General features: G+C 30.3%; 59 protein-coding genes and 1 tRNA gene (2 of these 60 cut by a window edge). 15 read left to right on the top strand and 45 right to left on the bottom strand.

What is annotated here, in order from left to right; all coding sequences use genetic code 11:
• On the top strand, window positions 1-147 hold the 3' portion of the coding sequence (gene dut, locus AJN70_RS05120; protein ID WP_070295566.1) for a dUTPase. Its footprint begins 543 nt before the window's first position; only the last 147 of its 690 coding nucleotides appear in the window; the start codon falls outside the window, past its left edge; its stop codon occupies window positions 145-147.
• A 1-nt stretch (window position 148) separates the two neighbouring features.
• Window positions 149-862 (top strand): EI24 domain-containing protein, encoded by a 714-nt coding sequence (locus tag AJN70_RS05125; protein WP_070295567.1) that lies wholly within the window; start codon window positions 149-151, stop codon window positions 860-862.
• Here AJN70_RS05125 and tilS read toward each other — a convergent pair.
• Together tilS and rimO are read right to left on the bottom strand one after the other, a co-directional pair.
• Complete coding sequence (gene tilS, locus AJN70_RS05130) at window positions 845-1,810, bottom strand: tRNA lysidine(34) synthetase TilS (RefSeq protein WP_070295568.1); 966 nt, start codon at window positions 1,808-1,810, stop codon at window positions 845-847. The two genes, AJN70_RS05125 and tilS, sit on opposite strands and share 18 nt — an antisense overlap.
• On the bottom strand, window positions 1,800-3,119 hold the full coding sequence (gene rimO / locus AJN70_RS05135; RefSeq protein ID WP_070243179.1) for a 30S ribosomal protein S12 methylthiotransferase RimO: 1,320 nt from the start codon (window positions 3,117-3,119) through the stop codon (window positions 1,800-1,802). Before rimO ends, tilS begins: the two co-directional genes overlap by 11 nt.
• Before the next feature lie 73 nt (window positions 3,120-3,192).
• Between rimO and prfB the strand changes: the two genes are divergently transcribed.
• Window positions 3,193-4,290 (top strand): peptide chain release factor 2, encoded by a 1,098-nt coding sequence (gene prfB / locus AJN70_RS05140; protein ID WP_070243180.1) that lies wholly within the window; start codon window positions 3,193-3,195, stop codon window positions 4,288-4,290.
• 74 nt (window positions 4,291-4,364) lie between these two features.
• Here prfB and AJN70_RS05145 read toward each other — a convergent pair whose 3' ends face one another.
• From AJN70_RS05145 to AJN70_RS05155, 3 genes are all read right to left on the bottom strand, one after another.
• Window positions 4,365-4,751, bottom strand: a complete 387-nt coding sequence (locus AJN70_RS05145; protein WP_070243181.1) for a hypothetical protein — start codon at window positions 4,749-4,751, stop codon at window positions 4,365-4,367.
• Between the two features lie 118 nt (window positions 4,752-4,869).
• A complete protein-coding gene (gene truD, locus AJN70_RS05150; protein WP_070295569.1) occupies window positions 4,870-5,988 on the bottom strand; it encodes a tRNA pseudouridine(13) synthase TruD in 1,119 nt (372 codons plus the stop codon).
• Complete coding sequence (locus tag AJN70_RS05155; protein WP_070295570.1) at window positions 5,957-6,778, bottom strand: thiamine-phosphate kinase; 822 nt, start codon at window positions 6,776-6,778, stop codon at window positions 5,957-5,959. Before AJN70_RS05155 ends, truD begins: the two co-directional genes overlap by 32 nt.
• Before the next feature lie 86 nt (window positions 6,779-6,864).
• Between AJN70_RS05155 and AJN70_RS05160 the strand changes: the two genes are divergently transcribed.
• The 10 genes from AJN70_RS05160 (at window position 6,865) to AJN70_RS05205 (ending at window position 14,560) form a co-directional block, all read left to right on the top strand.
• Window positions 6,865-7,938, top strand: coding sequence for a DUF5644 domain-containing protein (locus tag AJN70_RS05160; protein WP_070295571.1), 1,074 nt, complete (start codon window positions 6,865-6,867; stop codon window positions 7,936-7,938).
• Window positions 7,935-8,318, top strand: coding sequence for a hypothetical protein (locus AJN70_RS05165; protein WP_002870895.1), 384 nt, complete (start codon window positions 7,935-7,937; stop codon window positions 8,316-8,318). Before AJN70_RS05160 ends, AJN70_RS05165 begins: the two co-directional genes overlap by 4 nt.
• Window positions 8,311-8,994, top strand: a complete 684-nt coding sequence (gene rsmD, locus AJN70_RS05170) for a 16S rRNA (guanine(966)-N(2))-methyltransferase RsmD (RefSeq protein WP_044778878.1) — start codon at window positions 8,311-8,313, stop codon at window positions 8,992-8,994. Before AJN70_RS05165 ends, rsmD begins: the two co-directional genes overlap by 8 nt.
• A 58-nt stretch (window positions 8,995-9,052) precedes the next feature.
• The gene (locus AJN70_RS05175; protein WP_002870893.1) at window positions 9,053-10,099 is read left to right on the top strand and encodes a flagellar basal body P-ring protein FlgI; all 1,047 of its coding nucleotides are present in this window, start codon (window positions 9,053-9,055) and stop codon (window positions 10,097-10,099) included.
• Window positions 10,099-10,440 carry a hypothetical protein gene (locus AJN70_RS05180; RefSeq protein WP_002862122.1) on the top strand — a complete coding sequence of 114 codons (342 nt, stop codon included), beginning with the start codon at window positions 10,099-10,101 and terminating at the stop codon, window positions 10,438-10,440. The genes AJN70_RS05175 and AJN70_RS05180 overlap by 1 nt, the downstream gene beginning before the upstream one ends.
• A 62-nt stretch (window positions 10,441-10,502) precedes the next feature.
• Window positions 10,503-10,700, top strand: a complete 198-nt coding sequence (flgM, locus tag AJN70_RS05185) for a flagellar biosynthesis anti-sigma factor FlgM (RefSeq protein ID WP_002792053.1) — start codon at window positions 10,503-10,505, stop codon at window positions 10,698-10,700.
• Between the two features lie 40 nt (window positions 10,701-10,740).
• The gene (locus tag AJN70_RS05190; RefSeq protein WP_044778880.1) at window positions 10,741-11,175 is read left to right on the top strand and encodes a flagellar protein FlgN; all 435 of its coding nucleotides are present in this window, start codon (window positions 10,741-10,743) and stop codon (window positions 11,173-11,175) included.
• 9 nt (window positions 11,176-11,184) lie between these two features.
• On the top strand, window positions 11,185-13,011 hold the full coding sequence (flgK, locus tag AJN70_RS05195; RefSeq protein ID WP_070295572.1) for a flagellar hook-associated protein FlgK: 1,827 nt from the start codon (window positions 11,185-11,187) through the stop codon (window positions 13,009-13,011).
• A gap of 16 nt (window positions 13,012-13,027) precedes the next feature.
• The gene (locus tag AJN70_RS05200) at window positions 13,028-13,792 is read left to right on the top strand and encodes a TIGR02757 family protein (RefSeq protein ID WP_044778882.1); all 765 of its coding nucleotides are present in this window, start codon (window positions 13,028-13,030) and stop codon (window positions 13,790-13,792) included.
• A gap of 3 nt (window positions 13,793-13,795) precedes the next feature.
• Window positions 13,796-14,560 carry a TSUP family transporter gene (locus tag AJN70_RS05205; RefSeq protein ID WP_002855301.1) on the top strand — a complete coding sequence of 255 codons (765 nt, stop codon included), beginning with the start codon at window positions 13,796-13,798 and terminating at the stop codon, window positions 14,558-14,560.
• Here the strand turns inward: AJN70_RS05205 and AJN70_RS05210 are convergent.
• The 30 genes from AJN70_RS05210 to AJN70_RS05355 form a co-directional block, all read right to left on the bottom strand.
• Window positions 14,553-15,734 (bottom strand): type II secretion system F family protein, encoded by a 1,182-nt coding sequence (locus AJN70_RS05210; protein WP_052858352.1) that lies wholly within the window; start codon window positions 15,732-15,734, stop codon window positions 14,553-14,555. The two genes, AJN70_RS05205 and AJN70_RS05210, sit on opposite strands and share 8 nt — an antisense overlap.
• A complete protein-coding gene (locus AJN70_RS05215) occupies window positions 15,731-17,290 on the bottom strand; it encodes a GspE/PulE family protein (protein ID WP_070243185.1) in 1,560 nt (519 codons plus the stop codon). Before AJN70_RS05215 ends, AJN70_RS05210 begins: the two co-directional genes overlap by 4 nt.
• Window positions 17,280-17,867: a hypothetical protein gene (locus AJN70_RS05220; RefSeq protein WP_044778885.1), complete on the bottom strand. Its 588-nt coding sequence runs from the start codon at window positions 17,865-17,867 to the stop codon at window positions 17,280-17,282. The genes AJN70_RS05215 and AJN70_RS05220 overlap by 11 nt, the downstream gene beginning before the upstream one ends.
• 3 nt (window positions 17,868-17,870) lie before the next feature.
• Window positions 17,871-18,479, bottom strand: coding sequence for an ATP-binding protein (locus AJN70_RS05225; RefSeq protein WP_002921280.1), 609 nt, complete (start codon window positions 18,477-18,479; stop codon window positions 17,871-17,873).
• Window positions 18,472-19,884, bottom strand: coding sequence for a pilus (MSHA type) biogenesis protein MshL (gene mshL, locus AJN70_RS05230; RefSeq protein ID WP_044779973.1), 1,413 nt, complete (start codon window positions 19,882-19,884; stop codon window positions 18,472-18,474). The genes AJN70_RS05225 and mshL overlap by 8 nt, the downstream gene beginning before the upstream one ends.
• Window positions 19,862-20,173 carry a hypothetical protein gene (locus AJN70_RS05235; protein ID WP_002862131.1) on the bottom strand — a complete coding sequence of 104 codons (312 nt, stop codon included), beginning with the start codon at window positions 20,171-20,173 and terminating at the stop codon, window positions 19,862-19,864. Before AJN70_RS05235 ends, mshL begins: the two co-directional genes overlap by 23 nt.
• A gap of 23 nt (window positions 20,174-20,196) precedes the next feature.
• Window positions 20,197-23,757, bottom strand: a complete 3,561-nt coding sequence (nifJ, locus tag AJN70_RS05240) for a pyruvate:ferredoxin (flavodoxin) oxidoreductase (protein ID WP_070295573.1) — start codon at window positions 23,755-23,757, stop codon at window positions 20,197-20,199.
• Between the two features lie 93 nt (window positions 23,758-23,850).
• Window positions 23,851-24,492 carry an HAD family hydrolase gene (locus AJN70_RS05245; RefSeq protein WP_002887739.1) on the bottom strand — a complete coding sequence of 214 codons (642 nt, stop codon included), beginning with the start codon at window positions 24,490-24,492 and terminating at the stop codon, window positions 23,851-23,853.
• Entirely contained in the window at window positions 24,492-25,451 is a 960-nt protein-coding gene (gene cadF / locus AJN70_RS05250) for a fibronectin-binding outer membrane protein CadF (RefSeq protein ID WP_070286091.1), read from the bottom strand. Before cadF ends, AJN70_RS05245 begins: the two co-directional genes overlap by 1 nt.
• Window positions 25,452-25,575: 124 nt before the next feature.
• Window positions 25,576-25,965, bottom strand: coding sequence for a 30S ribosomal protein S9 (rpsI, locus tag AJN70_RS05255; protein ID WP_002851459.1), 390 nt, complete (start codon window positions 25,963-25,965; stop codon window positions 25,576-25,578).
• Between the two features lie 2 nt (window positions 25,966-25,967).
• Window positions 25,968-26,393: a 50S ribosomal protein L13 gene (gene rplM / locus AJN70_RS05260; RefSeq protein ID WP_002779321.1), complete on the bottom strand. Its 426-nt coding sequence runs from the start codon at window positions 26,391-26,393 to the stop codon at window positions 25,968-25,970.
• An 83-nt stretch (window positions 26,394-26,476) separates the two neighbouring features.
• Window positions 26,477-29,242, bottom strand: coding sequence for a RecB-like helicase (locus AJN70_RS05265; protein ID WP_070295574.1), 2,766 nt, complete (start codon window positions 29,240-29,242; stop codon window positions 26,477-26,479).
• Entirely contained in the window at window positions 29,239-31,605 is a 2,367-nt protein-coding gene (locus tag AJN70_RS05270) for a PD-(D/E)XK nuclease family protein (RefSeq protein WP_070295575.1), read from the bottom strand. The genes AJN70_RS05265 and AJN70_RS05270 overlap by 4 nt, the downstream gene beginning before the upstream one ends.
• Window positions 31,602-32,123, bottom strand: a complete 522-nt coding sequence (locus AJN70_RS05275; RefSeq protein WP_002862138.1) for a FixH family protein — start codon at window positions 32,121-32,123, stop codon at window positions 31,602-31,604. The genes AJN70_RS05270 and AJN70_RS05275 overlap by 4 nt, the downstream gene beginning before the upstream one ends.
• The gene (locus AJN70_RS05280; RefSeq protein ID WP_002870878.1) at window positions 32,110-32,712 is read right to left on the bottom strand and encodes a hypothetical protein; all 603 of its coding nucleotides are present in this window, start codon (window positions 32,710-32,712) and stop codon (window positions 32,110-32,112) included. Before AJN70_RS05280 ends, AJN70_RS05275 begins: the two co-directional genes overlap by 14 nt.
• Window positions 32,709-32,810 carry a hypothetical protein gene (locus tag AJN70_RS05285; RefSeq protein ID WP_002858872.1) on the bottom strand — a complete coding sequence of 34 codons (102 nt, stop codon included), beginning with the start codon at window positions 32,808-32,810 and terminating at the stop codon, window positions 32,709-32,711. Before AJN70_RS05285 ends, AJN70_RS05280 begins: the two co-directional genes overlap by 4 nt.
• Complete coding sequence (locus AJN70_RS05290) at window positions 32,807-33,028, bottom strand: DUF4006 family protein (protein WP_072224426.1); 222 nt, start codon at window positions 33,026-33,028, stop codon at window positions 32,807-32,809. Before AJN70_RS05290 ends, AJN70_RS05285 begins: the two co-directional genes overlap by 4 nt.
• On the bottom strand, window positions 33,025-33,888 hold the full coding sequence (locus AJN70_RS05295) for a cbb3-type cytochrome c oxidase N-terminal domain-containing protein (protein WP_002870877.1): 864 nt from the start codon (window positions 33,886-33,888) through the stop codon (window positions 33,025-33,027). The genes AJN70_RS05290 and AJN70_RS05295 overlap by 4 nt, the downstream gene beginning before the upstream one ends.
• Window positions 33,888-34,151, bottom strand: a complete 264-nt coding sequence (locus AJN70_RS05300) for a cytochrome c oxidase, cbb3-type, CcoQ subunit (RefSeq protein ID WP_002851307.1) — start codon at window positions 34,149-34,151, stop codon at window positions 33,888-33,890. The genes AJN70_RS05295 and AJN70_RS05300 overlap by 1 nt, the downstream gene beginning before the upstream one ends.
• A gap of 4 nt (window positions 34,152-34,155) precedes the next feature.
• Entirely contained in the window at window positions 34,156-34,821 is a 666-nt protein-coding gene (gene ccoO / locus AJN70_RS05305; RefSeq protein WP_002855439.1) for a cytochrome-c oxidase, cbb3-type subunit II, read from the bottom strand.
• A gap of 12 nt (window positions 34,822-34,833) precedes the next feature.
• Window positions 34,834-36,300, bottom strand: coding sequence for a cytochrome-c oxidase, cbb3-type subunit I (gene ccoN / locus AJN70_RS05310; protein WP_044779979.1), 1,467 nt, complete (start codon window positions 36,298-36,300; stop codon window positions 34,834-34,836).
• 125 nt (window positions 36,301-36,425) lie between these two features.
• On the bottom strand, window positions 36,426-37,106 hold the full coding sequence (bumR, locus tag AJN70_RS05315; RefSeq protein WP_002862143.1) for a butyrate response regulator transcription factor BumR: 681 nt from the start codon (window positions 37,104-37,106) through the stop codon (window positions 36,426-36,428).
• 2 nt (window positions 37,107-37,108) lie between these two features.
• Window positions 37,109-38,320 (bottom strand): butyrate sensor histidiine kinase-like phosphatase BumS, encoded by a 1,212-nt coding sequence (gene bumS, locus AJN70_RS05320; RefSeq protein ID WP_070284018.1) that lies wholly within the window; start codon window positions 38,318-38,320, stop codon window positions 37,109-37,111.
• Window positions 38,317-38,976 (bottom strand): sulfite exporter TauE/SafE family protein, encoded by a 660-nt coding sequence (locus tag AJN70_RS05325; RefSeq protein ID WP_002870873.1) that lies wholly within the window; start codon window positions 38,974-38,976, stop codon window positions 38,317-38,319. Before AJN70_RS05325 ends, bumS begins: the two co-directional genes overlap by 4 nt.
• On the bottom strand, window positions 38,973-40,091 hold the full coding sequence (carA, locus tag AJN70_RS05330) for a glutamine-hydrolyzing carbamoyl-phosphate synthase small subunit (protein WP_002851156.1): 1,119 nt from the start codon (window positions 40,089-40,091) through the stop codon (window positions 38,973-38,975). Before carA ends, AJN70_RS05325 begins: the two co-directional genes overlap by 4 nt.
• Complete coding sequence (locus AJN70_RS05335; RefSeq protein ID WP_002851269.1) at window positions 40,091-40,642, bottom strand: DUF507 family protein; 552 nt, start codon at window positions 40,640-40,642, stop codon at window positions 40,091-40,093. Before AJN70_RS05335 ends, carA begins: the two co-directional genes overlap by 1 nt.
• A gap of 92 nt (window positions 40,643-40,734) precedes the next feature.
• A complete protein-coding gene (locus AJN70_RS05340; RefSeq protein ID WP_002851265.1) occupies window positions 40,735-41,253 on the bottom strand; it encodes a MotE family protein in 519 nt (172 codons plus the stop codon).
• A complete protein-coding gene (locus AJN70_RS05345) occupies window positions 41,246-41,674 on the bottom strand; it encodes a flagellar export protein FliJ (RefSeq protein WP_002880459.1) in 429 nt (142 codons plus the stop codon). The genes AJN70_RS05340 and AJN70_RS05345 overlap by 8 nt, the downstream gene beginning before the upstream one ends.
• Window positions 41,671-42,921: an adenylosuccinate synthase gene (locus tag AJN70_RS05350; RefSeq protein WP_002862151.1), complete on the bottom strand. Its 1,251-nt coding sequence runs from the start codon at window positions 42,919-42,921 to the stop codon at window positions 41,671-41,673. Before AJN70_RS05350 ends, AJN70_RS05345 begins: the two co-directional genes overlap by 4 nt.
• A 28-nt stretch (window positions 42,922-42,949) precedes the next feature.
• Window positions 42,950-43,047: transfer RNA gene (locus AJN70_RS05355), tRNA-Sec, on the bottom strand.
• 139 nt (window positions 43,048-43,186) lie between these two features.
• Between AJN70_RS05355 and yedE the strand changes: the two genes are divergently transcribed.
• Window positions 43,187-44,395 carry a selenium metabolism membrane protein YedE/FdhT gene (gene yedE, locus AJN70_RS05360; RefSeq protein ID WP_070284017.1) on the top strand — a complete coding sequence of 403 codons (1,209 nt, stop codon included), beginning with the start codon at window positions 43,187-43,189 and terminating at the stop codon, window positions 44,393-44,395.
• Between the two features lie 3 nt (window positions 44,396-44,398).
• Window positions 44,399-44,626 (top strand): sulfurtransferase-like selenium metabolism protein YedF, encoded by a 228-nt coding sequence (gene yedF, locus AJN70_RS05365; protein ID WP_002867050.1) that lies wholly within the window; start codon window positions 44,399-44,401, stop codon window positions 44,624-44,626.
• Window positions 44,627-44,641: 15 nt separating this feature from the next.
• Here the strand turns inward: yedF (AJN70_RS05365) and putP are convergent, their stop codons facing one another.
• The 10 genes from putP to AJN70_RS05415 form a co-directional block, all read right to left on the bottom strand.
• A complete protein-coding gene (putP, locus tag AJN70_RS05370; protein ID WP_070295576.1) occupies window positions 44,642-46,111 on the bottom strand; it encodes a sodium/proline symporter PutP in 1,470 nt (489 codons plus the stop codon).
• 17 nt (window positions 46,112-46,128) lie between these two features.
• Window positions 46,129-49,617, bottom strand: coding sequence for a proline dehydrogenase family protein (locus AJN70_RS05375; RefSeq protein WP_070295577.1), 3,489 nt, complete (start codon window positions 49,615-49,617; stop codon window positions 46,129-46,131).
• A gap of 129 nt (window positions 49,618-49,746) precedes the next feature.
• Window positions 49,747-50,769: a selenide, water dikinase SelD gene (gene selD / locus AJN70_RS05380; RefSeq protein WP_079396812.1), complete on the bottom strand. Its 1,023-nt coding sequence runs from the start codon at window positions 50,767-50,769 to the stop codon at window positions 49,747-49,749.
• Between the two features lie 10 nt (window positions 50,770-50,779).
• Window positions 50,780-51,352, bottom strand: a complete 573-nt coding sequence (yedF, locus tag AJN70_RS05385) for a sulfurtransferase-like selenium metabolism protein YedF (protein WP_002867054.1) — start codon at window positions 51,350-51,352, stop codon at window positions 50,780-50,782.
• Window positions 51,353-51,462: 110 nt separating this feature from the next.
• Entirely contained in the window at window positions 51,463-53,565 is a 2,103-nt protein-coding gene (ccaA, locus tag AJN70_RS05390) for an aspartate chemotaxis receptor CcaA (protein WP_002862158.1), read from the bottom strand.
• A 112-nt stretch (window positions 53,566-53,677) separates the two neighbouring features.
• The gene (locus tag AJN70_RS05395) at window positions 53,678-54,415 is read right to left on the bottom strand and encodes a winged helix-turn-helix domain-containing protein (protein WP_002862159.1); all 738 of its coding nucleotides are present in this window, start codon (window positions 54,413-54,415) and stop codon (window positions 53,678-53,680) included.
• Window positions 54,408-55,190: a formate dehydrogenase accessory sulfurtransferase FdhD gene (fdhD, locus tag AJN70_RS05400; protein WP_052858392.1), complete on the bottom strand. Its 783-nt coding sequence runs from the start codon at window positions 55,188-55,190 to the stop codon at window positions 54,408-54,410. Before fdhD ends, AJN70_RS05395 begins: the two co-directional genes overlap by 8 nt.
• Before the next feature lie 166 nt (window positions 55,191-55,356).
• The gene (locus AJN70_RS05405) at window positions 55,357-56,289 is read right to left on the bottom strand and encodes a formate dehydrogenase subunit gamma (protein ID WP_044778902.1); all 933 of its coding nucleotides are present in this window, start codon (window positions 56,287-56,289) and stop codon (window positions 55,357-55,359) included.
• Entirely contained in the window at window positions 56,286-56,927 is a 642-nt protein-coding gene (gene fdh3B / locus AJN70_RS05410; protein WP_002851264.1) for a formate dehydrogenase FDH3 subunit beta, read from the bottom strand. The genes AJN70_RS05405 and fdh3B overlap by 4 nt, the downstream gene beginning before the upstream one ends.
• On the bottom strand, window positions 56,924-57,671 hold the end of the coding sequence (locus tag AJN70_RS05415; RefSeq protein WP_079264430.1) for a formate dehydrogenase subunit alpha. It continues 2,057 nt past the right edge of the window; the window shows 748 of its 2,805 coding nt (coding positions 2,058-2,805); the start codon falls outside the window, past its right edge — the gene reads right to left on this strand; the stop codon is at window positions 56,924-56,926. Before AJN70_RS05415 ends, fdh3B begins: the two co-directional genes overlap by 4 nt.

Below are 57,671 nucleotides of genomic sequence, written 5' to 3' on the forward strand. Positions count from 1 at the left end.
AGACAAAACAATGGCTACAAAGATGGCAGCTATAAAAAAACTTGGAACGGCAAAGAAGACAATGAAGTTTTAGCTCAAATTTTAGAACAAGAGCTTGATTTTGATACTATTTATAAAAAACTAGAAGAATACTACAAAAAGGCATAATTTGGATATTTTAAAACTTGCGATCAAAGATTTTTTAAGTCTTAAATTTTTAAAATTTGCCTTAATTCCTTTGATTTTTAGCCTTGTACTTATGCTTTTTTTAGGAGCACTTGGCTTTTCAGCCTTGCTGGATTATTTTAATTCTTTATTTAGTGTTGGAGAAGATTCGTTTTGGGCGTGGTTTTATGCCCTTCATTTTGTACAAATTTTAATCACCATCATAAGTTTTTTATTTTCAGGTTTTATTATAGTTTTTGCTTCAGTTTTTTTAGCCCTTTTTATCACTTCTTTTCTTACCCCTTTTATCGTTAAAGAAATCAACCAAAAATATTACCATTATGATAATATAAACGAAGTTTCAACCCTAAAAACTATCTTTGAAATTTTTAAAATATTTATAAAATTTATAGGGATTTTTTTACTTTGTACCTTGACTTTATTCTTACCTTTTATCAATATTTTTGTATATTATCTTGCCTTTTATTATCTCTTTCACAAACTTTTAATGCTTGATATTACTAGCACGATTTTAGACAAAGAAAGTTTTAAAAATTTTCATTCTGATTTTTCACCTTTAGAGTTTAAATTTAGCACTCTTTGTTTTTATCTACTCTCATCAGTGCCACTTTTAGGACTTTTTTTGCAAGTGTTTTTTGTGATTTTTCTCACACATTTAGCCTATCAAAGAATTTTAAAATTAAAAGCTAAGGCTTGAAATATCGATTTTGTGATTATACAAATAAGCTCTTAAAAGTCTTGGAATTTTAGCTATTCTGCACTCTTCTTTGAAATTTTTGGGTAATTTTTGACAAGTTTCATACTCAAAAACAATAGCTTGTTCGTTTTTATACACAAGTGCTATTTTGCCACCTAAAACACAATCACCTTTTAAAAGCTCCTTTCTTTGCGCTGCACTTAAAAGCAAGCCTTTCATTTTTACCGCTCTAGCAATCAAACTTTCATTTTTAGAGCAAATAAGAAGCCCTTGAACTTCTTTGATATTTTCAAAATCATAAAGTTTTTTCCTATCTTTACTAAGATAAGAAAAGCTTCTTTTTAAACCCTGATGAAATTCACTCACAAAGGCATTAGAGAAATTTTTTCTTATATAATTTCTAAAATATTTTTCATTTTCATTACTCTCATCATGAAAATGAAAAATATCTTTTTCTTTTAAAAAAGATGAAATTTCATCTTTACTTATAAAGAGTAAAGGGCGTAAAAGTGTATAATTTGAGCGTTTTTCACACTCTTGCATACCTAAAATTTCAGCCAAACCTGCGCCTCGTGAAAGTTGCATCAAAAACCATTCAAACTGATCGTTTAAATGATGGGCTAAGATAAGATGATCATAATCTTGCTCAAGACAAATTTTTTCAAAAAAATCATAGCGAAAATCTCTGGCTTTTTTTTCAAAATTATTTTGAAATTTAGGAGCGTGTTTTATAAAAATTTTTTTATGAAATTTTAAAGCAAGTTCTTTAGCTTTTAACTCTTCTAAATCACTATTTTTTCTAGTTTTGTAATTTATCATCACAAGATCAAAGTCGATCTTTTCTCGCATTAAAAGATAAAAAAGCGCACTAGAATCACTTCCATAAGAAAAAGCGAGTAAATTTTTACCCCTTTTTAAAAGGGATAAAATTTCATCTTTAATTTGCATCTACTTTTCTTAAAGCCTTAGCAAGGAGCTTTTTATCAAGGTTTTGTAAAATTTCACATTCATAAATTTGCCCCATTTCTAAATTTCCACATTCGCTTTCATTGATAAGAATTTCCCCATCAATCTCTCTATCCCATCTTAGATCTTTAGCTGCGATGAAAAACTCTCCCTCGCTACTTTCCCCCGTGCAAACTACTAAACGCTTTTGCCCTACTTCTTTTTCAAAACTTTTTTCTATCACTTCATCAACAATTTTTTCTATGATTTTAAGCCTTTTATTGATCACTTTAAAAGGCACTTGCTCCATATCAAAAGCAGCTGTGTCTTCTTCCTTAGAATACGCAAAAACGCTCACTCTATCAAAACCAAAGTCTTTAACAAACTCACAAAGCTCTTCAAAATCCGCCTCACTCTCACCTGGATGTCCTACGATAAAGCCTGTGCGTAAAAAACTATTTGGCGCACTTTTCATTAAATTTAGCATTTCTTTAAGTCTTGTGCTATTTGCCCCACGCTTCATGATTTTAAGCATATTATCACTTATGTGCTGTAAAGGCATATCAAAATAATTTACAAAAATTTCAGAAGCTATAATGCGTTTGATCAAAGCTTCACTCGCACTCGTAGGATAAAGATATAAAATTCTAGCTGCTCTTATGCCTTTGATTTTTTCCACCTCATCGATTAAGCGTATAAGCCCATCTTTTTCACCCTTATCAAACAAATAAGAACTCGTATCTTGTGCAATAAAAGAAAAGTCCTTATAACCTCTAGCCACCAAATCTTTAAGCTCAGCTATAATGCTACTTATCTCACGAGATTTTAACTTGCCTTTAAAACTTGGGATGGCACAAAAAGAGCATTTTTGATTACAACCTTCGGCGATTTTTATAAAAGCATGGGAATTTGAACCTGTGATAATACGTTTGGAATTTTCACTCTGCAAATAAGTCGAATTTGAAAATAAATTTGTTTTTTTAAGTATCATTTCATCGACTCTTTCATAATCACCCACACCTGTGAAAAGATCAACCTCAGGAAGTTCTTTCATAAGTTCTTCGCGGTAACGCTGCATCAAACAACCCGTAACCACCAAAAGAGAATCTTTTTTTCTTTGTTCGTGCAAATCCAAAATCGCATTAATGCTTTCTTTTTTTGCACTATCGATAAAACCACAGGTATTTACGATCAAAACATCAGCATTGTTTGGTTCATCGCAAAGCTCATAAGCACTAAGGCGTCCTAGCATGATCTCACTATCGACTAAATTTTTATTACAACCTAAAGACATAAGATAAAGTTTTGACATTTTTTTCCTATATTAAAGTTTTCTTTTGATATAATTTTTGATTTTAAAAATATAATTATAGCAAAGAAATTTTATGGATAATTACGAATTTAGCGAACTTTTAAAAACTTTAAAAAACAAAGTCGGCAACATAGCCTCCATCATCAAGCCTGAAAATATCAAAACAAGGCTGAAAGAAATCGAAGAACTTGAAAATTCTCCTTCTTTTTGGAGTGATGTTAAACAAGCAGGGATCATAGGCAAAGAAAAAACCAAAATCACCAATCTACTTAAAAACTATGAAAATGCTTTTAACGCTCTAAATGACGCAAGCGAACTTTTCGATCTGGCCAATAGCGAAAACGATACAGAAACGCTTGAAGCTTTATTTAATGACGCACCAAAACTTGAAGATACCATCACAAGTCTTGAAATTTCCATGCTTTTAAGCGGAGAAAATGATGGTAAAAATGCCATTGTTTCCATTCACCCAGGTGCGGGTGGAACAGAAAGTAATGACTGGGCAAGCATACTTTATAGAATGTATTTAAGATTTTGCGAAAGAGAAGGTTTTAAAGTCGAAACTCTAGACTTTCAAGAAGGCGAAGAAGTAGGACTTAAAGATGTGAGCTTTTTGGTTAAAGGCGAAAATGCTTATGGTTATTTAAAGGCTGAAAATGGCATTCATCGTTTGGTAAGAACTTCTCCTTTTGATAGTGCAGGACGCCGTCATACAAGCTTTTCAAGTGTTATGGTAAGCCCTGAACTTGATGATGATATAGAAATTGAAATCGAAGAAAAAGACATAAGAATAGATTATTACAGAGCAAGTGGTGCAGGCGGACAACATGTTAATAAAACAGAATCAGCCGTGAGAATCACGCATTTTCCAACCGGAATAGTTGTACAATGCCAAAATGACAGAAGTCAGCACAAAAACAAAGCTACCGCTTTTAAAATGCTAAAATCTCGCCTTTATGAACTTGAACTCATGAAACAACAAGATAGTGCTAATGCTGGAGAAAAAAGCGAGATAGGCTGGGGGCATCAAATCCGCTCTTATGTGCTTTTTCCTTATCAGCAAATCAAAGATAATCGCAGTGGAGAAGCTTTTTCTCAAGTGGATAATATCCTTGATGGAGATATTAAGAAAATGATAGAAGGCGTTTTGATCGCTTTAAAAGCGGAGTAACAGACTTAAAAATAAGTAATTTCCGCAAAATGTCGGTATAAAAAAATTAGAAAGATAGCGGGACTTTCCCGCTATTAATATAAACCTGCGTCTTTTGTTTTATCTATTACACTGCAATAATCTTTTAAACAAATAACTAAAACTAATCTATAATTTTTATCTTTATCCATTAAAAAAATATAATTACTATATTTTTCAGGACTTCGTTTTTTCATATCTTTTATATGATTAGAAGCCCATACATAAATTTCTTTTCCATCTTTAATATAAGAAAGATTTTTTAAAGAAGCAAGATCATAAAGCTTATAATCTGGATATTTTTTCATAATCTCTTGATTACCTAAATCAAACATAGCTTGATCGTTGCCATTGTTTTTTAACTCGACTAAATCGCCATCGCCACAACCTATAATCAAAGTCATAGCTCCTAAAGCCAAAGCACTTGTTAAAATCTTTTTCATTTTTACTCCTATTTTAAAAATTAAATTAATATAATTATACCTATAATTTAAAATTTAAATATCATTTATGTAATAAATTTTAAAGTAAAAATCACATAAAATTTAACTCATAATCATTTCATTCAAACAAATTTTTATGCAAAATTTCTTCTAAAACCACAGTGGCATAAGAGCCTTTTTGCAAGAAAAACTCTATACAAAAATGAGCTTTTTCTTCATCATAACGCCATTTTAACTCTTCTAAATATCCCCACATAAAGCGTCTTGAACCTTGCATTTTAGCCTTAAACTCCAAAGCATCTTTAAAAATTTCATTTTCTAAATTTAAAGCCAAACCTTCTCCTGTTTCATAAGCCTTAGCACCGATTAAAAGCCCCATGGCACTTATATCTCTTGCCTTAAAACGCCCAAGCTCAGCACTTAAATCCTCGCATAAAAAACACTTTCCAAAAGGATAATGCCCTAAAACCTCACCTTTTAAAAGCTTAAAAAATTGTTCTTGTTTTTTAAGTTCCTTAGCTTCTTCTTTAGAAATTTTATAAATTTGGATCAATTCTTTTTCGCTAAAATCATTTGCAAAATGTGATAACTCCACTCTTTTACTCAAATAGTGATTAAAAAGCTCACTTTGAAAAGCTGAAATTAAAAACTCTTTCATTTTTACATTTTTCATCTTTTTGCCACGTAAAATTTCAAGCCCTTCTTTATAATTATCCCCAAATTTTCCAAAACGCTGATAGCCAAAATAATTCGCAAAACCTTGTTTATCCAAATTCATCAAAGCTTGTTCTAGTTTTAAAGCATCGCTTGGTAAAACTTTTTTTAAGCGTATGAAAAAAGAATTTCCTTTTAAATGCCCTATTCTTAGCTTGTTTTCATGGGTAAAAATTTCTAAAATTTTAAGTTTAGGATGAAAAAAATTTGACAAAAAACTCTCAAATTTTTTAGGCATAGAAAGGTATTGAAAGGTTGATCCTTGCTTGTCTTTAAGCCCTGCATAACCAAAATCTTTTATTTTAACCCCGCTTGCTTCACTTAAAATTTTTAAAGCTTCATTTGTGGTTAAATCTTTTTTATTGATATGTAAAATAATATGCTCACCCTTACCGCTAAATTCATACAAAGGCTTTTCACGCACTACAAAATCATCGCTATTTTTACTAAAATACGCATTAATAGGACTGTGTTTTAAACTATACAAAGGCTTAAAAATGGTGTTCTCTTCCGCTAAATTCATATTTTCCCTTCACTGCTTTTCCAAAGATATTTAATTTCACGCCGTATTTTTTGGCTATTGTTTCTATATTTTGCCGTTCTTTTTCATCAAAAGCAAATAAAATTTCATATTCTTCTCCGCTATAAAGCGTATAATCATCAAGTTTTTTAAACCAAGAAATACCGCATTTATTTAAGGCTAAAAGTCTTGATAAATCCTTACTTAAACCATCTGAAATATCCATAGCACAAGAAATTAAAGGTGCGATTTCATAAAAAAAACTAGCTCTTAATTTTGGCTTTATAAATACATGGTTTGGTTTTAAAGTGCCCCCATTTTGTAAAATCTCAAGCCCTTTTAAACTTCGCCCTAGTTTTCCTGTATAAGCAAGCAAATGTCTCTTTTTTAAACCTTTTCTAAAAATGGCTTTATCGTTAATCTTTGAAATGATAGTAAGACTAATGTCTATTTTATCATTGCTTATAGTATCACCACCTATGATTTTTATATTAAATTTCCTAGCTGTTTTTAAAAAACCCTTTTGCAAGGCTTTGATCTCATTTTCGCATAAATTTTTTGGTAGGGCAAGTCCTAAAAGTGCGTATTTTGGTACAGCATTCATCACAATGGCATCTGAGATATTGACAAGCATTGCTTTTGTAGCAATTTGCTCTAAGCTAAGCCACTCTCTTTTAAAATGCACATTTTCAAAAAACAAATCCTTGCTAAAACACCAATCATCGATAATAGCTCCATCATCGCCATTTTTTTCATTTAAAAAAGCTTTGATAATAAAATCTTCTTTGTTCATAATGCGTGATTTTATAAAATTTCCTTTTAAATTCTAGTGAATTTTAGAAAAATTTTATATAATATAAAAATATTTAAGGAAAAACCATGAAAAAATTAGAATTAAGAATTTTTAGATTTGATAAAACCAAGGATTATGAGGCTTATTATAAACCTTATATTTATGATAATTATGAAAATTTTGCAAGTTTTTATGATCTGCTTTTGCAAGTTCAAGATGATGATATTTATTTTGATTTTGATAAAGATGAAGATGCTTACATAATGGTAAATAAGCAAATTATACCACTTTTTACACCTTTAGAAAAAATAGCAAAAGAATTTGATTTTAGTCTTTGTATCGAGCCTTTAAGCACAAAAAGAGCTATTAAAGATCTTATCATCGATAAAAATGATTTTTTAGACAAATACAAATATCTTGAAAAATTTGGCGATGAAGAGGATAAAAAGCTTTATGCAAAATATGATTATTTATATTATGCGAGTAAAATTTTAGACTATCTTCCTGAATATATGGGCGATGGAGTGTTTTATTTGGCTTCAAAAATGATAGAAAAATATCCTGAAAAAAAGATAGAAATTTTAAAAATTCTAGCAGATAAAGAAAAGGGTATTTTTTATCATCTTGAAAGCAAAAATGAAATTTTAGAAACAACGATCAAAAACCTACAAAATGAAATTTTAAATTTAGGGCTTTTTGATAAAAATATTTTACACTTTGATTTACCTAAAACCAATGCTTTTGATAATGAGATTAAAGAACTTAAGGAAATTAAGCATAATTTTAAAGATTTCAATATAGCTTTTTATGGTTTTAATGCTTGTGATACTTTAAAATCCAAACTTGAGGCTAAATTTATTTCCTATGAAAACAGTACAAAAAATAATGGCTTTACTTTACTGAATTTAAATCCTACACTAAGCTATAAAATGGCTGCAGATATTGTTTTGGACGCTTATGATAGCGGGGCTGATTTTATGGTGGTAAAAGAAGAAAAGGATTTTTATCTTTTTGATACTTGTGCTAAAAAACTTATGCAAACAAGTGGGAGAGAATTTGAAGACTTTTATATTTTAAGTCGTTTTGAGTTTTTAGCCCTTATCCAAGGCATACAAGCTCCATCATTAAAAAATCACACTTTAAAGGTTAGTTTGATATGAAAATCTCTTTAGAATGTAAAGACCTCATCATAGAAAAAACTTTAGAACTTTTTTTAAAAGATCATTTGGTAATGAAAAAAGATTGTGATTTTATCATTAGCGATGAAAAAATTCACACCGCAAAACCCTTATTTATCATCTCTAAGAACTCTCCATTTTTAAGCGTGCCATTTAGCAAAGAAGCCTTGTTTGAGTCTTTAAATGAATTTGACAATGCTTTAAAAGCAGCAGCTTTACAACTTGCACTTGAACAAAAAAGACTGCTTGAAGAAAAAATTGACGCTATTGCTTTGGAATTTAAAAAAGATTATGAAAATAAAATCGATCTTGCCATAAAAGATCTTAAAAACAAACTCGTAAAAGCACTTAATGATGAATGATGAATTTATAAGCGTTAAAGACTTTTTTAATCACAATGAAAAAAGAAAAAAATTTCTTCAAAAACAAGAAATTAGTTCCCCTAAAGAAAAAATAAAAAAAGTCAAAGAAACAAAGCTTTATACAAATATAGAAAGTGGTAAATACAAAGGGAAAAAACTACTTTTACCTAGTCTTACAACAACAAGAAGTACTAAAAGCATAGTAAAAAGTTGTGTTTTTAATGTAATAAGGGAAGATTTAAGAGATAAAATTTTCATTGAAGCCTTTGGTGGAAGTGCTTTAATGGCGGCTGAAGCACTAAGTAATTATGCTTTAAAAGCTTATGCTATAGAACTTGATGTAAAAGCCTATAAAATTGCTTTAGAAAATGCTAAAAATATAGATCCAAATTTAGAAGTTATCCATGCAAATACTTTTGAAATTTTACCCAAACTCATAGAAAATTCAAAAAATAAAATCATCTTATATCTTGATCCACCTTTTGATATTAGGGAAGGTTTTAGCGATATTTATGAAAAAATTTATCATTTTTTAGAAAATTTAGATTTAAAGGCTTTAAATTTAATCATTTTTGAACACCACTCAACCATAAAAACTCCCGAAAAAATCCAAAATTTTCAAAAAGTCAAAGAAAAGAAATTTGGATCAACTAGCTTAAGCTTTTACGCTTCTTAACTTACTTGGAACACTTCTTGCTTGATCTATCATCAACAATAGATTAAAGGAAGAATCCATGAGAGTTTTAACGATATTTTTACTCTTTATGACAAGCATTTTTGCAGTACAAATCAAGGATGTAGCAAACACTGTAGGTGTAAGAGATAACCAACTTATAGGTTATGGACTTGTTGTAGGGCTTAATGGAAGCGGCGATGGAACAAGCTCTAAATTTACACTACAATCCATCTCAAACCTTTTGCAAGGTATGAATATCAAAGTAGATCCTAACGATATCAAATCAAAAAATACCGCAGCTGTTATGGTTACAGCCAAACTTCCAGCCTTTGCAAAAAGCGGAGATAAACTTGATATTACCGTTTCATCTATGGGTGATGCAAAATCTTTACAAGGCGGAACACTTTTACTGACTGCACTTCGTGGGATTGATGGTGAAATTTATGCTATAGCACAAGGCTCTATCTCAACAGGAGGTTTAACACCTAGACCAGGAGGAGCAGGTTCTCACTCAACTGCTGCAACCGTAATGGGCGGAGCTAATGTAGAAAGAGAAATTCCACAAAATTTTAGTCAAAATAATGATCTAACCTTAAGCTTAAAAGTAGCAGACTTTAAAACCGCAAACGATATAGAAAGAGTTTTAAATACTGTCTTTGGCGAAGAAGTGGCTAAAGCCATCGACTCTCGCACAGTAAAACTCAAAAAACCTGAAGATCTTTCAAATGTTGATTTTATGGCAAGAGTTTTAGAACAAGATATAGCTTATAAACCACAAAGCAAAGTTATCATTGATGAAAGAACAGGAACAGTGATCGCCGGAGTTGATGTAGAGGTAGAACCTGTTTTAATCACTCATAAAGATATCACCATAAAAATAGATCCAAATAATAACTCAGTAGCTAATCAAAATGAAATCGATATGAAAGACGGTGGTTTTGTAGATCCAAGTTCAAATACCTTAAGAATCAACAATGCAAAAAGCACAGTTGCAAATATAGCTAGAATGCTTAACAAACTTGGAGCAACCCCAAATGACATTATCGCTATTATGGAAAATTTAAAGCGTGCAGGTGCAATTAACGCGGATTTGGAGATCATCTAATGAAAATCGATAATTTTTTAAATACTTATAGTATGAATAGTGCTTTACTTGATCGTGCAGCTAAAGCAAGAAGTTTAGAATCAAGCATCAAAATAAATGATAATGATATAGTTACAAAGAGCAAAGAAGATGAAGCCTTAAAAGAACAAACGGATGCTTTTGAAGCATTTTTTTTAAAGCAAGTTTTAGATGTATCTTTAAAAAGTCAAAATTCACTCTTTGGAAAAGATGCCAGCGATGAAATATACTCTTCCATGTATAACGATACCATGAGTAAAGCTTTAAGTGGAGGTATGGGTTTTTCAAAATTATTATACGATTTTTTAAAAGAAAGGGGTTAAGTTTTTTAAATTTGGGTCGATATAGTTTGTAGAGGATTATAACTAAGATCAAGGAGGCAGAAATGATCAATCCTATACAACAAAGTTATGTGGCAAATACCACATTAAATACAAATAGAATAGATAAAGAAACAAAAACAAACGATACTCAAAAAACGGAAAATGATAAAGCGAGTAAAATCGCAGAGCAGATTAAAAACGGTACTTATAAAATCGATACAAAAGCTACAGCTGCTGCGATTGCTGACTCTTTAATCTAAATTTTCATTCTCCTTTTTTTGAGAGAGAAAAGGAGAAAATATGCTTAAACAAAGACTTGATGAAGTAAATGCTATCTTAGCAAAACTTATTGCTTTAACCGAAGAAGATATAGAAAATATCAAAGTGGCTAAACATGAGAGTGTAACGCCAAGTGTAGAAGAAAAAAACAAACTTATCGCCGAATTTATTACAGCTAAAAAACAACTTGATGTTGCCTTGGTTGAGCTAAATAATAGCTCTACAAAAGGGCTTAGTGAACTCTTAGATAATGAAGATAAACAAAAACTAGATCTACTTAAAAAAAATCTTCAAAACCTTCATAGTAAAAACAAAGAGTATGCTAAATTTGTTCTTATTGTCAAAGATTTTCTTGATAGCTTAGTAAATAAAATGTTTGATATCAATGATGGAACAAATAATGCTTATGGAGATAAAAAGACAAATCCAGAGTCAATTTTCAAGATCAATGTATAAGGATTTATAATGGGTATTTTTGGAACATTATACACAGGTGTTACAGGCTTAAAGGCAAGCGAAGTTCAAATCGCAACAACTGGAAATAATATCTCAAATGCTAATGCAACTTTTTATACACGCCAAAGAGTAGTGCAAACTACAAATGGGTATATTACCACAGGTGGAGTTCAAGTAGGCACAGGAACTGCTATAGAAAGTATAGTGCGTTTGCATGATGAGTATTCTTACTATAAATTAAAAGGTGCATCAAACCAACTAGAATACACTAAATATATGGCTTCAACCTTACAAGAAATCGCTCAGCGTTTTCCAGACTTACAAAATACTGGAATTTTGAAAGATTTAGAAAATTATAACAAAGCTTGGAATGATTTTGCATCTAACCCCAATGAAAATGCCACAAAAATAGCCCTTGTAAAAGCTTCTCAAACCTTAACAGAAAGCGTTAATAACACTTTTGCAACCTTGGATAAAATCCAAAAAAAAGTAAATGATGATATTAAAAATACGGTTGATGAGATTAATAGAATCGGTGAAGAAATTGCCACTATAAATAAACAAATTTATGGACAAGAAGCCTTACCAACAGAACACGCAAATGAGCTTAGGGATAGAAGAGATGAGCTTGAGCTTACTCTTTCAAAGCTAGTTAGTGCAGTTGCAAGCAAAAATGAAATCAATCAAGACAATCGCCTTGATACAACCATCACTGATCCAGGACATCAATACAATCTAAGTATAGAAGGTTTTAGTATAGTAGATGGGATAAATTTTCATCCTTTAAAGCTTGATTATGATGATAAGAATAAATCTTATAGCATTTATTATGAAACTCCTGATGAAAAAGTTCGCGATCTTACTGCAAAGATTAACGGTGGACAGCTTGGTGCTCAACTTGACTTACGCGGTAGAAACTATAGCAAAAGCGAAGGAAAATATGAAGATGGAATTATCCAAGGTTATATGGATTCTTTAGATACTTTTGCTAAGACCATGATCAACGAAACTAACAATCTTTATGCGAGTTCTGCGAAAAGTTCTGTTACTTCTGATTATCTATCTGGACTTAAGGGAGATATTCCTTTAGTTAATTACGACAGAACCATACAACCAGGAAGTTTTGATATAGTCATTTATGATGATAAAGGCGATAAAAAACTCACCAAAACCATCACCATAGATGTAAATACAACCATGAATGATATCATGCGTCAAATCAATGCTAATACAGATGATAATAACGATCACGATGCAAATAATGATGTTGATGATCATATCAATGCAAGTTTTAGCTACGATGCAAAAACTGGAGATGGTTTATTTCAAATCAATGCAAAATCAGGTTTTAAAGTAGCCATTGAAGATAAGGGCACAAATTTCGCAGGTGCGTTTAGCATAGGTGGTTTTTTCAGTGGAACTGATGCAAGTGACATGAAAGTAAAAGATTCTATCTTAAATGATCCAAGCACAGTAAGAGCAAGCTCAAATGGGGTTGATAGTGGCAATGACATGGCAAATAAAATCATCCAACTTCAATATGAAAAAGTTAATTTTTATAATGAAGATGGTACTATCGATAATCTTACTATGGAAGAATATTACCGCAAACTTACAGGTAAAATAGCCTCAGATGGTGAAAATAACAATGTTGTAAATTCAAGCAATGAAACTCTTTATAATTCTGTTTATAGCGAATACCAATCTAAAAGTGGCGTAAATACAAATGAAGAATTAGCCGCTCTTATACAATACCAATCAAGTTACGGTGCTGCAGCAAAAATCGTCTCAACTGTAGATCAAATGCTTGATACCTTACTAGGACTTAAATCTTAAGCTCTAGTAATATCAAGTGAAAAATTTTATCCATCTTAAAGCCAAGCTTGATTTTTTAGCCAATCAAAAAAACACCAATCATTCCCTTTTTGAAACTCCAGATCCTTTGCAAATTGCTAAAATTCACAATGATGAATTTACTGCCTTAATTTGTGCTTTATTTGCCTATGGAAATGCTAAAAATATAGTAAATTTTCTAAAAAAACTTGATTTTTCTTTATTAAACCTTCAAGAAAAACAAATAAAAAAAGAACTTAAAAATTTAAAATACCGCTTCCAAAATGAGAAAGATATACAAGAAATTTTTATCACTCTTTCAAGACTTAAAAATGAAATTTCACTCTACGAACTTTTTTATCAAGCCTATCAAAAAAGAGAAAATACCACAGATGCCATCTTAGCTTTTATGCAAAAAATCAAAACCTTAAATTCATATTCAAGTTATGGGTATGATTTTTTCTTTGGAAAAATTTGGCAAAACACCCCTACTTCACCTCTTAAACGCTATAATATGTATCTAAGATGGATGGTTAGAAAAGATGAACTTGATCTTGGACTTTTTACCAAAATTCACACCAAAGATCTTTTAATTCCACTTGATACACATACACATAAAATTTCCTTGACTTTAGGACTTCTAAAGCGTAAAATATATGATTATAAAAGTGTTTTAGAACTCACGCAAAATTTAAAAAAATTAGATGCAAATGATCCCATAAAATATGACTTTGCACTCTATCGTTTAGGGCAAAGTAAGGAAATTGACAAATTTAAGGAGTGAAAAATGGGCTTTGAGCACTTAGATACAATTTATTATTTCATACTTTTTTTTGTAGCTCTTTTTGCTGGTTTTATAGATTCTATTGTAGGTGGAGGAGGGCTTATTACTCTACCAGCGCTCATAGCCTGTGGGATTCCTGCGCATTTATCTTTAGCAACAAACAAACTCCAAAGCGTCTTTGGTTCTTTTACGGCTACTTTAACTTATTTTAAATCCACCACTCTACCTCATCTTGCTTGGGGTGTTTTTTTTACAGCCTTAGGAGCAGCTATAGGAAGTTATAGCGTTCTTTTTGTAAAAGATGAGCAATTAAAGCTTATTATCTTAATCTTTTTAACTCTTACTTTCCTATATACAGCCTTGCGTCCTAACTTAGGTAAACACGAAAGCGAACCTAAAATAAAAAATATCAAAATTTTTCATTTAATTTGTGGCTTAACTTTAGGATTTTATGATGGATTTTTAGGGCCTGGAACGGGTTCATTTTGGATTTTTGCTTGTGTGATGCTACTAGGTTTTAATATGAGAAAAGCAAGCATTAATACTAAAATTTTAAATTTCACTAGTAATATCATTGCTCTTGCTATATTTTTATGGCAGTACGAACTTTTATGGGCTGTAGGTTTGCTTATGGGTGTAGGACAAGTTTTAGGAGCTTATTTAGGCTCAAAACTTGTGTTAAAAACTAATGGAAAGTTTATAAAAACTTTATTTTTAATCGTTGTAGGAGCTACTATCATTAAAGTAGCTTGGGATTATTTTAGTTAAAATTGACCCCTGAGCTAAGCTCCCACATAGGTAAGAATATACCTAAAGCCAAAAACAAAACTAAAAGCGCTACAAATAAAGTCATCATAGGTTCTAAAAAAACCAAAAATCTATCCATCAAATTTTCGCTTTTTTGTTGATAATATTTGGCAATTTCTTCACTTAATACTTCAAGTCTTCCACTTTTCATCGCAACACTAAGCATAGAAAATACCAAAGAATCAAAAATATCAATCTTTTTAAAAACCTGACTTAACTCAAGACCAGAATCTATAAAACTAAAAAGTTTTTTATACTGAAAAATTAAAAATTTATTTTCAAGCCCTATAATAGCTAAATCAAAAGCTTTAGATATTGAAATTCCATTTTTTAAAAGCAAAGAAAAAACCATAAAAAAATAATAATTTTGATTATAAATAATCAAACGAGAAATCAAAGGTATTTTTAAAAATAAAAAATCGCAAGAAAAAGCAAAAGAATGAAAATGTTTATAAGCTAAAATAAGCATAACAATAAAAATAACAAACAAAAGTATGCAAAAAATTCCATAGCCATCTAAAAAATTATAAATTTCTAACATTACATGTGTAACAAAAGGCAAACTCGCGCCTAAATTTTCAAATAAATCTTTAAAATTAGGCACTACAAAAAGCATTAAAAATAAAAATGCTCCGATAATACTTAAAAAAACCAAAGTAGGATATCTAAAAGCCTTTTTTAATTGTTTTTGAGTCTCTAAGCTTTTTTCTCGAAGTTTAGAAATTTGACTAAACACTTCACTGATTTTTCCTGTCTTTTCAGCCGTTTTAATCAAAGCTAGCTCCGCACGATTTAATCCAAAATTAGCATTTTCAAAAGCTTGATTTAAATTTTGGGCTAAAATTAAATTGTCTAATATTTTTTTCATAATCTTGCAAGAATGCATAAGATATAATTCTCTAATCGCTTCTTGAACACTTAATCCAACTTCACACAACAAAGCCAGCTCTTTAAAAAAGAGTATGAAATTTTCATCTTTTAATCTCTGAAAATTAGATTTTTGAATTTCTTTTATATCAATGATTTTCCAATTCTTTGATAAGGCTTTTGCTTGTGCTGTATTTAAATTTTCAGCTTTTATAGTTTTTATATAATTTTGATTGTTTTTAAGAAATTCTACTTCATAAAACTTCATCTTACAACCCTTAAAAGCTCATCTATACTTGTAAGACCTTCTTTGGCTTTTTTTAAACCTTGTTCAAACATAGTTTGAAAGCCATATTTTTTTGCAAGCTCCATTAAAATCGTTTTATCTTGATTTTCCCTAATTGCACAAGCTAAATCTTCATTGATCTCTAAGCACTCAGCGATTAATTCTCTGCCAAAAAATCCACTATGATGACAACGCTCACATCCTTTTGGTTCAAAAAATTCACCTTCAAATTCAATATAATGTTTTTTGCTTTTTTGCTTACACCAAGGACAAAGTTTTCTAACCAAACGCTGTGCTATAACAAGACTTAAAGCCGATGCTATCAAGTAACTTTTTGCTTGCATATCCAAAAGCCTATCAATGGTACTAAGAGCATCATTAGTATGCAAGGTGCTTAAAAGCAAATGACCTGTTAAAGAAGCTTTAATTGCAATATCTAAACTTTCTTCATCGCGGATTTCTCCTATCATGATAATATCAGGATCTTGCCTTAAAATTGCTCTTAAAATACTATTAAACTCGACTCCAACTTTTGAATTAAGCAAAATTTGCTGCACTAAAGGAATTTTATATTCTATAGGATCTTCTGCTGAAATAATCTTTTTTTCAATACTTTTCAACTCATTTAAACACGCGTATAAAGTTGTACTTTTACCACTGCCAGTAGGGCCGGTTAATAAAATCATTCCATTGGGACGATGTAAAATCTTTTTTAAAATTTCTAAATTTTTATCTCCAAGATTTAGTTTATACAAATCCAAAATTTCTTTATCATGTTTTAAAATTCTTATAACAACACTTTCGCCATAAATCAAAGGCAAACATGAAACACGAAAATCATATCTTTCATTTTCAAAATCTAATTCAAAACTTCCATCTTGTGTTTTTCTTGATTCAGCTAAATTCAAACAAGCTAAAAATTTGACATGAAAAACCAAAGCTTCATAAACATCCTTCTCAAAAATAGCAAATTCACGCAAAATTCCATCAACCCTAAACCTAATCAAAGCGTCATCGTTCCTTGCTTCTATATGAATATCACTCGCATGAAAAGATAAAATTTCATGTAATAAAAAATCAAAAATTTGACTGATGCAACTTTGATCATCTCTTTTTTGATTTTCTTGCCATTCAAGTCTAAGCTTAATGCTTAATCTTTTAATCTCCTCTTGAATGCGAATTTGATTTAAAATTTTAGCTATCTTTAATTCATCGGCAATTGCAGTGTCGATTTTTTCACAAATCATAAAAGTCTTAACTTGCTCTAAAAGCTCTAAAGAACAAGGTTTGGATCTAATAATCATAAAGCCGTCATTATTTTTAATAAGCAGAAATTTAAATTTTAAAAGTAAAGAAAAAGGTATACCTTCATAAATAAAATCATTATCTTCATCTAAATCAACAAAATGTAAATTACAAAAATTTGCTAATTTTTTAAAAAAATCCCAAGAAGTGATATTAAATTTAGTGCAAATTTCATCAAGACTTATTTCATTATCAATATAAGCTTGAAAAATTTTATCCATTCTACTTTCCATCTAATTCCATTAAACCATAATAATTTATATAAGCATCTAAAGCACTTTGAGCTTCTTTTTCTTCACCTAAAGCTCTTTTAGCCTGAGCAAAAATCAGCCAAGAATCTTGTTTTTGCTTGTCAAGTTCATTGGCTTTTAAAGCCCAAAATATTGTCTTTTGATAAGCTTTAATATCAAAATACTTCTTAGCTAAATTTAAAGCCTTTTCATAGCTTGGATTTTGATAAAAAGATTTTTTTAAATCAGAAATATTTAAAATTTTAGAATCAATTTCTATCTTACTAATATGTGTATTTTCCTGCACCGCTTTAACTTCTTCTAGTTCTTTATATAACTTTTCCCTAGAAATCTTATTTTTTTCTTGTAAAATTTGCGCTTGAAGAATCTTTTGCTCTAAATACTTTTTATGTTCAATAGCTTGCAAATAAATATTTTTTTGCTTATTATATTTTTGCATTAGCACAAAAAAACAAAATGCTATCACTAAGATTAAAACAATTAAAAATAAATATTTTAAATATTTTTTAAGTAAAAAATATTTATACCTAAGCTCAAGTTCTTTAATTCTTTCTTGCATACCTTACCTTAATAAGCCATTCTCTAAAGCACTAAGCTTTAAAATATACTCTTGACTTTTGTTTGTATCAAAAAAACTATTTATCTCATAAAAACTTTTTAAAGTTTTATCAATATATCTTAAATTTCCTTGAGAAATTTTTTGTAAAAACTTAAGACATTTATTTGAAAAATTCATTCCGAATTTCAATTTAATATAATCATCAAGCTCTAAAAGACTAATATTTTTCAATTCAAAACAAGCACTTAAACGACTTTTAAAATGCTCTTTTTTAAGTATATTTAACTTTTTATGAGAACTTAAAACAAAACTTATAGAATCACTATAAATCCTAATGCTTTCTAGCATTGCATAATCATACATTCCTACTTCATCAAGAATGATTAAACTCTGACCTTGTGAAATCAAAAACTCAATTTTTTCTTTTAAGAAACTCTGATCTTTAAAATTTTCATTAATAAAATCAACATTATATTTTTTTGCCAATCTTTGCAACAATACACTTTTACCGCTACCACTTTTTCCCCATAAAAAAATAAAAGCTTTTTGGCTTTCTAAAATTTGATTGATTTGATGAAAAATTTCTTCTCTAAATGGAATAATTTTACTCATAATGCTTAAATCCTAGATCTTTAAGACTTGGAGCGTTTACACTATCTACTATACTTGGAGTGATAATAAAAACAATTTCAGTTGCTTTAGAATTTAAAACTTCTCCTTTAAACAAAGAACCTAGAATTGGAATTTTTGATAGAAAATTGATAGAATTTTTCTCATTAGATTTATCGTGAGAAATCAATCCACCTAAAATTAAAGTTTGATTATTCTCTACTTGCACAACACTAGAAAGCTTTTTTTGTATGGTATCAGGAGCAATAGTTCTTGGTTCTTTTTGTCGTTTATTATCTTCTGGATACTTAAAATCACTTAAGCTTGGATTAATTCTAAGCATTATTTTTCCATCATCAGAAATTTCAGGCAAGATATTGAGTAAAATACCTATAAAAATAGAATAATTATTATAACTTTCACTAACAGTAGTCCCATTTTCAGTACCTTTAGAACTTTCTTTGACTTGATAATTTATAGTATCGCCTACAGAAATAATGGCTTGTTGGTTGTTTAAAGCCATAAGCTTTGGATTAGAAAGCACGCTAGTTTTTCCATTTTGAGAAAGAAAGTTAATAATAGAATCAAAATTTAAATTTGCCCTTAAACCCAAATTCTTAACAAAACCTTGCCCATTTTGAAACTGAATAAAAGAATTTTCATTATTTACTTGTGAATTTAAACCTATATTAAAATTTTGCCAATTAATCCCACTAGAATGGCTTTCATTTAAACTCACAGCAAGTATGCTAACATCGATAATAACTTGTTTTTTAAGACGATTTTCTAGTTTTTGCAAATAATTTTTCACACTTTTTAACTGAGAATTTGTTCCAGTTACTATAATAAGACCTGCATTGGGATTTATAATGGGAGTTTTAGCCTCATAATCTTCATGAGAATTTTTTAATAATACAATAATCTCTTTTTCTATATTTTGCCAAAAATCAAATTTTTCCATACTTTTAATCATATTGTCTTCTGCGTCATCAAAACTACCGCTATATTCACTTTGCCTTGGTTTAGCGTCTACAGACGCTTTAGTTATGCTTTGTCCTTCTCTGATAGAAGTGATATAACTTATCTTGAAAATCTTCGTATTAATGCCTGAAATTCTTAAAATTTTACCATCAAAATCATAGCTAAGATCATGCTCTTTGATAAAAAAATTAAAAATTTCGTCCAAACTCATTTGATGAATATTGACAGAGTTTTGCAATGTTTCTAATTTTTCTTTGGCAATTTTATCTTTAACAATAATACTAAAAGAACAATATTTTGCAAGCTCATCAAGACTTTCTTGTATGCTTAATTTTTCATTAATACTGATATCAAAAAGACGCTTTTGACAATCTAAAGCATAAAGATAATGGCAAAAAAGAATGTTAATTAATATTAATCTTATCATTTTTATTTATTTGGATTGCAATTTCTAAATTATCATATTGGAATTTAATCTCTTTAGTATTTATTTCATGTATTATAGCATCATCAATCATATCACCTTTTTTATACCATCGATCATAAATTTTTACTTTATCAAGCATAATTGCAGTAATTTTAATATGTCTTAATTTTTCAAAAGTAGGATTCACAAATGGGTTTTGAAGAGTATTAAAATTTATGCGATTTTCTTTATCTATAAGTTTAAAATACTCCTCAAAATTATCTTGTGCAAACAAAGTGCTAAAACACAATGTAGCACTAAAAATATATTTTATCAGCTTTCAACCTCATTACTATAATCAGCCATAGCGATACGCTTAAGCTGTCTATAGCGACGTTGAGCGTCTTTTTTATTGCGTTCAAAAAGCTCAGCAGCATGTTCAGGATTTGCTTTTTTAAGTGAATTATAACGCACTTCATTCATCAAAAATTGCTCATATAAATCCCAATCAGGCTCTTTTCCTGTTAGAGTTAAAGGATTTTTTCCTTGCTCTTCTAAGCGAGGATCAAAGGTATAAAGTGGCCAATAACCACATTTTGTAGCAAGCTCACCTTGCTCTCCTGAGTAACCAAGCCCACCTTTAATACCATGAGCTATACAAGGAGAATAACAAATCACCAAAGATGGTCCATCATAAGCTTCAGCTGCAGTGATAGCTTTGATAAGATGAGTATAATTTGCCGTTGAATTTACTTGTGCTACAAAAATATAACCATAAGTCATAGCAATTTGACCTAGATCTTTTTTCTGTATAGGTTTGCCTGCTGCTGCAAACTGTGCTACAGCTCCTGTTCTAGAAGATTTTGAACTTTGACCGCCTGTATTAGAATAAACTTCTGTATCAAGCACTAAAATATTTACATTTTCTCCACTTGCTAAAACATGATCAAGTCCGCCATAGCCTATATCATAAGCCCAACCATCACCACCAAAAATCCAGTGAGATTTTTTACTTAAATACTGTTTAAGCTCTAATATATCTTGTACGGCTTTAATATTTTTATTTTGCTCTAAAATAGGGATCATTTTATCTTTAATTTCCACAGACATAGCACCATTGTCTTTATTTGCAATCCAATCTTTAAAAAGGGCTGATAAAGCATTTGGAACTTCTTGCATACTTTCATTCATGATATATTCAATGCGGTGTCTTGTATTTTCAGTTGCAATTTTCATACCCAAACCAAACTCAGCATTGTCTTCAAAAAGTGAATTTCCCCAAGCAGGACCGTGTCCATTTTTCACACTTTTTCTATAAGGAGTTGATGGAGCTGAGCCCCCATAAATAGAACTACAACCTGTCGCATTAGCCACAATCATTCTTTCACCGAACAATCTTGTAATTAAAGTAATATAAGGAGTTTCCCCACATCCAGGACAAGCTCCATGGAATTCAAATAAAGGTTGGGCAAATTGTGCTCCTTTTGTAGTTTCTTTATTTAAAATATCATCTTTGTATGTGATTTCTTTAAATAAATAATCCGCATTTTCTTGCTCACCAAAATCCATCTCTTCTTGAAGTGGTACCATAACCAAAGATTTTTCTTTAGTAGGACACTCATGAACACAAAGCTCACAGCCTGTACAATCAAGTGGAGAAACTTGAATTTTAAAGCTTAATTTTTCTCCTTTGGTTCCTTTAGCTTCTAAAGCATGATCTTTTACACCGCGAGGTGCATTTACCATTTCTTCATCATTAATCAAAAATGGTCTAATAACAGCATGCGGACAAACTGAAGCACATTGATTACATTGGATACAATTTGCCTCTATCCATCTTGGTACCATAACCCCAACACCGCGTTTTTCGTATTCGGTTGTGCCGTGTTCAAAACTTCCATCTTCATAACCTAAAAAGGCTGAAACAGGTAAATCATCACCCTTAGCCGCATTCATAGGTTTTACGATTTTTTCAACAAATTCAGTACCTTTATAGGCATTGGTTTGTTCTTTTTCTTTAAGCTCTAAATTTTTCCAATTTGGATCTACTTCAACTTTTACAAGTCCATCAGCACCCACATCAATAGCCTTGTAATTCATTTCTACAATAGCATCGCCTTTTTTACTATAAGATTTATACGCAAGCTCTTTCATGTATTTTTGTGCGTCTTCATAAGGAATGATTTTTGCAAGTTTGAAAAAGGCTGATTGCATAATGGTATTTGTACGATTTCCCAAACCTATATCACGAGCTAGTTTGGTTGCATTGATGATATAAAAATTTACTTCTTTTTCAGCTAAAGTTTTCTTTACTGCATCTGGAAGTTGTCTTATGGTTTCTTCAGCATTCCAAATACTATTTAAAAGGAAAGTTCCTCCTTTGCGAATTCCTGCTAAAACATCATAAATTTCCAAATAAGCCGCTACCGAACAAGCGATAAAATGCGGAGTTGAAACAAGATAAGTTGAACGGATAGGTTTTTTAGAAAATCTTAAATGGCTTCTTGTATAACCCCCTGATTTTTTAGAATCATAAGCAAAATAAGCTTGAGCGTAAAAATCCGTTTTATCCCCGATGATTTTAATCGAGTTTTTATTTGCACCCACAGTTCCATCAGCACCAAGTCCGTAAAATAAACATTCGATCGTACTTTCATCTCCAAGTGAAATTTTCTCTCCAGTACTCAGTGAAGTATGAGTTACATCATCAACTATACCTACAGTAAAGCCATCTTTTGGATTATCAAGTTTAAGATTTTCAAATACTGCTATCATTTGAGCAGGATCAACATCCTTTGAAGAAAGTCCGTATCTTCCACCCACTATAACAGGAGCATTTTCTCTTCCATAGAAAGCTGATTTTACATCAAGATAAAGTGGCTCCCCAAGACTTCCTGGTTCTTTGGTTCTATCTAAAACTGCGATTTTTTTCACTGATTTTGGCATAACATCAAAGAAATATTTTAAGCTAAATGGGCGATAAAGATAAACTTTTAAAATCCCTACCTTTTCACCCTTAGCATTAAGATAGTCTACCACTTCTTCAAGTGCTTGAGTCACAGAACCCATAGCAACAATCACACGCTCTGGCTCTTTATGTCCATAATAAGTAAATGGTTTGTATTCTCTACCTGTGATTTTTGAAATTTCTTGCATATATTCATTAACAACATCAGGCAAAGCATCATAAAAACGGTTACTTACTTCTCTAGTTTGAAAATAAATATCATCATTTTGTGCTGTTCCGCGTGTTTTTGGATTTTCTGGATTTAAAGCATTATTTCTAAATTCAAGCAAAGCTTCTCTATCTAATAATCTATCAAAATGTGCATAATCCATTACTTCAACTTTTTGAATTTCATGGCTTGTTCTAAAACCATCAAAAAAATGCAAAAATGGCACTCTTCCCTTAATTGCAGCTAAATGTGCTATACCAGCTAAGTCCATGGTTTCTTGCACGGAATGCGAACAAAGCATAGCAAAACCAATTTGTCTTGCCGCATAAATATCTTGATGATCACCAAAGATAGACAAAGCTTGAGCAGCCAAAGAACGCGCTGCTACATGGATTACACAGGGGAGTAATTGACCTGCTATTTTATACATATTTGGAATTTTAAGGAGTAATCCTTGAGAAGCTGTATAAGTTGTAGTCAAAGCCCCAGCCTGTAAAGATCCATGCACACTACCTGCAGCACCTGCTTCACTTTGCATTTCTACGATTTTTACAGGAACTCCAAAAAGATTTTTTTTGCCTGCAGCTGCCCACATATCGGTGTAATCAGCCATAGGAGAACTAGGTGTAATAGGATAAATTCCAGCAACTTCAGTAAAAGCATACGCAGCGTATGCAGCAGCCTCATTTCCGTCCATAGTTTTCATAATTTTACCCATTGAGACCTTCCTTATATATTGATAATTTTTATAATTTTTTAGCTATCAATTTACTATAAATTCTCTTAAAAGGCGTTTAACGAAAACTTGAAATTAGTTTAATCTAGCTATATAATTAACAGCCTCATATGCATTTAAAAATACCATAGAATGAGCTTTTAATTCATTTTCATTGCCATAGCCACAAGTTAAGGCCAAAGGAGTGATATTAGCAGAAATTGCAGCTTGAATATCTAGTATTGTATCGCCTATCATATAGGCATTTTCTTGAGTTTTATTAAGTCTTTTTAAGGCTAAAATTATAGGTTCAGAACTTGGCTTTGGATTTATGACATCTTCAAGAGTAATTAAAGTTTTAAAGAATTTTTTAACCCCCAAATAATCAAGTAAAATCGGAGTAAATTTACCTCCTTTTGTTGTAACTATACCAAGATCTGCAATTTCGCTTCCAAGTTCTAATGCTTCTTTTGCTTTAGGCAAAAGAGTGGTTTGTTCTAAATAAATTTGTGCATAAATTTCACGATAAGCTAATACAAATTCTTTACTTAAATTTACTTTATCTGGATAAAGCATTCTAAACATTTGCTCTAAAGGATAACCTATGAGATTTTTGATTTCTTCATTATTTTTAGAAGTTAATCCAAGGGCTTTAAAAGCTCCTTGGAAAGAATTTAAAATAGCATCAGTAGAATCAATTAAAGTGCCATCTAAATCAAATAAAATAGTTTTATTCATTATCTTAAAATAAATTTAGCATCCACTCTTCTATTATCCGCTCTACCTTCTTTAGTGTCATTGCTTGAGCGAGGATTATCTTGACCATAACCTACTGTTTTGATGCGACTTTTTTCTACACCATATTTTTCAAGTTCATTAGCAACACTTTTAGCACGTCTTTCAGAAAGCTTTTGATTATAAGCTCTTGAACCGATATTATCTGTATGTCCTTCAAGAATAGTATCATATCTTTCATTTTCATCTAAAACTTTTGCAATTTCTTTGATTTTTTCTTGAAAAGTTGGATTTATAGTAGTTTTATCAAAACCAAAATGACCTTCCAAAGAAATAGTTTTTTCGCAACCATTTTCATCTAATAAAGCACCTTCTCTTGGTTCTACAGGACATTTTACTTGTGGAGCTGGACGAGTATCAGCAACTTCTTCTACAGCTTTTTCCTTTTTGCCACCAAAACCAAAACTAATACCTAAAGTTGAAACCCAATTATGGTTTGCATGGTTAAAATTAATTTGATCTCTAGTTTCAAGTCTTAAAGCCAAAGAATCACTAAGACGGAATTTTACACCCGCGCCATAATGTCCAAATCCACCGCTTTTATTATCATAAGCAGCATTTGAAAAATCCTCATATCCTCCACCTGCTAAACCATAGAAATAAAATTTCTCACCTACATCAATACCTTTAATAGCACTCAAATAAGTTCTTGTAATATCTGTAGTTTTATTTGTATTTGTATATTTAACATCAGAATAATGCTCTAACCCAAATTCTAATTGATCAAGCCAAAAATCGTCAAAATGATAACCAAGTCTAATCCCTGGTGCATAGCGATTATCCATATCTAAATTACCTTCAAAGTAATTATAGTTTAAAGTTGGAGTGATTTCAAATTTTACATTGTTATCAGCACCGAATAAAACACTTGCCAAACCTAAACATAATAATATTTTTTTCATAGAAAAAACCTTTCATTGTGTTATAAAATAAAAATTTAAATTTTGCAATTATATCATAAATGACAGAAAAAAGGATAAGTTTTATAAAAAATTGTAGAAAGGTGGGAAAATCCCACCAAAAATATTAACGTTTAGAGAATTGCGGGCTTCTTCTTGCTTTGCGGCGTCCATATTTTTTACGCTCAACAGTTCTACTATCTCTAGTAAGAAGTCCTTTAGGTTTTAATAAAGCTCTAAAATCAGCATCCATAGCTGCTAAAGCTCTTGAAATTCCATGTCTTAAAGCTTCAGCTTGAGCACTATAGCCCCCGCCTAAAGTAGTTGCTTTAATATCCATTGAAGTTTCTTGTTTAGTCACAAGTAAAGGTTGAACCACTTTAAGCTTAATCGCCTCGTGTCCACCAAGCCAAGTGTTTAAATCAACACCATTAACACTAATTTTACCACTACCTGGTTTTACCCATACCTTTGCGATAGCAGTTTTTCTCTTACCTGTTGCGTATGTTGTTGCCATGATTATTTTCCTTCTTTAGCAATTTGCGCAGTGTGTGGGTGCTCACTACCCGCATAAATTTTTAATTTTTTAAGCATAGCTCTGCCCAAATTTGTTTTAGGAAGCATACCTCTAACTGCTAATTTATATAATTTTGCAGGATTTTTTTCAAGTAAATCACCAAATTTTTCGCTTTTTACACTTCCAAAATATCCTGAATGTCTATGATAAAGCTTATCTTCTGCTTTATTAGCACCTGTAAATACAGCTTTTGAAGCATTGATGATAATTACATAATCACCACAATCAACATTTGGAGTAAAGCAAGGCTTGTTTTTACCTCTCAAAATTGTTGCTACTTCAGTTAAAAGACGACCAAAGCGTTTGCCTTCTGCGTCTAAAACAATCCATTCTCGTTTTACTTCGTTTGGCTTTGTTATCTTTGTCATAATTTTTACCTTTGCCAAAAATTTAAAATGTGATTGTATAAAAAATAATATTAATTTTTACTTAATTTAAGTAAAAATAAAGTTTATATTTCCAAAATTTGAATTTCATTTTCCAAACAATAAACTATAAAAGCACGCACTTTATCTTTTTTTAAAATTTCACTAATGGCAATCTTATAAGTTCTTACTTGCTCTTTATGTTTATCTTGCATAGCAAGACCTGTTTTATAATCAATTATGAAAGCTTCTTCATCTTTTAGAGCAAGCAAGTCTAATTGTTTAATTTCTCCATTAAAACTCAAAGCTTGCTCTTTTAAAAGCTTTCCATCGCTAATTAAATTTTGAAATTGAGTATTTTTCAGCAAAATTTCAATTCTTTTAAAAAGCTTTTCAAAATCACTCTCATCTAAAAAATGCCTAAATTTGCTCTTGCATCTTTGAGTAAGTATTTGAAAATTTTCACCCTTAGGGAGTTTTAAATTTTGCATAAAAAAGTGAAAAGCATTTCCAAAATATAACTCTTTACTATCAAGCTTTTCTTCACTTTGAACTTCTTGTGGGCTAATTTTTTCAAATTTTTGTAAAGCTTGAATACTTTCTTTTTTAATACTTAAAATTTGCTCTTTGCTTTCTAAAAAACCTCTCTCTTGAGAATGTATATTTAAAAATCCCCCCTTAAAATAACTTGGATAATTTCCATTTACACTTTCTTCGTTTCTTTTTATGATAATCAAACTTTCCTTAGCTCTTGTAAAAGCCACATAAAGTTTATTGATATCATCTTCATAATTTGCTCTTGTAATATTTTCTTTAAAAAGGGTATAAATAGGCTCTTTAGTAAGCTCTCGAATTTTATCCTTAATATGGAGTTGCCAACCTTGATTGATATCATATTCAAGCATGATATCTTCATTGTTTGAATTGTTTTTAGATAAACTATCTAGCAAAATCACATGATCAAATTCCAAACCCTTAGATTTATGCACACTCATAATACTAATACCCATATTTTGCTCGCTTACTATTTTCAAAGTACAAGGCTCAAATAAAAGCTTTAAAAAATTTTCCTTAGTTTTAGCATATTCGATAAATTGCATTAAAGCTATATCATTTAAATCAAGTTTTAATTCTTTTATTAAAAAAAGTACATTTTCCATAGCATTTTTTGAAAAATCAAGGGTGATTTTTCTCGGCTCAAAACCTAAAAGTTCTTTTAAAAATACCAAGTAAAACTCATCACCAAAAATACAATATTTAGCATATTCTAAAACAAGTCTTACGCTTGCTTTATTTTCAAGTAAAACATTGCTTTGAGTAAATGCAGGAATATTTTGCTCTCTTAAAAAATCCAAAACCATATCTGCATCGCTATTTTTCCAACACAAAATACAAATATCATCATAAGAAATATTTTTAGATCTTAAAAAATTAACTTGCTCAAATAAAGTTTCTAAAGTCTTTTCCTTGATTTCTTGAGCTTGGTTTTTAACCTTTTGTTCTTTAGATTCCACAATACGCACAAAACCGCCTTTTTTGCTTTCTAAGGCAAATTGCTCTTTATAATCTTTGATTTTTTCTTTAAAAGTTTCATTAACAAAATCAACCAAAAGCTCTTTAGAACGATAGTTAGTATTTAAACTGTCACTTTTAATTTGATCAAATTCTTGTTTTAACAAATCAAATAATTCTTTTTTTCCTTTACGAAAGCGATAAATACTTTGTTTTTTATCTCCTACATAAAAAAAAGTGCGATTTTTCTTAACTCCTTCCCCTGAAACAAGCTCAGCGATCAAAGGGCGTAAAATTTGATATTGGATCACACTCGTATCTTGAAATTCATCAATAAGCAAATGCGAAATAAAGCCATCTAAACGAAAATAAATCATATCCTTAAATTCACTGGTTATTAACTCATAAACTTTTTTACTCACATCTTGGAAATTTAAGGTATTTTTATCTTTATGAAATATATTTTTAGCTTCACTATAATGATTTAAAAGATTCATTAAATTAGCAATTTTATAATTTTCAAGCTCTATAGCATAAGTATTTAAAGCATTTATAAGCCCCATTCTTTTTGCGCTAAAATATAAGTTAGTGCTTTCTAAATCTTGTAAATATTTTGTACTTTCAAATTTTGTCATAAAACTTGATTGCATAAACACGGATAAATCTAAAACTTCGCTTTTAAAATTGTCACACAAGTTTTTATAATTTTTTACATGAGTAAGACCCAAACAATAACTTCTTAACTCACTATAAGCTTTATTGATATAAGCTTTAGATGGATTTGGAATTTTAGGAAGATTTTGAAAATAAGCATTCTCATAAAATTTTTCAAGCTCGTTAAAAAAATTTTCTTTCTCATCAACTAAATTAATATAATAAGCCAAATCTTTTAATTCATCTTTTTTAAGAAGTTTTAAAAAAATCTCTCTTACATCAAGCTTCTCTTCACTCATTGTAAAATCACTACTTAAGCCCAAATTTAAAGCAAAAACACGCAAAATTTTTCCGAAAAAAGCATCAAAAGTACTGATTTTTAACTCTGTTCTTAAAAATTCTTCTTTTTTAGCATCTCTTAAAGAAATAAGCTCTTCTTTATCTTTACCTAAAAGCTTGCAAAGTTCATTGCATTCACTGGTTTTATTTTCTTTTTCTAAATTTAAAAAAGTCTCAATAATTCTTTTTTGCATTTCATTAGCAGCTTTTTTGGTAAAAGTCAAAGCTAAAATTTCATTAATCCTAACCCCTTTTAAAATAAGTGCTACAAAACGCACACTCAAAGCAAAGGTTTTTCCACTTCCCGCACTCGCTTCTAATGCCAAAAAAGGCTCAAATTGACTCATTTTAATTCCTTTTTATAAATGAGTTTATAAGGACAGTACTCATCTTGTTCATTTTCAAACTCTATTTCTTCCTTGCTCATAAGAACTAAGTCTTTAAGTCTTTCTCTTAGCTCATCTAAACTTTTAGCTTTTTGATGCAATATTTGCATACTATTTAAATCATAAAAACCCACGCTTGCATTTTCATCATATAAAGCTTGGTAAAAAGCAAGTTGATAAGAATTACTTGGTACTTTTCCACTTTTATAATCAATGATCAAATTACCTTCTTTTGAACTATCGATACGATCTATAGTGCCCTTAAGTTTTATACTATCTGCTCCGAGCTTTAAAATATTATTTAACTCAAGCTCTGTATGTGCGACATAAAAGCCTTTTGAAAAATGCTCTTTTTCATTTTTAGCAAATTGTATAAATTTTAATTTAAATACTTCAAGATCAAGTTCACTGATATTGTATTTTTGATATTCTTTATTCAATAAATTTGCAAAAACTTTTATATCAAAATCATTATTTACATAATTTTTATAATAAATTTCAAGCATTTTATGGATGAAATTTCCTTGATTTTTCGCTTTACTTTCCTCGCTTAAAACCCTAGGTTCTGCTAAATTTAAAATATAACGATAATAATAAGTTCTTTTTTGATTTTCCAATAAATTAAAACGACTAAAAGAAAGCGGAAACTCGAAAGGATTATGCTTTAAAATAGGAGCTTTTATAGGAGTTAGATTAGGTTTTATACCTTCATAGTCTAATTTTAAAGCATTAAGATAAGCTTTTTGGTGAATATGGGTTTCATAAAAAAAGTCAAAATCAAGTTCATCTAAAAAACGTGATTTGCTTTTTTCTTCATTTTCCACAAAGCAAATACTTATTTCTAAAGCATTCTTCATCAAGCTTTCATAATAAAATCTTTGTAAATTTTCTCTTCTATCATAGCTAATCAATCCTGCTTTTTTACGCACTTCATTGTTTAAAAAAAGTTCATTAATACTTCTTTTGGGAATAAATTCTTCATTAAAATCAACCAAAATCACCCCATCAAAACAAAGCCCACGACTTTCTAAAAGTCCCATTACCGTAACCTTACCTCCACCTACATCACTAAGGGAAAGTTGTGAAATTTGCATGAAAAAAAGATGGATCAACTCTTTAAGAGTTAAAGACTGATTTTTTAATAAATCTTTAATAAAATAAAGTTCTTTTCGTATCAAATAAATAAGCTCTTGCTTTTCATTTTCTAAAAATAAAGCAAGTAATTTTTCAAAATATTCAAAATCACATTTCTCATCAAAATACTTTTTAAACTCTATAAAATCAAGCTTTAAAGAATGTAAAAGCGTATTGTGATAATCAAAAATCATCTGCGTGTCTTCAAAATAATCCTCTTGATTTTTATAAACAAAAGAAGCACTACTAGCACTTTCATAAAGTGCTTGAAATTTTTGATAAAATAAACTTTCTTTAATACTAATCCCACTTGCAAAATTAAGCATATTGTCTTTATCAAAAAGTCTTAAAAACTCACAAAAACTTTCATCTGGAGTTATAACTACAATATTTTCAGACTTTAAACCTTTGCGTACAAAATGTGAAATTTCATCCATAACAAAAGCGCATTGTAAAGCCCTTAATTCAAAAGATTTGAGTTTAATTTTTGAATTTTTTGTTTTAAAAATTTCTTCTTTTAAAATCTCTTGTTTTGAAAGATTGATTTCATAATGAGTGTTTATTTTTAAATCAAATATTTTTAAAAAATCAAGTTTTGAAAGATATTCAAGATTAAATTTACTTGTTTTAAAACTTAAAACCACTTCTTTAATCTGAGAAATTTCACTTAATAAATTTTCTTCAAATTTACTCAAAAAACCTTGCAAATCATAAACTATAGCTTCATACTCATCTAAAAAATCTTTATTAAGAGTGTAATTTTTAGGTAAAGAAAGATCATCATAAAAAGAATTTTTTTCAAGTAAAGCAAGATAATTTTTATATACCTCATCTAAAATTTCTAAATGTTCATTATAGGTGGCATAATAATCATTATTTTTAAGATCTTCTATGCTTTTTTTTTCTAAACTAAGTTCTTTAAAAAAAGAAAAAAGATATTCGTTATTTTTCAAAAAAGCAAAAAATTCTACCGAAATTCCTAGTTTTTTTTCTAAATCCTTACTTTTTAGACAAGCTTCTTGCATTAAAAGTAAGCTTTCATAAGAACTTGCCTTATGAAAATTACTCAAACAAACTTTATCTAAAAATTCACCTATATGAATAGCACTATCTAATAAAGCATTTTGCTGTTTTTTTTGGTTATAATACTCTCTAATTTGTCTTGAAGAACTAAAAATTCTTAATTTCATTGAGCATTTAATTCGTAGCTAAAAAAACCCACTGTTTCTTGATTTGCATAAAACTTTAGCTTAAGCTCCCATCTACCTTTATCTAATTTAGGCAAAGCGATACTTAAAATTCCATTTTTAACTTGTCCTTCTAACTTTTGATCAAAATTTTTAGTGAATGGTCTTGTAAGAAGAACTTGAACTTTTAAATCATCAGAATTTATATTTTGCAACGCAGAAATTTTAAAATTTGCAACATAGGAATTTTGATCCACTTCATAACTAGGAATTTTTCTTTTACCTATAAAAGTGATTTTATCATTTTGAAAATTTACTTTAAAAAATTTATCAAAATTTACTTGTTGTTTTTGTATTTGATTGTAATTATTTTCAACATTTTGATAAGAGTCAAAATAAAAATCATCCTCATATACAGGATGGTGACTTGCTATAAAAATCGTTACAATACAAGCAATAATTATAGCCAAAAGTGAAAGCAAAATACCATAAGGCCAAAAACTTCTTTTAGTTTCTAACATTTTTTTTCCTCTTTATTCTTCTTTGTGCATAGTATAACAATGCAAAGCAAATAAATCCATAGATAAGTATTCTTAAGATATTGATAGTATCACGATTTGCATTACCTATAGAATGTTCTAATTGTAATCCCAAGGATTTTGCCACACGATCTACAATATCTGCATAACCATTAAGTATAGCAGCATTATAAATATCACCTTTATTTGTAGCTAATATCGGCAAAATAGATCCTGTTCCAGGATAAGGACTAAGCACGGATTCTTTATCAATCAAAGCTAAAGCACCTTTTGAGCCCACTATATCAACTTTGTGAGAATTTTTTGACAAAAGAAGCAATATATAAGATTGAGGAAGTTCTTTTTGTTTATTTAATAAAGTTTCAATTTCAGTTTCATCACCAACCATAACGCCGATAAAAATATTACTTTTTTGGTAAAGCTCTTTTCCTATAAGATTAATCTCATTACTTACTTTTTGACTTAAAATATTTTCATTAAAAAGTACAGCATCAAGAGCAAAAACCCTAGAAGGCAATAAAACAAAGAAGAAGATGGCTAAAAAAAAGCCATCTTGTAATATTTTTTTCATCCTATATGAAGATGATTTACAGTTAAAACCGACCAAGCGGTGATTGCAGCAGCAACAACTAAACCAATAACAATTAAATATTCCAAAGCTTTACTCATTGTGCTTCCTTTATACTTCTATGATCTTGTTCTTTTGAACCAAACATCTTTACACTTTGTACATCTTTAAGACTATATGGCTTTTGCATCACTTCTTGCTGAGCTTTAAGACCCCAAATAGTTAAAACTACTAAGATAGCAAGTAATAAAACCGTAGCAATTAACATACCTGTAACACCTGAAAGAGAAAACACGCATCTATTATTATTTTCCATCATTCACCCCTTGAAAGAGAAATTACATACTCGCCAACAGCTTCTTTTTGAATATCATTAAGTGTTGGAAAACTCGGCATTGTTCCTATAAAACCAGCCTTACCACTATGTAAAACATCTACTACAAAAGCTGCAGAACCGTATTTTGTAAGATCTGGGAACATTCCATCTTGACCTTTTCCATCTTCTCCATGGCATGCTGCACAAGTTGCATAAGCTTCTTTACCTTTTGCTACTAAATTTTCATTTGCAGTTTTCTTAATAGCTGAAAGATCTTTTGCTACATAAGCAGCAATAGCAGGAATATCTTCTTCTGCCACACCTAAATCAGCAGCACCAAGCATTTCTCCACCTGGAAAATTCATACCTTTTGAACCATGTTTAATTACATTGATTATACCTTCTTCGCTACCCCAAATATTTAAATTTTGAGCTTTACCATTGATACCATCGCCTGTAATTCCATGACAAGCTGAACACTGAACTAAAAAGATATTTTGACCCATTGCTATTTTATCTTCAGGAGATAAATTTTTAAATTTTTCTTCGAATTTTGTATTATGAGTTGCTACTTCTTCATTGTATTGACCTATACTTGAAAAAGAATTTAAAGGATATCCCCATAGAAAATACCAAATAGCCCAAACAATAGTCAGGAAAAATACCACAGCCCAACCAGTAGGAACAGCATTTTTATACTCTCCTATTCCATCCCAACTATGTTCGCTAAGCTCTGACTCGCCTTTTTTTTCTTTCATTTGCTTAAACATTCTACTCACAATAACTAGTGTGATTAAAATGATAAGAATAGCTCCAATTAAAGATAAGAGATTAACATTATCTTCTAAATTTAACCATTGCATTAAGCACTCCTTTTACTTTCTAATACACTATCATCAATATCATCTTTTAAGGCAAGGTTTGCATAATTTTCATAATTTCTCTCGCCTTTTTTTTCTGTTCTATATAAATGATACCAATACGCATATAATACTATTGACAAAAACATCACGAGTGCAAAAAAACCATAACCTTGGAAAATCTCCCACTCATGTTTTTGAACTGTTGCTAAATCAAATGTGATTAAATTTTTAATCACATCAAAAACTATTGATAAATGTTCCATCATCTTACTTTAAGCTATTTAAATAAGCGATCAAAGCAACTATTTCTTTGATTTCACCTTTAGCAAAAGCATCTTTTACTTCTTGATTTTTCATTTGATCAACTATAGCCTGAGCTTCAGCTTTTACTTCAGCTTGCGCATCCTCCCAAGAACCAAGTTTTGTTCCATTTTCTGTATCATAAGGAACATTGAAAACTTTTTTCACGGTTAAAGCCTCAGCATAAGCAGTTTCAATATCTGCATTATTTTTAAACATATGCTTATATGAAGGCATAATAGAATCTGGAACAACAGAAGTAGGATCCCACATATGATTTTCATGCCAATCAGCTGTTCTATAATTTCCTACACGAGCAAGATCAGGTCCTGTTCTTTTTGAACCCCAAAGAAAAGGTCTATCATAAGCAAATTCACCACTTACAGAATACATACCATAACGATCTGTTTCTGATTTAAATGGACGAATAAGCTGTGAATGACAAGCATTACAACTATCTTTAATATATACTGCACGCCCTGCAAGTTGTAAAACCGTATAAGGTTTTTTACCTTCAATTGGTCTTGCATTTTCTGCAAAATTTGGTAAAACTTCAACTATGCCTGCATAAGCAATCACTACAAAAACAGCTACAGCAAAAAAGAATGGATTTTTTTCTAACCAACTAAACATATTTTCTCCTTTTTATGCTGCCATAGGCGAAGCGCTTTTTGGTTCTTTATCAAGCACTCTTCCACAAGCAATTGTTTTGTAAATATTATAAGTAAACATAAAGAAACCGATAAGATACAACAATCCACCAATCGCTCTAATCCAATAATAAGGAATAATAGCCACAACAGTATCAATAAAGCTATAAAGCAAGTTACCATACTCATCTGTCGCTCTCCACATCATACCTTGAGTAATACCCGCAATCCACATTGAAGCAAAATAAAGAACTATACCTGTGGTTTGGATCCAAAATTGAGCTTCCATTAAAGATTTGCTATAAAGCTCTCTTTTGAAAACTCTAGGAGTCATATGATAAAGCGCAGCCATAGTCATAAATCCTACCCAACCTAATGTTCCATCATGAACATGTCCTGGAATCCAATCTGTAAAGTGTGCTAAAGCATTAACAGACTTAATTGAAAGAATTGGCCCTTCAAGTGTTGAGAACATATAGAAAGTTGATGCCAAAATCATAAATTTAATCAATGGACTCTCGCGAAGCTGGCTCCACTCACCTTTCATAGTAAGTAAGATATTAATCGCTGAACCCCAAGAAGGTAAAATCAATACTATAGAGAAAACCGAACCCATAGTTTGCATCCAATCAGGTACAGTTGAATAAATCAAATGGTGACCACCTGCCCAAAGATAAACAAACATTAAGCCCCAAAATGCAAATAAAGAGAGTTTATAAGAGAAAATCGGCTGACCACTTTCTTTTGGCAAGAAGTAATAAATTTGAGCAATAATACCCACAGTAAATACAAATGCCACAGCATTATGTCCATACCACCATTGTACTAAAGCATCATTTGTTCCTGCATACATTGATACACTATGCCACCATTTACCCATTCCAGTAACAAAATAAGTTGGTACTTCCATGTTGTTAAAAAGATAAAGCATAGCTATACCTAAAAATGTAGCTATATAATACCATAAAGAAATATAAAGAGTTTTTTCACGGCGAATTCCAATAAGTCCAAAAATACTTACACCCCATAAAACCCAAACAAGAACAACAAGAATATCTAAAGGCCACTCAAGCTCTGCATATTCTTTAGATGTAGTCACACCCATAAACAAAGATATAACAGCTAAAACCATAGTAAGCATATAAAGCCAAAAATGAAGCTTACCAACAGCCATTAAAAATCTTGACTCAGCCATACTTACCTTAAGAACACGCTGACCTATATAATACCAAGTTGCCCAAATCCCTGAAAGCATAAAACCAAAAATCACACCTGAAGTATGAAGTGGTCTAAGTCTTGAAAAAGTAGCATATTCTCCTGCTAAATAATTTAAGTTAGGATATGCCATTTGAAAAGCTATAAGAGTTCCTATAGCCATACCAACAATGCCAAACAATACGGTTGTAAACATAAAATATCTTGCAACCGTATAGTCGTAATTTAATACATTACCTGGATGCATCGACTTTCTCCTTAAAATTTTTGATAATAAGAGAATATTATAGAATATTAATTATACATTTTTTCTTAAAAATGATAATTTTGTTAATCATTTGTTATGCTTTATATTTTAAGGCTAAATCAGTCTTATTTATTGATATTTATCTTATAACCTAAACTTGGTACATTTTTTATAAAATCTTCACCCACTTTATCTCTTACTCTTTTAATAAAAGTTCTAACAGCAGTATCACTTACATGTTCACCTATCCAAACATTTTTCTTTATATCTTCATGCAAAACCAAAGCCCCAGGTTGCTTTAAAAGCAAAGAAATAAAAGCTAATTCTTTTTTAGTTAAAACAATTTCTTCACCATTGTAAATCAAAGTTCTTTTAGTTTTGTTAAATTGATATTCTTCAGAAATTTTTACAAGCATATTTGCTTCAATTTTTTCGCCTATCAGATAATCTAAAACTTTAAACAACTCTTCTATATCAACAGGTTTGATCAAATATTTATCTATACCAATATCAATAGAACGCAAAAGTCTCTCTTTCTCTGAATACGCACTAAGAACAACAATTGGGACATCATCTGAAATTTCCTTAATCTCTCTTGCCATATCAAGCCCATCCATAATAGGCATAGCAATATCTGTGATAACTAAATCCGGCTTAAATTTTTTAAATTTTTTAAGCCCCTCATCTCCATTTTGAGCTCCGATTACTTTACTAAAGCGTTCGCTTAATACATTAATCAATGATTCTCTAGTCTTAATTTCATCTTCAACTACTAATATTATCAATTCTTTACATTCTTGTGACATTTCTACTCTACCCTCTCTTTTAGTTTTAAAAATACCTCAAAACAAGCCCCATCTTTTCCATTCTTAACTTTTATTTTTCCTTGGAAACTTTCAATAATTTGTCTACTTATATAAAGTCCTACTCCTATACCCTGACTGGGATGTTTTGTTGTAAAATAAGGTTGAAAAATTTTATCTAAATTTTCTTTATCAATCCCACCAGCATTATCTTTTATTGTAATTTTCAGATAGTTTTTTCCAAATTTTGAAAAATTTATTGTTATGATTTTCCTTTTTTTGTTTTTAAATGCCTCTATTGAATTTAAAATCAAATTAAGAAAAACTCTTATTAAACCATTCTCATACGCCAAAACTTCATAATCACTTTTCGAAACAATATTAATATTTACATGATTTTTTTCTATAGTTTCAAAAGCAATTTCCAAGGCTTTATTTAAAGTCTCTTTTATAAATACATACTGCTCTACTCCTTTGTTAAACAAAGTTCTAAACACATCAATTGTTTCTGACATATTTTTAATCATATCTTTTGATTGTGAATAAATTTCAGCAAATCCTTTTTCATCTTTAAGATTTTGCTTCATTTGAAACATGGCAATACCAAGCTCATTTAACGGTTGTCTCCATTGATGTGCTATATCACTAATCATTTGTTCTAATGAAGATTTCAAAATCTCTTCATATACTATTTTAATATCTTTTTCATTTTTTTCCAAGGCAATTTTCATTTTTTTCTCAAATTTTTTACCTAACTGTATAAATTCTTGTTGGTGATTTTTAACTGTATTTTCAAGATTAATACTTAATTCTCTTAATTTAGCGTGATTTAAAGCAAGCTCTTCATTAAGCTTAAAAGAATTACTGACATCATGAGAAAGTGCTACTATTTCTATTAATTCATTATTTTTATCCAATATGGGGATTAACAAAGTTTCAAGATAGAAGGTTTTGCCTAATTTATCAATATTTTTAAAAATAACCTGATAAGGCTTTTTATATGAAAGATCTTTTAAAAGCTTCTCAACATAACATTCCTCAACATCTGGATGTTTAAATATTGAATGTTTTTTTCCTATAAGCTCTTTTTTGCTATATCCACTTATTTGACAAAGCTTATCACTGACAAAAATTAAATTTCCTTGCACATCAGCTCTTGAAAAAATTGTATTTTTTTCCAGAGCTTTAAAAAACTGATCTTTAAAAAAATCTTTCATTGAAAAGCCTTAAAACCTATATAGGCAAGATTTATACCGTAACAAACAATAATGCCATACGATAAATAATTAAACAAATTTTTCAAAAAATCACTAAAAAATTGTGAAATTTTAGAAAAAAATAACATCGCAGGTAAAGTTGATATTCCAAAAATCATCATTACCAAAATACCTTCAAAAATATTTTGCTTACTTATTGCATTGGCTATAAAAAAATACACCAATCCACAAGGAACAAAACCATTTGAAAATCCTAAAAATATAGCTGATTTTAATCCTTTAAAATTTTTAGATTTTTTAATAATTTTCTTTACAAAACTATCAAAAAAAACATTATTTTCAATAAAAGATAACATATTGCCTCTAAAAATAAGAGCAAAACCCAAAATCATCATAAATATACCAAGAATAAAAAATGACAAACTTTGAACCTTAGCATTGATTGCCAAGATATTCCCAAAAGTCCCAAAAATTATCCCTAAAACAATATAAGCAAAAATTCTAAACAAATGATAAATAAAAGTTAATAAAAATAAATTATTGCTTTTTGAATTTAAATTTATAAAAAGTAAATTAAAACCACCACACATAGAATAGCAGTGTCCAAAACTAGATAAAAAAGCAACGCTGATAATAGCTAAAAAATCTATACTCACATCAAATTCATAAATTCTTTAAAAATGTACTTACTTTCATGAGGACCTGAAGAACTTTCCGGGTGATGTTGCACTGAAATAATAGGATAGTCTTTATATCTTACTCCTTCAACATTATCGCCAAATAAATTTCTATGAGTGATATGAGCCACTTGAGCTAATTCTTCTGGAACATTATAATTATGATTTTGTGCGGTAATTTCTACCGTTTTTGTATCAAGATTGATCACAGGATGATTTGCTCCATGTTGTCCAAATTTCATTTTATAAGTTTCATATCCAAAAGCATTACTTAAAAGCTGGTGACCTAAGCAAATTCCAAGCATAGGAATTTTAGCTTCTGCAAGTTTTTTAATCTCTGCAATCTCTTGTTTTAAAATCCTTGGCTCACCTGGACCATTAGAAAGAAACACGCCTTGAATTTCACCTTTTTTATACAGAGTAATCAACTCATCTGCTTTAACATTATATGGATAAACTTCTACTTCAAAACCTACTTCTACAAGTTCATTTAGGATATTTGTTTTAACACCATAGTCTATAACAGCAACTTTTTTCTCACTTCTTTTAGCATCATTAAATTTTTGAAAACTAGCGTTCCAAACACCTTGTTTATGAGAATAATTTTTCTTAGTGCTAACTTCTTTTACAAAATTTACTTCATCAATTTTTGCTGATTTTTCTAAGGCGATTTTTAAATCTTCTTTATTTGAAATTTCAGTTGAAATTACAGCTCTTAAATTGCCATTATTTCTTATCATTTTTACTAGATATCTCGTATCAAGTTCATAAATTCCTATTTTTCCATGTTTTTCAAGATAATCTTGCAGACTTTCTTTAGCGCGAAAATTTGAAAAACTAGAACTTAATTCACGCATTAAAACACCGCTTGCAAAAATTTCCTTACTTTCATTATCATTTTCATTAGTTCCCACTATACCAATTTCTGGCATGGAAAATACGATAAATTGCCCTGCATAAGAAGGATCTGAAATAATTTCTTGATATCCTGTTAAAGAAGTGTTAAATACAAGCTCTCCAAAAAAAGTACCGCTCTTTCCAAAAGCCTTAGCACTTAAAAAAATATCATTTTCTAAATAAATATAAGCCTTCATTAAAACATACCTTTTTTTCTAAGCTCTTCTTGATAGAGTTTTTCAAAGATAAGATCGTATTCTTCACTACCTGGAATAGGTTTTGTTTTATAATTGCTAATTTTCTCATAAACCTCATCTTCAAGTTTTTCATAAATTTTAAGATAAGACTCTATGCTTGAAAAGATTAAATTTTTAACTCTATTTTCGCTCACTATAAAATTAATATAATCATTCTCTACAAGTTCTTCTAAAATTTGATGCGCTAGATGATTATGTCTATCTTCAGAATCTAAAATCACATTAAATTCGGGAGCTAACTTTTTCTTCACAAGCCAAAACATATTTTTACGATCTACTTGCATAAGTTCCATTTCATCTTCTTGTTGCTCTAAAAGTTCTTTTACTCTTTCATCTAATTTTCTTTCATTTAGAATATCTTTCTCTAAAACTTCTATTATACATACCTTAAGCTTTTCTAATTGATCTTTAATTTCTACAAAAGAAGAATTAGCTATATCTAACATCATTTTATTTGCGATATAAGGAATATGTGGTAATTTTATACGCATCTTGAAAACCTTTTATTTAATAATGTTTGAAATAATAGCTTATTTTTGGTAAAAGAATGTTAAAAATGAAAAATTTTCATTCTTTTAATCACCTAATTACTAGCATTATTATCTAAATTTTTCAAAAGCAAAGTAAGCTCGCTAGCTTTTTTTGGATCCATTTTAGATAAAACACCTGAAATTTTACGTGATTCCAAAGAAAGCATTATTTTGCTTGCATCCTCTGCATCCATTTGACTTAAAACATCTGCAATGGCTGCATCTTTCATTTGGGAATAAATTTCTTTAACCCTACCTTGAGTTTTATCATTGATTGAATTTAAAATCTTTTGTTGTTCTTCTACAAGCCTTGCGTTTTCAAGTTTTAATTCTTCAATTTTTGCCAAAGTCGCATTAACCTCAGCCTCTTTTTTTTCTAAATTTTCAAGCCTTTCTTTTTGCAAAGCTTCAAAAGAGGCTTTATAAGCTTCTAAAGATTGTCTTGCTTCATCAAATTCTCTAGTTTGCAATTCAATTTGAGCTTTTCTAGCTTCAAAATACTGCTCACAATCTTGTTCAGCTCCAAAAACTACACTTGAAATAAAAACTAACAATATAAATTTTTTAATCATCTTTTTCCCCTTTGAAAAAACGACTGATTGCAATTTCATCTAAAAATTTTTCTTCAGCCTTCGCAAGTTCTTTTTGTTTTTGTTTAATTTCTTCAGTTTCCAAAGCCTTCATTTTTTCATAATCTAAATGCGCTTTTTGATATAAAAACTGATAATGGTTCATTTCTTTTTTAGAAAGTTCTACTTTCTCCTTAGCTCTTGCCAAAGCCTCGCGTCCTACTTGCGCCATACTTAAATTTGATCTTAACTCTGCTATAGATCCTGATTTTGGCAATACGCCTAAACTTTCACACTCTTGGCGTGAAAGTTCATAAGCTTTTTCATGTTCAAGCTGTCTTTGTTTGGCTTGATTAAGATTTGATTCTGCTTTATCAAGTTGTTGTTTTCTTACTTTTACAACAGAATTATATTTACTTTTCATAAGATGATAGTATCATCTCTTTCAGGGCTAGTGGAAATATACTTTACTTTAACCCCTGCAAGCTCTTCAAGTCTTGCTATATATTTTTTAGCATTTTCTGGCAATAAATCATAATCTTTTATACCAAAAACTTTATCCCAACCATCCATTTCTTCATAAATAGGTTGAACATTTTCTAAATCACTTGGTATATAGTCGATTTCCATGCCCTTATATTCATAAGCACGACAAATTTTTATCTTTTCAAAACCATCTAAAACATCAAGCTTCATCAAAGATAAAGCATCAAGACCATTAAGCCTTGCTGTATATCTTACAGCAACCGCATCAAACCATCCACAGCGTCTTTTACGTCCTGTGCTTACGCCAATTTCTTTTCCAATTTGTGCAATTTTTTCTCCATCTTCGCCCTTATCCTCAGTAGGAAAAGCTCCATTTCCCACACGCGTTGCATAAGCTTTTACAATACCTATAATATTTCCCGCTTCTTTAGGATTTAACCCAAGTCCTGTTAAAGCGCCTGCTGAAATAGTACTTGAACTTGTAACATAAGGATAAGTTCCATGATCAATATCAAGCATAGAACCCTGAGCTCCTTCTAAAAGTACTCTTTTATCTTCATCTAAAGCCTTCCAAAGCATTCTTGTAGTATCTGTAATATAAGGAGTTAAAATTTCATTAAAGCGTTTTAAATCAGCAAGCAATTCTTCAGCACTTGGAATTTCAATTTCAAGCATTTCAAAAAAAGTTTTATTAGCTTCAAAATCTTTCATCAAAGCCTCACAAAGTCTTTGTGGTTCTAAAAGCTCTCCAACTCTATGTCCTGTACGATTAATCTTATCTGCATAAGAAGGTCCTATACCCTTACCTGTTGTTCCTATGGCATTTTTGCCTTTGAGTTTTTCTTTTGCAATGTCTATTAAAGAATGATGTTTTAAATTTAAATGAGCTCTATCACTGATATATAATCTACCTTTTAAATTTTCAAATTGAGCCATTTCAGCAATCAATACTTCAGGAGAAACCACAACTCCATTTCCGATAATATTAATACATCTTGGATGCAAAACTCCACTTGGCATAAGATGAAGCGCATATCTTACACCATTTACCCAAATCGTATGTCCTGCATTGTGTCCACCTGCACTTCTGCAAACAAAATCATAATTTTCACATAATTTATCAACTACCTTACCTTTTCCTTCATCGCCCCATTGAATGCCGACAATAATATCTGCTTTGCTCATAAAAATTTCCTTGATTTTACTTTAATATTGGCGAGAAGATGAGAGAATCGAACTCCCCAAAGAATAGTCAACTATCCTTTCATCTGATTTGAAGTCAGTGGCGATCACCAGATACGCTAATCTTCCAAAGCGATAATTATAGCGATTTTTAATGAAAAACAAAATAAATTTATCAATATTCTTTTTGACTTCATATTAAATTTAAGCTATAATCTCACTCTTTTTTAGCATCAAGTTTTGATGATTACATTATTAGGATCTTTCTTTGAATTCTTTTAAACAAAAATATTTAATCAATTTTTGGGACAATTCCCATTCTATGATTGCACTTGGAATTTTAAGTGCAGTGTATTTTGGGATTTTTGGTGGCGTTTGGGCTGTTACTGGAGAAATGACGCGTTGGGGCGGTGAATTTCTAGAACTTTTAGGTATGAATTTAGATGGATATTCTTATTACCAAAAGCAAAATTTAAATGGAACCCCTTTAACAAGAACTGATGGTATTATGCTCATAGGTATGTTTATAGGTTGTTTAGTAGCCGCACTTTTAGCTAACAAAGTCAAATTTCGTCTACCTGCTAGCAATATAAGAATTTTTCAAGCAATAGTAGGTGGAATTCTTTCAGGATATGGAGCAAGACTTGCGTTTGGATGTAATTTAGCTAATTTTTTTACAGGTTTACCTTATTTTTCTTTACACACTTGGCTTTTTACTGTTTTTATGGTTTTAGGAATTTATCTAGGAGTGAAAATTTGCAACACTTCCTTTTTTAAACCTAAAGCTAAATTAGAACGGGTAAATAAAGAAAATTTGCCGTTAAACAAGCAAAGTTTGCGTACAAAATTATATTTTAACTTAGGCATATTGCTTTTCATGGCCTTTTTAGTTTGGGTGTTTTATCTTGTTTTTACAAATGGCAATATCAGCACACAAAACAAACAAAGTCTTCTAGCTTTGGCACTGATTTTTGGTTTTGTTTTTGGCTTTATTATTTCTAGAGGGCAAATTTGTTTTACTTCTTGCTTTAGAGATTTGTTTTTATTTGGTAGAGATAATGCTATAAAAGGCGCATTAATCAGTATGATTATCGCCTCTTTAATCGCTTTTGCTTTTATCTTGCAAGGTCATACTAGCAAACTCATAGAACTTTCTCCTGCTGTAGCTGTAGGAGCATTTTTGTTTGGTTTTGGTATAGTTTTTGCCGGAGGTTGTGAGTGTGGTTGGGCTTATCGTGCCTTTGAAGGACAAAGTCATTTTATGATAGTAGGAATTGCAAATATAATAGGAACTATGATTTTAGCCTTAAGTTATGACTTTTTACCAAAGGTTCTTAAAGAAGGTATAAAAATCAATCTTTTAACTGAATTTGGAAATTTAAATGGATTTTTTATCAACCTTATTTTATTCATCTTAATGTTTGCTTTTGTGGTATTTTATAAAAAACACTTCTTTAAAAATCAACTTAAAGGATAAACAATGAAAATTACTTATAGTTTAAATTTGCAAGGTGAAGCTTGCCCTTATCCTGCTATAGCAACACTTGATGTCTTACCTAAGCTTCAAAGTGGAGAAATTTTAGAAGTGCTTTGCGATTGTCCACAAAGTATCAATTCCATACCTCAAGATGCAAAAAACCGTGGTTTTAAAGTGCTTGAAATCGATCAAAGTGGACCCACGCTAAGATTTTTAATACAAAAGCCTTAAAAAAGGCTTTTGTTCTCAAAGCTCTTTTAACATCTTTTCATAAGCTGCTTTAGTTCCAGATCTTACATTTGTAAACAAACTTGCAATAATAATTACCACCGAAGCTGCTAAAAATCCTGGAACTATTTCATAAAGACCCGAATTTGCAAAATTCTTCCAAAGTACCACAGTAGCAGCTCCTGTTATCATACCTAAAATCGCCCCTACTCTTGTCATCCTGCTCCAAAATAAAGAAAAAAGCATTACAGAACCAAAAGAAGCTCCAAATCCAGCCCATGCATAAGAAACTATACTTAAAACACTTGAGTTTTTATCAGTAGAAATCAAAAACGCTATTACAGCTACTAATAAAACACCTAATTTACCTAAATTTAATACAACATGACTTGGCGCATCTTCTCTAAAAATCTTTTTATAAAAATCTTCCGCTATAGTAGAACTTGAAACCAGCAATTGTGAACTTGCCGTACTCATAATAGCCGCCAAAATAGCACTGAGTAAAATACCTGCTATCCAAGGATTAAATAAAAGTTGCGACATCACGATGAAAATTTTTTCAGGATCTTGCAAACTTAATTCAAATTTATGCACATAAGCTATACCCAAAATACCTATCATACAAGCACTTAAAAGACAAACCACCATCCAAGAAATACCTATAAAAGTGGCCATAGGAATATCTTTAGTAGAACGAATCGACATAAAACGCACTAAAATATGTGGTTGACCAAAATAACCCAAACCCCAAGCAAGTGCAGATATAATGCTTACAACTCCTACTCCTTCGCCCATAGATAAAGCTTGTGACTTTATTTCTCTTACTATATTCATCGCTTCACCAAAGCCACCTAAATGATAAAGCATAACCAAAGGCACAATGATTAAAGCCATCATCATTAAAAGCCCTTGTATCATATCCGTCCAACAAACCGCCTTATATCCACCTAAAAAAGTATAAGCGACAATAATAATCGTTCCAGTAATTAAAGCATAATCATATCTGATACCAAAAGTACTTTCAAAAAGTTTTGCTCCACTTACAAGCCCTGATGAAACATAAAAGGTAAAAAATATCAAAATTACCACTGCACATACGATTCGCAGTATATGTTTATCATCATCAAAACGAGTTTCAAAATAATCAGGAATAGTCAAAGAATTTGCAATCACACTGGTATAAATTCTAAGTCTTTTTGCCACAAAAATCCAATTTAAACTAGCTCCTATAGTAAGCCCGATCGCAATATAAGAATCTATAAAACCACTTACGTATAAAGCTCCTGGTAAACCCATTAAAAGCCAACCACTCATATCAGAAGCCCCTGCGCTAAGTGCAGATATCACAGGCCCCATAGTACGCCCACCTAGAAAATAATCTTCTGAATTTTTATTTTGTTTATAAAAATAAAAACCTATATAAAGCATTAACAAGGCATAAGCTACAAACATCACTGCTATTGGGGTATTAATTTGAACTACTTCCATCAATCTCTCCTTAATCATTAAGATATTGCTCTAATGCCTAAATTTCCATAGCGATGAAAAGATATGCTTAAAGCTTTTTCATTAAAATAATTTAAAAGTTCAAAACGACCATTTAACAATGGCTTTTCTCTTATGATGATTTTAGCAAGCTTTGCAGCCTCTTTATAAATCTCATCATTTACATCTGGCTTTGCCAAATAACGCACTCTTTCATATTCTTTAATACTCTTGATAAAATTTTCTTTATTTTCTTTTAAAAATAATACTTTTGCTCCTATGCTTTGAACAATTCGTTCTATCATACTAACATCTTGTTCATCATAACTGATACTTAGATCAATATTTACAATATTTGCACCTAAAATCACCCCTAAAACATCTTTTAAGCTTTCATTTCCACAAAGTCTTAAAACCATATTCTTTATTTTAGTATAAGAAAAAAGATTATCTTCTCCACGAATATTGACATAATCTTTTGAAACACTAAACTCATTTTTATAATGATAAGCATAAGATTGAGACATTTTAATTAAATCGTTCATAAAATCTTGTGATTCTTTTAAATCTATTTGTGCTAATTTTTTTGAAAATTTATCTTCAATTAAATGATCATCAAAATCTTCTTGCTTAATCTCTAAAAATTGAGTGATATAATTATAAATTCCCACTTTTCTACCCAAACCTATAGCTGATTTTTTAATTCCACCAAAAGGTTGGCGAAGCACTATAGCCCCTGTGGTTGGTTTGTTGATATAAATATTTCCTGCTTCTATATGAGTGTGAAAATACTCCCATTCTCTTTCATCTAAGCTTTCAAAACCTGCAGTTAAACCATAACCTGTGGAATTTACTATATCAATAGCTTCTTTTAAGTCTTTAGCCTTCATCACACTTAAAATCGGCACAAAAAGTTCATTCATATGGGTAAAATCACCCTTTTTAGTGCCGTATTTTATGCCTGGAGTCATTAAATAAGGATTATCCTCTAAAAACTTAGGTTTTAATGCCCATTCTTCATAAGGTTGTAATTCATCTAAGGCCTTTTGAACTTTAGAACTTGGCTTATCAGCTAAAGCACCTAATTTATTTTTAAATTCAAAAGGACTGCCCACCGCAATAGAACTTGCAGCATCTACTAAAGTCTTTTTAAATTCTTCATCATGATAAACCTCTTCTTCTAAGACTAGCAAAGAAGTAGCTGAACATTTTTGACCGCTATTGCTAAACGCAGAATGAATGATATTTTTAATCGCACTATCACGATCAGCAAATTTAGAAACTATAGTCGCATTCTTTCCTCCCGTTTCAGCACTTAAAAGCAAGGTTGGATTAGCTTTTAACATAGCATAAGCAGTATCCTCTCCTCCTGTAAGAATTGAAAATTTAATCGCTTCATCAACAAGTAAATATTTAGAAATATCGCTTCCTTTTGAAGGTAAGAAAATCAAAGCGTCTTTTGGAATACCTGCATCCCAAAAACACTTACAAAGCATATAACCTGTTAGGGTTGAAAGTGAAGAAGGTTTATAAATCACCACATTACCTGCAGCTAGTGGTGCAGCTATAGTACCTACTGAAATCCCTATAGGAAAATTCCAAGGAGCTATAGTAACCCCTATGCCTTTAGGTGTGAATGTAACTTTTGGATTTTGTTTTTTAAGCTCTTCTAAAGAGTGCGGATAAAATTCTATAAAATCAATAGCCTCACTCACTTCTGGATCGATCTCTAAAAAGGTTTTGCCCACTTCTAAAGCCGCCAAACCTATCAAATCCCCTCTTCTTTCTCTCATAAGTTTTGCACTTTTGGCTAAAATTTGATAAATTTCATCATGACTTTTTTGTATAAATTTGGAATTTTTAGCTACTTCTAAAGCTTGTTTGATTTCTTTTTCTCCGGCTAAATAAGCCTTTCCTATCACTCTATCTTCAATCTTATCTTTAACTTCTAAAACATTTAAATTTTCTGCTTTAAAATCAAGCTCACCTATGACAGGATAAACATCATAATCTTTTAAATTTTCATATTTAGCTTTAATTTCTTTAGCCCATGCTCTATTTTGCGCTAAAATAAAATCCGTATCACTTTCGTTGCTAAATTTTTTACTTTCATAAGAACTTGTGATATTTAATTCTTTATTTCTATCTTGCTTGCGATGCGTAGTGTTATCAAGAGTTTTTACGCCTTCTAAAGATTTTAAAAAAAGTTCTTTTTGGATATTCCAGTTTTTATCTCCTACTTTAAGATTGAAAAAATAACGCATAAAATTATCTTCACTTGTATTTTCATCAAGGCGTCTTACAAGATAAGCAATGGCATTGTTAAAATGTGCTTCATCACAAACTGGGGCATAAAGGATTAAATCATGCATTTTAGATAATTCATAAGAACATTGCAAACTCATACCTTCAAGCATTTCAAAAGTAAAAGAATCTAAAGCACCCGCTTCACTTATGCGTGTATAAGCATAAGCAATCTCAAAGATATTATGACTTGCAATTCCTATGTTGATGTATTTATAATTATCTCCTTCAAGAATAAAATCAAGCATTTTATTATAATTGCTATCAGTATCTATTTTTTTGTAAAAAGTAGGAAGCTCCCAGCCTTTTTGAGATGCAATAGTTTCTTCACTTTCCATATTAGCACCCTTAACAAAACGGATCTTAATAGGCTTCATACCTTTTAAAACCCTCTCTTTTGAAAAAGCAAAAAGTTTTTTAAGATACTCATAAGAATCAGGAATATAAGCTTGCAAAACAATCCCCGCTTTAATATCAAATTTGGCTACACTTTCTATAAAAGCTGCAACAGTAAGTTCTAAATCTCTAAATTCCTCCATATCAAGATTGATAAATTTAGAAACACCTTGTTTTTTCTCTTCTTCTAAGGCCAAAGCATAAAGATAATCTAGTCTTTTTACTACCTCTTCTTTGGAATAATCAAAATCTATAATATTAATTTGTGAAAAAATAGTAGTAATTTTTATGGAAATATAAGTGATATAACTTGATTTTAAAGCCTCTTCATATTTTTGCATACGATATTTACTCTCAGCTTCACCTAAAACCTCTTCACCGATTAAATTCACATTTAAGGTAATTTTATCTTGCTCTTTTCTTTTCTTAATATGTGGTTCTAAAACACTAGGGTTTGCATCTAGAACCATAGCTTTAGTATCTTCTCTTAAATGTTTGACAAAAAAAGGTACACTTAAATTAGGAGCAAATTTGCCAAAATTTAAAAAGCTAAAAAGTAGGAATTTTTCAAAAGTGCTAAAAAAATCCGCTATGCCATATTTACTCAAAATATATTCTATAAGCTCAAAACTTGCATTTTTATCTTTACATCTAAAAGAACGATCTAAAAGTTCTATAAGCATAACTTTATTTTTGGGATTATTAAGAAGTTTTTGCATTTTAGCATGAAATTCTTTTTCAGAATTTGAAATATTAGCTTCTATTTGTCCTTGCAATTCTTCAGCTAAGGCTAAAGCTTTTTGTATCATTTCGTATCTCCTAAGATAAAATAAATTTTAATAAATAATATATAAATAAGATAAAAATAATATTTTAAATCATAGAAAATGTATAAAAAATGATAAAAAAAATTTTAATGGGTATATAAGTAACAAAAATTAAGAAATGATAATATCATTTTCTTGCTTATTTACAACCTTAGCAATAATTTTAGCTTGAATATTTTCATCTTCTAGTTTTTTTAAACATTCTAAGGATTCTTTTTCACTTATAGAAATTAAAAGTCCTCCTGAAGTTTGCGGATCACAAAGTAATAATTTTTCTTCATTTAAATCAGGGATAAGTTCTTTTATAAATTCTAAATTTTTATAAGCTCCAGCAGGAATTAAACCCATATTAAAATACTCTTTTACTCCATCTAAAAAAGGAAGTTCACTTTCAAAAATTTCAAAAGAAATATTTTTATTTAGCATTTCTTTTAAATGACCTAAAAGTCCAAAACCTGTGACATCACTCATGGCGCTTGGGTGAAATTTAAGAGCAATTTGACTGGCTTTATAATTTAACTCCATCATACTTTTAAGCATTATATCTAAATGTTTTTGATTTAGCATTTGTGCCTTTAAAGCTGTACTTAAAATTCCTGTTCCTAAAGGCTTGGTTAAAATGATACAATCTCCAACTTTAGAAGTATTATTAGCAATAAATTTACTAGGATGTACTTTTCCTGTAACACTAAGTCCAAAAAAAAGCTCAGTGCTTTCTATAGTATGGCCACCCACAACTAAAGCATTGCATTCTTGAATCTTATCATTTGCACCTTCTAAAAGCTCTTTTAAGATATTTAAATCATGATTACAAGTATCAAAACCTACTATATTTAAGGCATTAATCACCTCTGCACCCATAGCAAAAACATCGCTTAAAGCATTTGCTGCGGCAATAGTACCAAAATGATAAGCACTATCTACTATAGGAGTGATAAAATCAAGCGTTTGCACCAAAGCTAAATCGCGGCTGATTTGATATACACTTGCATCTTCATTATTTCCAATATCGCTAAGTAAGGCAGGGGTTTTTTGCATGAAATTTAAAATTGTTTTAAGACCACCCGGGCTTAATTTCGCTGCTCAGCCTGCTGCTTTAACAAAATGCGTTAAATTTTGATTTTTATATTGCAGTGTTTTTCCTTTACAAAGTAATAATCTTTGCTTTACCAAAAAGCTCGTTTAAAATTTCATAAGCATTGCCTATATTTCCTATTTTAAGTTCTTTGCTTTTATTAAAAAATTCCAAACAAGCTCCGCAACTTATGATCTCAATACCTAAATTTTCAAGTTCTTTCATAGCTAAATGTGCTTTATGATTTTCATCAACATTGATTAAAACACTTTCATTTACGCAAAGAATTTTACTTGGAGCATGATCTAAATTTTTTAAGGTACTTAAAAATCCTACAAGTAAATTTTGTCCCAATTCACCCTCACCCACTTTGTCGGTTTTTAAAAATAAAACATTATAATCGTGAATATTTACTTCACTAGAATTAAAATTCTTTTTTTGCACTTTGATGCAAAACTCTTGTGCATTTTCATCTATAATAGGATTTAAATTTAAAGAGTTAAGAAATTTTACAACATTATTTTTTGAAATAATAGAATTTAAAACAATTTCTAAAATTTCATTTTCTTGAAGTTTTTCAAGAGCGTTTTTTGTTTCAACTATAGGCTGAGGACAAGAAAGATTGCGACAATCAATTTTCATTATTTTTCCTTGATATTAGCTTTGAAAAATAATATTATTTTATTACTTGTTTTGTGTTTAAAAATTTTAAATAATATAGAAAAAATTCAAAAGCTCAAAAATGAGCTTTTTTAAAATCTTTTTTTATTCACATCTTCAAGAATTGCTGCAGCAATTTGATTGACTTCATTTGTTATATTATTGGTAACATTTGCAACTTCGACATTTTCCTTAGTTACAGTTTCAAGTTGTGCTATAGCATCGTTAATCTGTGTGATTCCTGCTGTTTGTTCTTTTACAGATTCTGCTACTTCATTTACGCTTTGAACAAGTATATTAATATTTGCCTCGATTTCAGATAAGGATTTCCCTGTTCTTTCCGCAAGCTGTCTTACCTCATCTGCAACAACTGCAAAACCACGCCCATGTTCTCCAGCACGTGCAGCTTCAATAGCTGCATTTAAAGCAAGAAGATTCGTTTGCTCAGCGATATCTTTAATCACATTGACAATATTTTTTATATCATCAGCTTGCGAAGCAACCTCAACTGTTTTTCCACTTACATTTTGCATAGAAGAATTAATCTCCTCTACAGCTGCAGCCGATTGTTCTAAAGAACTCGCTTGTGCATTAGAGCCATCAGCAAGTTTTTGCATAGAATTTTTTAACTCTTCTGACTGATTGGCTAAATCTTTAGCAAAATTTGAAGAAGCTACAAGCATCTTTTTAATTTCTTTACCTAAAATATTAGTTGTAATCTCAACTTCGCCTTTAGCATCAAGCACCTCTGTGCTAAAATCAAGCGCTTTATAACTATCAAAAACTCTATTAATTTCATTCATATTAGAACCAATTTTACTTTGCAAAACATCAAGCATTCTATTAAGAACATTTTTAAGTTCTACTAATTGAGGGTTTATAGGATTTTTAGTAATTCTTGCAGTTAAATTACCTTTTTCAATTTCTTTAGCAGTTTGCACCGATTCATCTACAGCATTTTGATCTTGCTCTAAAGATATTTGAATCTTTTCAATATTTTCATTTATGATTCTTCCCATTGCCCCTAATTCATCATTGGCTCGAATTTTAATTAATTTAAGCTCAATTTTTTCATGATTTAAGAAACGGAAAAAAGATTCTAAAGAGTTAAGAATAATTGGTAATCTTGTTGCAACAATTTTTCTTACGCAATAATAAACCACTCCCAAAACAACAAAAATAAAAATAAAAGATGCGCTAATAATAATTAATTGTAATTTTTTCAAAGGTTCAAAAACTGAATATTTAGGGGCAGTTACCAAAACTGTCCAAGAGCTATCTTGCACTTTAAAACTATTAATCGCGGCATAAGAATCATCACCATCAAAAGCTATATAGTTAAAAACTCCATTTTTTCCTTCGCTCATAGCCTTATAAGTCTCTTGTGCGCCTTTGTTAGGATTGACATCTTTTAAATTTTTTAAAACCAAATTTTTATTAGGGTGAATTGCAACAAGACCATCTGAATTTAAAAGAACTCTTAATTCTCCATCATATTTTTGACTCTTGGGATCTAAAAGATAAGTAGCAATAGCCGAAAAATTCAAAGTCATACCGATAACACCTACAACTTGATTCTTTCGGTCAAATATAGGCATAGCAATATTTACAGCATCAAAATCTTGACCTTCTAAATTCATCCTAATAGGACGTCCTATATATACTTTATTTTCCCCATATTTTGCTTTTTTTAATATATCTTGCACAACTTGTAAATTAGCTATTTCATCACTAGCTTGTATTGCTTTTATCCCGCCTTTACTATCTTTTTCTTCATCAACATAAAGCATAACAAATTTTCCACTTTGAGTATTGAAAAATTTACTCTCCTCTTTAAAATATTCTGGCGGATCGATAAGATACAAATAAGTAAAATTAGAATAAGCACTATTATCAAAAGTATTGGTTATAATATTTGTTATACTGTCTATATCTAAATTTTCTTTTGAAGTTGATCTAAACATTTCTGTTAAAGTACCTGAAATACTTTTATTTAAAGCAATCATTTCCCCAAAAATTCCTTGAGTTTGGGTAGCATATTCTTTCGTGATAGAAGCTAGAATATCTTCTGTATTTTTGGTAATATTTTGACTTACTTGTTTTGTGATTAATGAAATTAAAATAATAAGCCCAATAACAACAACAGTTGCTACAGAAAAAATAAGTTTTAAACCTATATTTAAAGATTTAAACATCTTAATAACTCCTAAAATAAAATTTTGGATTTTATATTTTAACATATTTTTTAAAAAAATACTATTAATTAATTATAAAAATATTATGTATTAGTATTTTTTGATAGAAGATTTATTTTTTTCCTTTTAAGAACAATTCTTTAAAGCGTTTATTAGCGTATTCTTCTATGTCCTTTTGCAAAATAGAGTAATTTTCCATTAATTCCAAAGCTCTAGGAGTAAGTTTTGTTCCTGATTCTTTAGAGCGTCCTTGTCGTGTGCTAACTAAAATTTCTTGAGAATTTTTTTGTAAGGTTTGTAAATGCATCCAAGCTTTTTTATAATTAATCCCCATAAGTTTAGAAGCATGCAATAAACTACCTGTTTGTCCGATAAGCTCTAAAAGTTCTGTTTTTCCTCGTCCAAAAAGCAAATCTCCATCCGCATTTTCAATCCAAGTTTTTGTTCTTACTATAAATTGCTTACCTTTTTTTTCTTTAAAACAACCAAGTTGACAATACTTTACATCAACCTTATAAGCTTTTAAAGCTGAACGCATACTTTTAAGTCCACAACCTTCTTTAGCAATATCTCTTGCATCTTTACAAAAAATTCTACGCTTTTCATCTAAACTAGGTTCTATTTTTTTAAGCACTTCAATCTTTGCTTTTTCAAAATCTAAATGTCCAAATTGCCCCAACTCGCAATTATCAATTCTCATGTGATTTTCATCGGCTAATTGTCCGATTTTTTCTATATTTATATTAAATTTCTTTGCAATTTTAAAAGCCGTACCACAATCTAATTTTTCATTACTATTTAACAATTCTCTCATGTATGAGATGATTTCTTTTTCTTGATTTTTATCCATGAATTCTAAATTCTCCACTATAAATATTGATCTTATTTTCTCTAGCAAAACCACAAAGCGTTAAATCAAATTTTCTTGCTATCATAACCCCTAAACAAGTAGGAGCCGTGCGTGAAACAAGCACTGGAATTTTATGCATAACTGCTTTAGCTACCATTTCAGAACTTAGCCTTCCACTAACCATTAAAAAACATTGACTTAAATCAACCCCAGCTAAACGTGCTTTTCCTAAAGCTTTATCTATGGTATTATGTTGAGCTATATCTTCACCTATAAAAAAAGTTTTCTCATCTACAAAAAGCTTAGCCGTATGCACACAGCCTGTTTTCTCGTAAAGCTCGCATTGAGTATAAAAAGTACTCATTTGTTTTAAAATTTCATCTTTGCTAAATTTTACATCAGAACTAATTTTACTCGCTTCAATGGCTTCTAAATCGATATTTGCAGTATGTGCTCTACCACAACCACTTATAACTACGCCTTCAGCATTAAGCTTTGCTAAATTTTCTTTATCAATCTTTGCTTTGATATGCACACTCATACCATCATCTTTTGTTTCTATGTTCTCAATATCGCTTACTTTTGCAATGATATTTTCGCTCATTAAATACCCTATTGCTAATGCCTGTTCATCTACAGGAGTTGCCATTAAAGCACCTACTTTTTCATCATTAATAAAAATTTCAAGCTTAATTTCACGTACTAAAGTATCATCGCATGTAAAAGATTCATCACCTTTATATTTTAAAATTTGGGTTGTAAATAATGGATCCATACCTTATCCTTTAAATATCTTTAAATAATATTATATCAAAAAAACATAAATAACAAATTTATATATGGAAAAATAGATTTTAGATTTAACTTATAAAATAAAATTCGTTCTATTTATTTCAAAAAAGCTTAAAACTACCGCTATGCAATAACATAGCGGTTAAAGATTAAATTTTTACATTAGGATCATAAGAAAAACTAGGTTCAATTTGCTTTTTATTGCTTAATTCTTTATACCAATAAGAATGTAAAATATAAACCTCCTCTTCTTCCTTATAACCACTAATCATAGAATGGATACTGCCTTTGATTGCAAATACTGCCATATAAATATGCACACCAAAAAACACTGCACACACTATACCCAAGAAATTATGCACTATAGCTGAAATTCTTAAAAGTTCAATTTGAGTTAAACCAAAAAGACCTTGAATTGCCGTGGAATTAAAATCAAGAAAATACATAAATCCACCTGTAATTATCATCAAAAATCCACCAAAAACAGCAATATAATACCAAGATTTTTGACCAAAATTAAACTTACCTGCAGGTACAGGACGTTTTACTTTGCTTAAATAACCACCTACTATCATCATCCATCTGATATCATAACTTGCAGGAAGCATTCTTTTAATCCACCATAAAAACATAGGGATTATAGAGATGATAAATAAAACCGTTGCAAAAGCATGTAAATTTTTACAAACTCTTACAAAAAGTCCACCTCCAAAAGTCGCCCCAAACATCATCACAAAACCAGTTGGCACTAAAATCACCCAAGAAATTGCCGCGATAAAATGAAAAAGTCTTTCAAATAATGTAAAAGCATAAATTTTCTTTCCATCGTGTGAAAATTGCTTAGGTCCTATAACCATATAATGCAAAGCAAATGCAGACAATACCGCAATAATAGCGATTAAAGCTATAGTAGCTATATATTCACCTTGCAAAGTTGTCCAAAGTTTGCCAAAAGTATCATAATTTGGGATATTTGTAATACGATGAAAATCCCAAATTTGGGTATCTTGTCCCATTCTCTCGCTACCATAAGCAAATAAACTTACCACGCTTAACAAAAGCGTTACAAATACTTTTCTCATAAGCGTTCCTTTCCTGTGTAAGCAATCTTCCACTCCAAACTTTCTGAAGGATTTGGAATGCCATAATTTCTATTCATAAGTCTATTATGATAAATCTCTTCTATTTTAGAACTTTCACCTACTAAAAGTGCTTTTGTCGAACACATCGCAGCACATACAGGAACTTTTCCTTCTGCGATACGATTTTGACCATAAAGTTCTCTTTCTTTTTCTGAATTCGTTGCTTCAGGGCCACCTGCACACATAGTACATTTATCCATAATGCCTTTATTTCCAAAAACACTATCTTTTGGAAATTGTGGTGCACCAAAAGGACAAGCATAAAGACAATATCCACAACCTATGCAAATTTCTTTATCGTGCAAAACAATACCATCAGCACGGATGTAAAAACAATCCACAGGACAAACGATAGAACAAGGAGCATCATCACAATGCATACAAGAAATAGAAGTTGAAACTTCTTTTCCTTGAATTCCTTCATTTAAAGTAATCACACGGCGGCGGCGAATATGAATAGGAAGCTCATGTGCTTCATCACAAGCTACCGCACAACCATTACAATCAATACAACGCTCATTATCACAAAAGAATTTCAAGCGTTCTTTTTCTAAATTTGCAAAATTTACCTTACTCATTTTCCATCCTTACTGATTCTACAAAGCCCACCTTTAGTCTCTGGAATCTGACACATGATATCATAACCATAATTTGTTACCGTATTAGCACTTTCTCCGCTTGCATAAGGCTTAGTTCCTTCTGGGAAATTGTGCGTTAAATCCACGCCTTGCATAACTCCTGTAAAATGGAAAGGCAAGAAAATCATATCTTTTGCTACACCTGGATTAACCTTCACTCTTACATGAATTTTAGTGCCTTCTGGAGAATGTACCCAAATCATATCTCCTGCTTTAATGTCTTGCTCTTTTGCTAATTCAGGATTGATCTCACAAAACATTTCAGGTGTTAAACGCGTTAGATACATAGACGCTCTATTTTCCATACCTGCACCATTTAAATTCACAAGTCTTGCGGTAACAAGATTAAGCGGGAATTCTTTAGAATAATCCTTAGCTTGTTGCACAGAAACAAATTTAGTATCCACGCGATAAAGTGCTTTTTGATCTTCAAAACTTGGATATTTTTGCACCAAATCGTTTCTTGGAGAATGTAAAGGCTCACGGTGGAGTGGAATTTTATCTTTAAAAGTCCAAACTACAGCTCTAGCTTTAGCATTTCCATAAGGAACTATGCCTTTTTCTATACATTTAGTTGCTATGATATTGCTATCATCATAAGACCAAGTTGATCCCATTTTTTCTTTTTCTTGGGCACTTAAAGTAATGCCTAAAACTTTTTCTATATTATCTTTAGTAATTTGT

Source organism: Campylobacter sp. BCW_4341, assembly GCF_001764255.1.
Taxonomy (GTDB): domain Bacteria; phylum Campylobacterota; class Campylobacteria; order Campylobacterales; family Campylobacteraceae; genus Campylobacter_D; species Campylobacter_D jejuni.

What these genes read in the sequence shown, in the direction of transcription:
- tilS (WP_070295568.1), bottom strand. Translation starts at nt 1,810, where the DNA reads ATGCAAATTAAAGATGAAATTTTATCCCTTTTAAAAAGGGGTAAAAAT.
- AJN70_RS05375 (WP_070295577.1), bottom strand. Translation starts at nt 49,617, where the DNA reads ATGATACAAAAAGCTTTAGCCTTAGCTGAAGAATTGCAAGGACAAATA.
- prfB (WP_070243180.1), top strand. Translation starts at nt 3,193, where the DNA reads ATGGATAATTACGAATTTAGCGAACTTTTAAAAACTTTAAAAAACAAA.
- fdh3B (WP_002851264.1), bottom strand. Translation starts at nt 56,927, where the DNA reads ATGAGTAAGGTAAATTTTGCAAATTTAGAAAAAGAACGCTTGAAATTC.
- flgK (WP_070295572.1), top strand. Translation starts at nt 11,185, where the DNA reads ATGGGTATTTTTGGAACATTATACACAGGTGTTACAGGCTTAAAGGCA.
- AJN70_RS05225 (WP_002921280.1), bottom strand. Translation starts at nt 18,479, where the DNA reads ATGAGTAAAATTATTCCATTTAGAGAAGAAATTTTTCATCAAATCAAT.
- yedF (WP_002867054.1), bottom strand. Translation starts at nt 51,352, where the DNA reads ATGAAAATTGATTGTCGCAATCTTTCTTGTCCTCAGCCTATAGTTGAA.
- cadF (WP_070286091.1), bottom strand. Translation starts at nt 25,451, where the DNA reads ATGAAAAAAATATTATTATGTTTAGGTTTGGCAAGTGTTTTATTCGGT.
- AJN70_RS05265 (WP_070295574.1), bottom strand. Translation starts at nt 29,242, where the DNA reads ATGAGTCAATTTGAGCCTTTTTTGGCATTAGAAGCGAGTGCGGGAAGT.
- flgM (WP_002792053.1), top strand. Translation starts at nt 10,503, where the DNA reads ATGATCAATCCTATACAACAAAGTTATGTGGCAAATACCACATTAAAT.
- AJN70_RS05345 (WP_002880459.1), bottom strand. Translation starts at nt 41,674, where the DNA reads ATGAAAAGTAAATATAATTCTGTTGTAAAAGTAAGAAAACAACAACTT.
- rsmD (WP_044778878.1), top strand. Translation starts at nt 8,311, where the DNA reads ATGAATGATGAATTTATAAGCGTTAAAGACTTTTTTAATCACAATGAA.
- AJN70_RS05160 (WP_070295571.1), top strand. Translation starts at nt 6,865, where the DNA reads ATGAAAAAATTAGAATTAAGAATTTTTAGATTTGATAAAACCAAGGAT.
- AJN70_RS05280 (WP_002870878.1), bottom strand. Translation starts at nt 32,712, where the DNA reads ATGAAAAAAATATTACAAGATGGCTTTTTTTTAGCCATCTTCTTCTTT.
- AJN70_RS05295 (WP_002870877.1), bottom strand. Translation starts at nt 33,888, where the DNA reads ATGCAATGGTTAAATTTAGAAGATAATGTTAATCTCTTATCTTTAATT.
- carA (WP_002851156.1), bottom strand. Translation starts at nt 40,091, where the DNA reads ATGAAGGCTTATATTTATTTAGAAAATGATATTTTTTTAAGTGCTAAG.
- ccoN (WP_044779979.1), bottom strand. Translation starts at nt 36,300, where the DNA reads ATGCATCCAGGTAATGTATTAAATTACGACTATACGGTTGCAAGATAT.
- truD (WP_070295569.1), bottom strand. Translation starts at nt 5,988, where the DNA reads ATGAATTTAGCGGAAGAGAACACCATTTTTAAGCCTTTGTATAGTTTA.
- AJN70_RS05350 (WP_002862151.1), bottom strand. Translation starts at nt 42,921, where the DNA reads ATGAGCAAAGCAGATATTATTGTCGGCATTCAATGGGGCGATGAAGGA.
- rplM (WP_002779321.1), bottom strand. Translation starts at nt 26,393, where the DNA reads ATGACAAAGATAACAAAGCCAAACGAAGTAAAACGAGAATGGATTGTT.
- AJN70_RS05275 (WP_002862138.1), bottom strand. Translation starts at nt 32,123, where the DNA reads ATGTTAGAAACTAAAAGAAGTTTTTGGCCTTATGGTATTTTGCTTTCA.
- AJN70_RS05145 (WP_070243181.1), bottom strand. Translation starts at nt 4,751, where the DNA reads ATGAAAAAGATTTTAACAAGTGCTTTGGCTTTAGGAGCTATGACTTTG.
- AJN70_RS05270 (WP_070295575.1), bottom strand. Translation starts at nt 31,605, where the DNA reads ATGAAATTAAGAATTTTTAGTTCTTCAAGACAAATTAGAGAGTATTAT.
- yedF (WP_002867050.1), top strand. Translation starts at nt 44,399, where the DNA reads ATGAAAATTACTTATAGTTTAAATTTGCAAGGTGAAGCTTGCCCTTAT.
- bumR (WP_002862143.1), bottom strand. Translation starts at nt 37,106, where the DNA reads ATGTCACAAGAATGTAAAGAATTGATAATATTAGTAGTTGAAGATGAA.
- AJN70_RS05180 (WP_002862122.1), top strand. Translation starts at nt 10,099, where the DNA reads ATGAAAATCGATAATTTTTTAAATACTTATAGTATGAATAGTGCTTTA.
- AJN70_RS05245 (WP_002887739.1), bottom strand. Translation starts at nt 24,492, where the DNA reads ATGAATAAAACTATTTTATTTGATTTAGATGGCACTTTAATTGATTCT.
- AJN70_RS05395 (WP_002862159.1), bottom strand. Translation starts at nt 54,415, where the DNA reads ATGGATAAAAATCAAGAAAAAGAAATCATCTCATACATGAGAGAATTG.
- ccoO (WP_002855439.1), bottom strand. Translation starts at nt 34,821, where the DNA reads ATGTTTAGTTGGTTAGAAAAAAATCCATTCTTTTTTGCTGTAGCTGTT.
- AJN70_RS05205 (WP_002855301.1), top strand. Translation starts at nt 13,796, where the DNA reads ATGGGCTTTGAGCACTTAGATACAATTTATTATTTCATACTTTTTTTT.
- mshL (WP_044779973.1), bottom strand. Translation starts at nt 19,884, where the DNA reads ATGATAAGATTAATATTAATTAACATTCTTTTTTGCCATTATCTTTAT.
- AJN70_RS05340 (WP_002851265.1), bottom strand. Translation starts at nt 41,253, where the DNA reads ATGATTAAAAAATTTATATTGTTAGTTTTTATTTCAAGTGTAGTTTTT.
- AJN70_RS05210 (WP_052858352.1), bottom strand. Translation starts at nt 15,734, where the DNA reads ATGAAGTTTTATGAAGTAGAATTTCTTAAAAACAATCAAAATTATATA.
- AJN70_RS05285 (WP_002858872.1), bottom strand. Translation starts at nt 32,810, where the DNA reads ATGAGTAAAGCTTTGGAATATTTAATTGTTATTGGTTTAGTTGTTGCT.
- AJN70_RS05405 (WP_044778902.1), bottom strand. Translation starts at nt 56,289, where the DNA reads ATGAGAAAAGTATTTGTAACGCTTTTGTTAAGCGTGGTAAGTTTATTT.
- AJN70_RS05190 (WP_044778880.1), top strand. Translation starts at nt 10,741, where the DNA reads ATGCTTAAACAAAGACTTGATGAAGTAAATGCTATCTTAGCAAAACTT.
- AJN70_RS05290 (WP_072224426.1), bottom strand. Translation starts at nt 33,028, where the DNA reads ATGATGGAAAATAATAATAGATGCGTGTTTTCTCTTTCAGGTGTTACA.
- AJN70_RS05155 (WP_070295570.1), bottom strand. Translation starts at nt 6,778, where the DNA reads ATGAACAAAGAAGATTTTATTATCAAAGCTTTTTTAAATGAAAAAAAT.
- nifJ (WP_070295573.1), bottom strand. Translation starts at nt 23,757, where the DNA reads ATGGGTAAAATTATGAAAACTATGGACGGAAATGAGGCTGCTGCATAC.
- AJN70_RS05335 (WP_002851269.1), bottom strand. Translation starts at nt 40,642, where the DNA reads ATGCGTATAAAATTACCACATATTCCTTATATCGCAAATAAAATGATG.
- AJN70_RS05300 (WP_002851307.1), bottom strand. Translation starts at nt 34,151, where the DNA reads ATGGAACATTTATCAATAGTTTTTGATGTGATTAAAAATTTAATCACA.
- AJN70_RS05165 (WP_002870895.1), top strand. Translation starts at nt 7,935, where the DNA reads ATGAAAATCTCTTTAGAATGTAAAGACCTCATCATAGAAAAAACTTTA.
- AJN70_RS05215 (WP_070243185.1), bottom strand. Translation starts at nt 17,290, where the DNA reads ATGGAAAGTAGAATGGATAAAATTTTTCAAGCTTATATTGATAATGAA.
- putP (WP_070295576.1), bottom strand. Translation starts at nt 46,111, where the DNA reads ATGGAAGTAGTTCAAATTAATACCCCAATAGCAGTGATGTTTGTAGCT.
- AJN70_RS05175 (WP_002870893.1), top strand. Translation starts at nt 9,053, where the DNA reads ATGAGAGTTTTAACGATATTTTTACTCTTTATGACAAGCATTTTTGCA.
- AJN70_RS05220 (WP_044778885.1), bottom strand. Translation starts at nt 17,867, where the DNA reads ATGCAAGAAAGAATTAAAGAACTTGAGCTTAGGTATAAATATTTTTTA.
- bumS (WP_070284018.1), bottom strand. Translation starts at nt 38,320, where the DNA reads ATGAAAGATTTTTTTAAAGATCAGTTTTTTAAAGCTCTGGAAAAAAAT.
- ccaA (WP_002862158.1), bottom strand. Translation starts at nt 53,565, where the DNA reads ATGTTTAAATCTTTAAATATAGGTTTAAAACTTATTTTTTCTGTAGCA.
- rpsI (WP_002851459.1), bottom strand. Translation starts at nt 25,965, where the DNA reads ATGGCAACAACATACGCAACAGGTAAGAGAAAAACTGCTATCGCAAAG.
- rimO (WP_070243179.1), bottom strand. Translation starts at nt 3,119, where the DNA reads ATGTCAAAACTTTATCTTATGTCTTTAGGTTGTAATAAAAATTTAGTC.
- fdhD (WP_052858392.1), bottom strand. Translation starts at nt 55,190, where the DNA reads ATGGATCCATTATTTACAACCCAAATTTTAAAATATAAAGGTGATGAA.